This is a genomic window from Pseudoalteromonas rubra, from assembly GCF_005887115.1.
Lineage (GTDB): Bacteria > Pseudomonadota > Gammaproteobacteria > Enterobacterales > Alteromonadaceae > Pseudoalteromonas > Pseudoalteromonas rubra_F.
In genome coordinates this window covers 1-57,671 of sequence record NZ_PNCJ01000034.1, presented here as the reverse complement: position 1 = coordinate 57,671, position 57,671 = coordinate 1, and the positions used below count along the sequence as shown (strand labels likewise).

58 protein-coding genes and 1 rRNA gene (1 of these 59 running past the window's edge) are annotated in these 57,671 nt (G+C 46.5%); 27 read left to right on the top strand and 32 right to left on the bottom strand.

What is annotated here, in order from left to right:
- From fliF to CWB98_RS18795, 4 genes are all read right to left on the bottom strand, one after another.
- A protein-coding gene (gene fliF / locus CWB98_RS18810; protein WP_138546247.1) for a flagellar basal-body MS-ring/collar protein FliF crosses the window boundary here: on the bottom strand, positions 1 to 1,021 show its 5' portion. 701 nt of this gene lie to the left of the window's left edge; the window shows 1,021 of its 1,722 coding nt (coding positions 1–1,021); it begins with the start codon at positions 1,019 to 1,021; its stop codon lies beyond the left edge, outside the window.
- 20 nt (positions 1,022 to 1,041) lie between these two features.
- Positions 1,042 to 1,383 (bottom strand): flagellar hook-basal body complex protein FliE, encoded by a 342-nt coding sequence (fliE, locus tag CWB98_RS18805; RefSeq protein ID WP_138546246.1) that lies wholly within the window; start codon positions 1,381 to 1,383, stop codon positions 1,042 to 1,044.
- Between the two features lie 231 nt (positions 1,384 to 1,614).
- A complete protein-coding gene (locus tag CWB98_RS18800) occupies positions 1,615 to 3,021 on the bottom strand; it encodes a sigma-54-dependent transcriptional regulator (RefSeq protein WP_138546245.1) in 1,407 nt (468 codons plus the stop codon).
- Positions 3,018 to 4,130 (bottom strand): sensor histidine kinase, encoded by a 1,113-nt coding sequence (locus tag CWB98_RS18795; RefSeq protein WP_138546244.1) that lies wholly within the window; start codon positions 4,128 to 4,130, stop codon positions 3,018 to 3,020. The genes CWB98_RS18800 and CWB98_RS18795 overlap by 4 nt, the downstream gene beginning before the upstream one ends.
- Positions 4,131 to 4,313: 183 nt before the next feature.
- Between CWB98_RS18795 and CWB98_RS18790 the strand changes: the two genes are divergently transcribed.
- Positions 4,314 to 4,928: a DNA-3-methyladenine glycosylase I gene (locus tag CWB98_RS18790; RefSeq protein ID WP_138546243.1), complete on the top strand. Its 615-nt coding sequence runs from the start codon at positions 4,314 to 4,316 to the stop codon at positions 4,926 to 4,928.
- 149 nt (positions 4,929 to 5,077) lie between these two features.
- Here the strand turns inward: CWB98_RS18790 and CWB98_RS18785 are convergent, their stop codons facing one another.
- Positions 5,078 to 6,520 (bottom strand): sigma-54 dependent transcriptional regulator, encoded by a 1,443-nt coding sequence (locus CWB98_RS18785; protein WP_138546242.1) that lies wholly within the window; start codon positions 6,518 to 6,520, stop codon positions 5,078 to 5,080.
- A gap of 349 nt (positions 6,521 to 6,869) precedes the next feature.
- Positions 6,870 to 7,655, bottom strand: a complete 786-nt coding sequence (locus CWB98_RS18780) for a flagellin (protein WP_138546241.1) — start codon at positions 7,653 to 7,655, stop codon at positions 6,870 to 6,872.
- Between the two features lie 224 nt (positions 7,656 to 7,879).
- Between CWB98_RS18780 and pseB the strand changes: the two genes are divergently transcribed.
- Genes pseB through CWB98_RS18765 form a run of 3 tightly spaced genes read left to right on the top strand, consistent with a single transcriptional unit; the run spans position 7,880 to position 11,231 of the window.
- The gene (pseB, locus tag CWB98_RS18775; protein ID WP_138546240.1) at positions 7,880 to 8,881 is read left to right on the top strand and encodes a UDP-N-acetylglucosamine 4,6-dehydratase (inverting); all 1,002 of its coding nucleotides are present in this window, start codon (positions 7,880 to 7,882) and stop codon (positions 8,879 to 8,881) included.
- Positions 8,882 to 8,898: 17 nt separating this feature from the next.
- Positions 8,899 to 10,089, top strand: coding sequence for a UDP-4-amino-4,6-dideoxy-N-acetyl-beta-L-altrosamine transaminase (gene pseC / locus CWB98_RS18770; protein ID WP_138546239.1), 1,191 nt, complete (start codon positions 8,899 to 8,901; stop codon positions 10,087 to 10,089).
- A gap of 5 nt (positions 10,090 to 10,094) precedes the next feature.
- Complete coding sequence (locus CWB98_RS18765) at positions 10,095 to 11,231, top strand: Gfo/Idh/MocA family protein (RefSeq protein ID WP_138546238.1); 1,137 nt, start codon at positions 10,095 to 10,097, stop codon at positions 11,229 to 11,231.
- Positions 11,232 to 11,239: 8 nt separating this feature from the next.
- Here CWB98_RS18765 and CWB98_RS18760 read toward each other — a convergent pair whose 3' ends face one another.
- From CWB98_RS18760 to pseI, 4 genes are read right to left on the bottom strand one after another with little or no spacing between them, the layout of a single operon-like run.
- Entirely contained in the window at positions 11,240 to 12,757 is a 1,518-nt protein-coding gene (locus CWB98_RS18760; protein WP_138546237.1) for a class I adenylate-forming enzyme family protein, read from the bottom strand.
- Positions 12,750 to 14,348 (bottom strand): pseudaminic acid biosynthesis protein PseG, encoded by a 1,599-nt coding sequence (locus CWB98_RS18755; RefSeq protein ID WP_138546236.1) that lies wholly within the window; start codon positions 14,346 to 14,348, stop codon positions 12,750 to 12,752. The genes CWB98_RS18760 and CWB98_RS18755 overlap by 8 nt, the downstream gene beginning before the upstream one ends.
- A complete protein-coding gene (locus CWB98_RS18750) occupies positions 14,345 to 14,596 on the bottom strand; it encodes a phosphopantetheine-binding protein (RefSeq protein WP_046003928.1) in 252 nt (83 codons plus the stop codon). The genes CWB98_RS18755 and CWB98_RS18750 overlap by 4 nt, the downstream gene beginning before the upstream one ends.
- Positions 14,593 to 15,633, bottom strand: a complete 1,041-nt coding sequence (pseI, locus tag CWB98_RS18745; protein WP_138546235.1) for a pseudaminic acid synthase — start codon at positions 15,631 to 15,633, stop codon at positions 14,593 to 14,595. The genes CWB98_RS18750 and pseI overlap by 4 nt, the downstream gene beginning before the upstream one ends.
- Before the next feature lie 185 nt (positions 15,634 to 15,818).
- Between pseI and CWB98_RS18740 the strand changes: the two genes are divergently transcribed.
- From CWB98_RS18740 to CWB98_RS18645, 20 genes are read left to right on the top strand one after another with little or no spacing between them, the layout of a single operon-like run.
- On the top strand, positions 15,819 to 16,544 hold the full coding sequence (locus CWB98_RS18740) for a cytidylyltransferase domain-containing protein (protein WP_138546234.1): 726 nt from the start codon (positions 15,819 to 15,821) through the stop codon (positions 16,542 to 16,544).
- Positions 16,545 to 16,552: 8 nt separating this feature from the next.
- Positions 16,553 to 17,632, top strand: a complete 1,080-nt coding sequence (locus tag CWB98_RS18735; RefSeq protein WP_138546233.1) for an FkbM family methyltransferase — start codon at positions 16,553 to 16,555, stop codon at positions 17,630 to 17,632.
- On the top strand, positions 17,629 to 18,591 hold the full coding sequence (locus CWB98_RS18730) for an NAD-dependent epimerase/dehydratase family protein (protein ID WP_138546232.1): 963 nt from the start codon (positions 17,629 to 17,631) through the stop codon (positions 18,589 to 18,591). The genes CWB98_RS18735 and CWB98_RS18730 overlap by 4 nt, the downstream gene beginning before the upstream one ends.
- Positions 18,588 to 19,199 (top strand): SIS domain-containing protein, encoded by a 612-nt coding sequence (locus CWB98_RS18725; protein WP_138546231.1) that lies wholly within the window; start codon positions 18,588 to 18,590, stop codon positions 19,197 to 19,199. The genes CWB98_RS18730 and CWB98_RS18725 overlap by 4 nt, the downstream gene beginning before the upstream one ends.
- The gene (locus tag CWB98_RS18720) at positions 19,192 to 20,181 is read left to right on the top strand and encodes a GDP-mannose 4,6-dehydratase (RefSeq protein ID WP_138546230.1); all 990 of its coding nucleotides are present in this window, start codon (positions 19,192 to 19,194) and stop codon (positions 20,179 to 20,181) included. Before CWB98_RS18725 ends, CWB98_RS18720 begins: the two co-directional genes overlap by 8 nt.
- Positions 20,159 to 20,851 carry a class I SAM-dependent methyltransferase gene (locus tag CWB98_RS18715; protein ID WP_249364722.1) on the top strand — a complete coding sequence of 231 codons (693 nt, stop codon included), beginning with the start codon at positions 20,159 to 20,161 and terminating at the stop codon, positions 20,849 to 20,851. Before CWB98_RS18720 ends, CWB98_RS18715 begins: the two co-directional genes overlap by 23 nt.
- A gap of 7 nt (positions 20,852 to 20,858) precedes the next feature.
- On the top strand, positions 20,859 to 21,662 hold the full coding sequence (locus tag CWB98_RS18710) for a transketolase (RefSeq protein ID WP_138546229.1): 804 nt from the start codon (positions 20,859 to 20,861) through the stop codon (positions 21,660 to 21,662).
- Positions 21,659 to 22,579 carry a transketolase family protein gene (locus tag CWB98_RS18705; RefSeq protein ID WP_138546228.1) on the top strand — a complete coding sequence of 307 codons (921 nt, stop codon included), beginning with the start codon at positions 21,659 to 21,661 and terminating at the stop codon, positions 22,577 to 22,579. The genes CWB98_RS18710 and CWB98_RS18705 overlap by 4 nt, the downstream gene beginning before the upstream one ends.
- Positions 22,576 to 23,184 (top strand): HAD family hydrolase, encoded by a 609-nt coding sequence (locus CWB98_RS18700; protein ID WP_138546227.1) that lies wholly within the window; start codon positions 22,576 to 22,578, stop codon positions 23,182 to 23,184. The genes CWB98_RS18705 and CWB98_RS18700 overlap by 4 nt, the downstream gene beginning before the upstream one ends.
- A complete protein-coding gene (locus CWB98_RS18695) occupies positions 23,166 to 24,170 on the top strand; it encodes a phosphotransferase (RefSeq protein ID WP_249364721.1) in 1,005 nt (334 codons plus the stop codon). The genes CWB98_RS18700 and CWB98_RS18695 overlap by 19 nt, the downstream gene beginning before the upstream one ends.
- A gap of 1 nt (position 24,171) precedes the next feature.
- Positions 24,172 to 25,209 carry a zinc-binding dehydrogenase gene (locus CWB98_RS18690; protein ID WP_138546226.1) on the top strand — a complete coding sequence of 346 codons (1,038 nt, stop codon included), beginning with the start codon at positions 24,172 to 24,174 and terminating at the stop codon, positions 25,207 to 25,209.
- Positions 25,206 to 26,465: a hypothetical protein gene (locus CWB98_RS18685; protein ID WP_138546225.1), complete on the top strand. Its 1,260-nt coding sequence runs from the start codon at positions 25,206 to 25,208 to the stop codon at positions 26,463 to 26,465. Before CWB98_RS18690 ends, CWB98_RS18685 begins: the two co-directional genes overlap by 4 nt.
- A 7-nt stretch (positions 26,466 to 26,472) precedes the next feature.
- Complete coding sequence (locus CWB98_RS18680; protein WP_138546224.1) at positions 26,473 to 27,480, top strand: acyltransferase; 1,008 nt, start codon at positions 26,473 to 26,475, stop codon at positions 27,478 to 27,480.
- A complete protein-coding gene (locus tag CWB98_RS18675) occupies positions 27,470 to 28,570 on the top strand; it encodes a DegT/DnrJ/EryC1/StrS family aminotransferase (RefSeq protein WP_171045700.1) in 1,101 nt (366 codons plus the stop codon). The genes CWB98_RS18680 and CWB98_RS18675 overlap by 11 nt, the downstream gene beginning before the upstream one ends.
- Positions 28,567 to 29,022 (top strand): WbuC family cupin fold metalloprotein, encoded by a 456-nt coding sequence (locus tag CWB98_RS18670; protein ID WP_138546222.1) that lies wholly within the window; start codon positions 28,567 to 28,569, stop codon positions 29,020 to 29,022. Before CWB98_RS18675 ends, CWB98_RS18670 begins: the two co-directional genes overlap by 4 nt.
- A gap of 12 nt (positions 29,023 to 29,034) precedes the next feature.
- On the top strand, positions 29,035 to 29,691 hold the full coding sequence (locus tag CWB98_RS18665; protein ID WP_138546221.1) for a class I SAM-dependent methyltransferase: 657 nt from the start codon (positions 29,035 to 29,037) through the stop codon (positions 29,689 to 29,691).
- Positions 29,692 to 29,701: 10 nt separating this feature from the next.
- Positions 29,702 to 31,144, top strand: coding sequence for a PfkB family carbohydrate kinase (locus CWB98_RS18660; RefSeq protein WP_138546220.1), 1,443 nt, complete (start codon positions 29,702 to 29,704; stop codon positions 31,142 to 31,144).
- A gap of 1 nt (position 31,145) precedes the next feature.
- The gene (locus CWB98_RS18655) at positions 31,146 to 31,868 is read left to right on the top strand and encodes a nucleotidyltransferase family protein (protein WP_138546219.1); all 723 of its coding nucleotides are present in this window, start codon (positions 31,146 to 31,148) and stop codon (positions 31,866 to 31,868) included.
- A gap of 52 nt (positions 31,869 to 31,920) precedes the next feature.
- The gene (locus CWB98_RS18650; RefSeq protein WP_138546218.1) at positions 31,921 to 32,592 is read left to right on the top strand and encodes a class I SAM-dependent methyltransferase; all 672 of its coding nucleotides are present in this window, start codon (positions 31,921 to 31,923) and stop codon (positions 32,590 to 32,592) included.
- Positions 32,589 to 33,578, top strand: a complete 990-nt coding sequence (locus tag CWB98_RS18645; protein ID WP_138546217.1) for a GNAT family N-acetyltransferase — start codon at positions 32,589 to 32,591, stop codon at positions 33,576 to 33,578. Before CWB98_RS18650 ends, CWB98_RS18645 begins: the two co-directional genes overlap by 4 nt.
- Here CWB98_RS18645 and CWB98_RS18640 read toward each other — a convergent pair.
- The 21 genes from CWB98_RS18640 to flgB all read right to left on the bottom strand — a co-directional run bounded on the left by CWB98_RS18640 (position 33,575) and on the right by flgB (position 55,753).
- Positions 33,575 to 34,951 carry an NAD(P)-binding protein gene (locus CWB98_RS18640; RefSeq protein WP_138546216.1) on the bottom strand — a complete coding sequence of 459 codons (1,377 nt, stop codon included), beginning with the start codon at positions 34,949 to 34,951 and terminating at the stop codon, positions 33,575 to 33,577. The two genes, CWB98_RS18645 and CWB98_RS18640, sit on opposite strands and share 4 nt — an antisense overlap.
- Before the next feature lie 2 nt (positions 34,952 to 34,953).
- Complete coding sequence (locus CWB98_RS18635) at positions 34,954 to 36,282, bottom strand: DUF4910 domain-containing protein (RefSeq protein ID WP_138546215.1); 1,329 nt, start codon at positions 36,280 to 36,282, stop codon at positions 34,954 to 34,956.
- Positions 36,283 to 36,287: 5 nt separating this feature from the next.
- Complete coding sequence (locus CWB98_RS18630; RefSeq protein ID WP_138546214.1) at positions 36,288 to 38,369, bottom strand: motility associated factor glycosyltransferase family protein; 2,082 nt, start codon at positions 38,367 to 38,369, stop codon at positions 36,288 to 36,290.
- 18 nt (positions 38,370 to 38,387) lie between these two features.
- The gene (locus CWB98_RS18625) at positions 38,388 to 38,699 is read right to left on the bottom strand and encodes a hypothetical protein (protein ID WP_249364720.1); all 312 of its coding nucleotides are present in this window, start codon (positions 38,697 to 38,699) and stop codon (positions 38,388 to 38,390) included.
- On the bottom strand, positions 38,674 to 39,102 hold the full coding sequence (fliS, locus tag CWB98_RS18620) for a flagellar export chaperone FliS (RefSeq protein ID WP_054015578.1): 429 nt from the start codon (positions 39,100 to 39,102) through the stop codon (positions 38,674 to 38,676). Before fliS ends, CWB98_RS18625 begins: the two co-directional genes overlap by 26 nt.
- A 9-nt stretch (positions 39,103 to 39,111) precedes the next feature.
- Positions 39,112 to 40,518 (bottom strand): flagellar filament capping protein FliD, encoded by a 1,407-nt coding sequence (gene fliD, locus CWB98_RS18615; protein WP_138546213.1) that lies wholly within the window; start codon positions 40,516 to 40,518, stop codon positions 39,112 to 39,114.
- Between the two features lie 24 nt (positions 40,519 to 40,542).
- Positions 40,543 to 40,974, bottom strand: a complete 432-nt coding sequence (locus tag CWB98_RS18610) for a flagellar protein FlaG (protein WP_138546212.1) — start codon at positions 40,972 to 40,974, stop codon at positions 40,543 to 40,545.
- An 82-nt stretch (positions 40,975 to 41,056) separates the two neighbouring features.
- The gene (locus tag CWB98_RS18605; protein WP_138546211.1) at positions 41,057 to 42,019 is read right to left on the bottom strand and encodes a flagellin; all 963 of its coding nucleotides are present in this window, start codon (positions 42,017 to 42,019) and stop codon (positions 41,057 to 41,059) included.
- Positions 42,020 to 42,182: 163 nt separating this feature from the next.
- On the bottom strand, positions 42,183 to 43,148 hold the full coding sequence (locus CWB98_RS18600) for a flagellin (protein WP_138546210.1): 966 nt from the start codon (positions 43,146 to 43,148) through the stop codon (positions 42,183 to 42,185).
- A gap of 527 nt (positions 43,149 to 43,675) precedes the next feature.
- Positions 43,676 to 44,638 carry a flagellin gene (locus CWB98_RS18595; protein WP_138546209.1) on the bottom strand — a complete coding sequence of 321 codons (963 nt, stop codon included), beginning with the start codon at positions 44,636 to 44,638 and terminating at the stop codon, positions 43,676 to 43,678.
- A gap of 378 nt (positions 44,639 to 45,016) precedes the next feature.
- Entirely contained in the window at positions 45,017 to 46,252 is a 1,236-nt protein-coding gene (flgL, locus tag CWB98_RS18590) for a flagellar hook-associated protein FlgL (RefSeq protein ID WP_138546208.1), read from the bottom strand.
- Between the two features lie 2 nt (positions 46,253 to 46,254).
- Entirely contained in the window at positions 46,255 to 48,267 is a 2,013-nt protein-coding gene (gene flgK, locus CWB98_RS18585; RefSeq protein ID WP_138546207.1) for a flagellar hook-associated protein FlgK, read from the bottom strand.
- Position 48,268: 1 nt separating this feature from the next.
- Positions 48,269 to 49,234: a flagellar assembly peptidoglycan hydrolase FlgJ gene (flgJ, locus tag CWB98_RS18580; protein WP_138546206.1), complete on the bottom strand. Its 966-nt coding sequence runs from the start codon at positions 49,232 to 49,234 to the stop codon at positions 48,269 to 48,271.
- Positions 49,235 to 49,337: 103 nt separating this feature from the next.
- Complete coding sequence (locus tag CWB98_RS18575; RefSeq protein WP_138546205.1) at positions 49,338 to 50,432, bottom strand: flagellar basal body P-ring protein FlgI; 1,095 nt, start codon at positions 50,430 to 50,432, stop codon at positions 49,338 to 49,340.
- 11 nt (positions 50,433 to 50,443) lie between these two features.
- Positions 50,444 to 51,133, bottom strand: coding sequence for a flagellar basal body L-ring protein FlgH (gene flgH, locus CWB98_RS18570; protein ID WP_138546204.1), 690 nt, complete (start codon positions 51,131 to 51,133; stop codon positions 50,444 to 50,446).
- A gap of 15 nt (positions 51,134 to 51,148) precedes the next feature.
- Positions 51,149 to 51,937, bottom strand: a complete 789-nt coding sequence (flgG, locus tag CWB98_RS18565; protein WP_138546203.1) for a flagellar basal-body rod protein FlgG — start codon at positions 51,935 to 51,937, stop codon at positions 51,149 to 51,151.
- Positions 51,938 to 51,955: 18 nt separating this feature from the next.
- Positions 51,956 to 52,720 (bottom strand): flagellar basal body rod protein FlgF, encoded by a 765-nt coding sequence (locus CWB98_RS18560; RefSeq protein ID WP_138546202.1) that lies wholly within the window; start codon positions 52,718 to 52,720, stop codon positions 51,956 to 51,958.
- Positions 52,721 to 52,834: 114 nt separating this feature from the next.
- A complete protein-coding gene (gene flgE, locus CWB98_RS18555) occupies positions 52,835 to 54,178 on the bottom strand; it encodes a flagellar hook protein FlgE (RefSeq protein WP_138546201.1) in 1,344 nt (447 codons plus the stop codon).
- Between the two features lie 37 nt (positions 54,179 to 54,215).
- On the bottom strand, positions 54,216 to 54,893 hold the full coding sequence (locus tag CWB98_RS18550) for a flagellar hook assembly protein FlgD (protein ID WP_138546200.1): 678 nt from the start codon (positions 54,891 to 54,893) through the stop codon (positions 54,216 to 54,218).
- Between the two features lie 15 nt (positions 54,894 to 54,908).
- Entirely contained in the window at positions 54,909 to 55,340 is a 432-nt protein-coding gene (gene flgC / locus CWB98_RS18545; protein WP_054015564.1) for a flagellar basal body rod protein FlgC, read from the bottom strand.
- Positions 55,341 to 55,342: 2 nt separating this feature from the next.
- Positions 55,343 to 55,753 carry a flagellar basal body rod protein FlgB gene (gene flgB, locus CWB98_RS18540; RefSeq protein WP_125720705.1) on the bottom strand — a complete coding sequence of 137 codons (411 nt, stop codon included), beginning with the start codon at positions 55,751 to 55,753 and terminating at the stop codon, positions 55,343 to 55,345.
- 182 nt (positions 55,754 to 55,935) lie between these two features.
- Here flgB and CWB98_RS18535 point away from each other — a divergent pair, with 182 nt between their 5' ends.
- From CWB98_RS18535 to CWB98_RS18525, 3 genes are read left to right on the top strand one after another with little or no spacing between them, the layout of a single operon-like run.
- Positions 55,936 to 56,274, top strand: coding sequence for a helix-turn-helix domain-containing protein (locus CWB98_RS18535; RefSeq protein WP_349304489.1), 339 nt, complete (start codon positions 55,936 to 55,938; stop codon positions 56,272 to 56,274).
- Between the two features lie 43 nt (positions 56,275 to 56,317).
- Entirely contained in the window at positions 56,318 to 56,449 is a 132-nt protein-coding gene (locus CWB98_RS24740) for a hypothetical protein (protein ID WP_432765893.1), read from the top strand.
- 10 nt (positions 56,450 to 56,459) lie between these two features.
- Positions 56,460 to 57,119: a transposase gene (locus CWB98_RS18525; RefSeq protein ID WP_171045699.1), complete on the top strand. Its 660-nt coding sequence runs from the start codon at positions 56,460 to 56,462 to the stop codon at positions 57,117 to 57,119.
- 328 nt (positions 57,120 to 57,447) lie between these two features.
- Here CWB98_RS18525 and rrf read toward each other — a convergent pair.
- A 5S ribosomal RNA gene (rrf, locus tag CWB98_RS18520) occupies positions 57,448 to 57,562 on the bottom strand.
- Positions 57,563 to 57,671 lie beyond the last annotated feature (109 nt).

Sequence of the window (57,671 nt, the reverse complement as noted above, 5' to 3'; positions counted from 1 at the left end):
TTGAGTTCACCGGAGGCTGGTTCGTTAGCGCACCAGGAATTCCCACCGCCAGGCCGCCCACATTGTTCTCTTCAAACGTGGTTTCACTGCGTACCGCTGGCAAATCCGGGTTAAAACGTTTCTGAGTTTCTTCTATCGCGCTGAAATCCATGGTCAGGTCAACCTGTGCGGTATACTTACCAAGGCCTACGACAGGGATCATAATACTGTCGATTTTTTCCAGGTATTCCTGTTCACGCTTACGTTCTATCTCATACTCTTTGCGAGAACGTGCTGCCAGAGAATCCTGAGAGCCAGAATTCAGCAAACGACCATTTTGATCTGTCACAGTAACGCGTGCTGGTGTTAGCCCCTGTACCGCAGAAGCAACGATATCAACAATGGAATCTACCTCTTCACTATCCAGTGTCCGGCCACGTTTAAGCGTTACGACAACAGTTGCAGACGGCTGTTTTTCGCGTCGAGCAAATACATTTTCTTTTGGAATAGCCAGCAGAACTTTAGCGCGGTTAATATCCTGCAGCTCTTCAATGGTCCGGGCCAGCTGTTGTTCACGGCTGTGCTTAAGGCGCTCACGTTCCAGACGCTGGCTCACACCAAAGCCCATATCCTGCATCAGAATATCAGTGCCACTGCTGGGTGCCTGGCTAAACCCATCACGGGCCATTCTCAGCTTGATGTCCTGATAATCAGATTCAGCCACCATGATGGTGTTGCCATCCAGGTCATACTCAATTTTCTGTGCATCGAGAAAGTCCAGCGTCTGAACCAGCTCTTCGGTAGGATATTGACCCAACGGACGCATATCCGGCTGACGTGCCCAGATAATGATAAAAATCGCAATTGCCAGACAGATGGCCAGTGCGATCACCAAAGTAATCTGGCGGAGCATATCAACACCGCTCAAAGCACTAAAGTAGCCCGATTTTTGCTCTTGTTGCGTCTCTGCTTCGCCACCTGCGCCGGGAACGGTTTGTCCATCAGCAAGTGCCAGATCGGTTGATTGATTAGTAGCCACGATTACTCTCCGCTAAACTCTGGTTATACTGGCATGCTCATGATGTCTTTATAAGCTTCTATCAACTTATTTCTGACATTCATTGTGGCATCAAAGGCCACCGATGCTTTGTTTCTGGCAATCATTGCTTCAGCCAGTGATACACTGCGATCACCCATTTCAACGGCGGTCACCTTTTCTTTGGCGTCGCGCTGCAATCCAGCTACGGTATTAAGTGCATCGCTGAGTAAGTCACCAAACTGGGCGCTTGACGTAGCAGCCGTTGCCTGAACTGGCAACTTATTCGGATCCTGTGGTCTTACGCGGCCGGCCTCTGAGGCCATTGCCTGCATTTCCTGATAAAGTCCGGTAGATTGAATTTTCATGGTCTGGCTCACTTTGTGAGTTATACATAACCATTAGAAAGCACAAAACGTGCCAAGTTAAATTTACTTAATTTTCAATTGCTTAAGCGACTTCTTGGAAGGTCAGTTTTTTGACAGCGGGGTAATTGTGCGTTCCTATCACTAAAAAGACTCCATTATCCGGACATATTAGATGCCCGGATAATGGGGTTGTATACCAATGTGCTTAATTAGGTGAATTTGGTAATCCACTCAGGCAGGGACAGGTAAACCCAGATCACGCATTCTGGCAAGCTTATATCGAAGCGTCCTGGGGCTGATCCCCAGCAACTCGGCTACATCCTTACGCTTGCCATTACACCGGGTCAGTGTGTCCAGAATGATTTGATGCTCTTTGTCCTGGAGCTCTTCTTTATAATTTAGCCCTTCTGCATCTTCATTGCTCACGTTGATGGCTATCTGATTAACCCTCTCGGCATCACTATGCACCGGAGCCTGATCGACAGGCTGCTGGAATGCAATTTCTGAGCGTGGTGAAAAGTTCTCAATAAAAACGTCGTCAGCAGTGATCTCTGTTCCCTGTTGCAAAATCAAGGCACGTTGTACCACATTGTCCAACTCTCTGACATTACCCGGCCAGCGATGACTGAGCAATTTATCCTGCGCGCACTGTGATAATACAGGTGTCAATTTACCAGATTTGTCGCAGTGGCGCTGTAACAGATGTTCAGCAAGCGGGACAATATCCCCACCGCGCTCAGCAAGAGGAAGCCAGGTCAAAGGAAAGACATTCAAACGATAGTAGAGATCTTCTCTGAATACGCCATCATTGACGGCTTCTTTGAGATCTCGGTTACTGGTCGCCAAAACTCTGACATCCAGTTCAATGGTCTTTCTGCCACCCAGACGTTCGACTTCTCTCTCCTGCAGTACCCGCAACAATTTAGCTTGTAGGCCCAGATCCATTTCGGTGATCTCATCAAGGAGAATAGTGCCCTTTTGTGCTTGCTCAAACTTACCCGGGCAAGCTGCAATGGCGCCAGTAAACGCCCCTTTTTCGTAGCCAAACAATGTTGCTTCCAGCATATTCTCAGGGATAGCGGCACAGTTAATTGCCACAAAAGGCTGCTCTGCACGATCCGAGCGGTCGTGAATATAGCGCGCGAGCACTTCTTTACCTGAACCGCTTGGGCCCAGTACCATCACACTGGCATCTGAGCGCGCGACTTTTTTGGCTAACTCAAGGAGCTCAAGGCTCTTACTGTCAGCAACCACCGGACCTTCAGTTTCTTTCTCTTTCTCCGGCATATAACGGCTGACCATATTCAGTAACACCTCAGGTGCAAATGGCTTGGCCATATAATCAATGGCACCCAAGCGCATGGCTTCTACCGCGTCATCTATCGTGGCATAGGCGGTCATCATCAGCACTGGTAGCTCAGGGTAATTGAGTTTCACCGTTCTGAGCAGATCCAAGCCACTCATAGCCCCCATTTGTACATCGCTGACCAACAAGGAAAATACCTGCTCTTTTAGCAATATGACTGCCTGCTCAGCGCTATCTGCTTCGACGCACTCAAACCCCGACATTTCAAGGGTATCTATTAGTGCTTCACGCAACCCGGCATCGTCTTCTACAACCAGAATTTTGTTGCTCATACGGCCTCCTGTAATGATGAATGTTCGCTGGAAATAGGCAGTAACATGCTAAAGCATGCTCCTCCGCTTGCATTATTGTTGACGTCAACCCGGCCTTTATGAGAATGGGCGACGGAGTTCACAACGGCTAGCCCAAGGCCAGTGCCCTGAGATTTAGTTGTATAAAAGGGTTCAAATAATTTGCTTGCCTGACTTAAGTCAACACCAGGGCCATTATCAGAAACACTGATACGCACAGTGTCCGTGCCAGGCTCACGCTTAGCGCAAATCTCTATTTTGGCACCCGCACCGATATGTTGAACACTGTTGTGGATCAGGTTTTGGATTGCACTAGCCAGCGCAGTTTTATTACCCAGTATTTCAATGTCAGGCTCAGGGAGTTCAACAGCTAACTGTGCTTTGTGTAGCAACACCATAGCATCAGCCCCCGCTTTGACTTCACTCAACAACTGCTGCATTGAAACACGTTCAATCACCTGTTGCTCGCCACTTTTTGCGAACAACAACATATCATTGACCTGATTTTCAAGGTCTTTCAGACGAGACATCAGTTTTGTGTGAAATTTATCTCGAGACTGGGCAGGTAACTTACTACTACCCAAGTTGGCACCATACAGCATGGCCGCAGACAAAGGCGTGCGCACCTGATGAGCCAAAGAGGCCACCATCTTACCCAGTGCACTCAGGCGCTGCATATGTGCAACCCGTGCCTGCAGACGTCTGGTTTCTGTTAAATCAGTCATCAGGATCAACTGACCGGGTTCCGGTGTTAGTGCTGTAATATCCAACTTGATAAGGCGTCCATCTTTAAGGGAAACTTCATGACCATCATCCTGTTGTGGACTAAAAGAGCGCTGGATAATATTGAACCACTTTTCGCCTTCCAGTGGTTCGCCCAGCATATCGATTGCTATCTGGTTAGCTTTGGCTATCATGCCCTGACCATCCAAGACCACCACACCCGCAGGCATGGTATCAACCAGGTGACCCAACCAGCTGGCCTGCTGGCGCAGATCGCTCAGCTCACCCATATACGCTTCTTGCAGCAAACAAGGGTTGTACTGAGTTGTCGGCACAAATTGTGGATTAATCACTTTTGCTAATGCCATGATATTGCTCTCTTAAACCTAGATACTCAATAAAAGCAATTGACATGCCAACTTTATTTTCCTTTTAATTCATTAAATTACATACAACCAAGTCCATTCAAAAGTTTGACACTGGTTATTTGTACAGCTATTCATTATGCGCTACACTGAAACCAACCTAACATCAACATTAAGGACAATATCATGACCACACGCTGTCACTGGGTGGATTTAAGTAAGCCTGATTATGTCGCCTATCACGATGAGGAATGGGGAAAACCCGTACTGGAAGACACTAAGCTGTTTGAGTTTATTACACTGGAATCGGCACAGGCCGGTTTGAGCTGGTACACCATTTTGAAAAAGCGCGACAACTACCGGGCGGCGTTTCATCAATTTGACCCACATAAGGTCGCGGCAATGACTGAAGAGGACGTCATTAAATTGATGGATAACACAGGGATCATTCGTAACAAGCTAAAAATCCAGGCAACAATCAACAACGCCAAGCGGTTTATTGAGATACAACGAGAATTTGGTAGTTTTGCTTACTACCAGTGGCAGTTTGTTGATTTTAAGCCGATCGTAAGCACGATCCATAGTCCTGAAGATTACCAGGCAACCACAGAGATAAGCACACAATTTGCGAAAGATTTAAAAAAGCGTGGCTTCAAGTTTCTTGGACCTACCACAGTTTATGCCCATATGCAGGCCTGCGGCATGGTCAATGATCATCACGAGGAGTGCTTTTGTAAGGCACCTATTATAGAGGCATACCAGCAGTTGGATATTAAAACGAAGCTGAGTACCCAAAAGTAAAGTACATCAATACGCCTTAATTAGAGACGTCATAAGCCAGGTGACTTTTATTTTCCGCCAAAGCCACCATTGCAGAAAGACTGGTTCCCTTTTCTGGACATAAAAAACGGCGCATTTATGCGCCGTTTTTCAGTGTTATACGATTAGAGCTAGTCGCGATTCAGGTTGTATTTTTTCATTTTTTCGACCAGCGTTGTGCGGCGTACGCCCAATATCTCTGCAGCTCTGGCGACCACATAATCATAGCGCTCAAGTGCCTGGGTGATAAGGCTAATTTCCATCTCAGCCAGGTATTCTTTAAGCTCTATCCCTTCATCTGGTAATAATCCCAGGCCTGTTTCTGCACTGCCCTGTTCGAGTGTTTCGTCTTCATCTTCAAAATCGCTGAATCCGTCACTGAACAACTCGTTGAAGACATCTTTTTCGAGTAGTTCTTCAGGATACTCTGGCTCATAGGCTTCGACGTCGATATAGCGGTACTTACCAGGCAGATCTGTCACATCCACTACTTTTTCAGGGAACATAATGGCCATCCGTTCTACCAGATTAGCCAGCTCGCGAATGTTGCCTGGCCAGCCATGTGCCTTGAGACTTTCAATTGCGCGATCGGTAAATTTGACCGAACTACCACCCTGCTCACTTACGCGGCGTAGCAGCTCTTTTAACAATAATGGAATGTCGTCAGCGCGCTCTCGCAGTGACGGGTTCTCGATGGGGAACACATTTAGGCGATAGAACAAATCCTCACGGAATTTGCCCTCTTCTATCATGATTTCCAGGTTGCGGTGTGTCGCTGCGATCACACGGACATCAGCCTGAATTGGCTTGGTCCCACCCACGCGCTCATAGCTACGCTCCTGCAAAACACGCAACAGCTTAACCTGCATTTGCAGGGGCATATCACCAATTTCATCAAGAAAGAGTGTGCCGCCTTGTGCCAGCTCAAAGCGGCCTTTACGCGCAGAAATTGCCCCGGTAAAGGCCCCTTTCTCATGTCCGAAGAGCTCACTCTCAAGCAACTCACCGGGAATAGCACCACAATTGACCGGAACAAACGGACCATTATTTCGGTTAGAGAGCAAGTGTACATTGCGCGCAACGACTTCTTTGCCGGTTCCTGACTCGCCAAGGATCAGAACGTTAGCGTCTGTCTTTGCAACCTGAGAGATCAAAAAGCGCACTTCTTTAACAGCTTTAGTATCCCCGACCAGACCATCAAACGATTTGGCATCGTTTAGCTGAGTCGATTTCCCGGGTAGCATGCGCAGGTATTGCTGGCAGTCGTGTAACAATTGCATTGTCACTTCCTGACCAAAAGGCTCAGTAATGAGGCCTATGACGTTGGCCAGAGCTAGTAGCGGTCTTAACGTTTCCCCAATCAACAGGAATGGGACGGCGGGCAAAGACTTAATAAACGCCTCATGCTCTAATTGCGACAAAGCCCCCAAGATGACCACAGGCTCCTGCAGATTGCTTAACAGCTCTGGAGTAAAATCAGACTCCGCAACTACCTGAGCTGGCTGACCAACAAAGCCCAATGCCGCTGCCAGTCCAGATGCTCTGTTATTATTGTTATCGAGGATCGTAATCATGCCCGCAAGATCCAACTTCTTTGTTTATATCAATAGTATTGATTGTAAGTCAGTGACATGGGGATGCAATACCTAAGTGGCAAGTTTTTGACATCAACGCCAAAAAAACGCCACAGCCTATGCGCTAAATCAATACTTAAGGATTAAAATGTAGAAAAATCAGAAGTGTGTACTTTTTAAGGGGACGTGTGTGCAAACACACTGGATGACTTTTTCACTGTAGATATAAGCCGCTTTGACTAAGGTTGATAGCAGCATACTTGGCCATCACCCTCTAGAGAATCTCTAATTAAGAAAGCCAGCGGTTCAGCGCTGGCTTTCTTCAAATACTCGTAAAAACAAAATGTATTTACAGCAAGCCTAACACGGACGAAGCCGACTGATTAGCCTGGCCACGCAATGCAATCGAGGCCTGAGATAAGATGTCATTGGCCGTTTGTTCAGCTACGGCACTGGCATAGTCGGTATCTTGGATCCTGCTTTGACTTTCCGCGATACGGTCTCGTTGCGTACCCAGACCACGTATGGTGCTGTTTAGAGTATTTTCAAACGCCCCTAGCTGCGTTCTTTGCGTATTCAGCGATTCCGACACCTGATCGGCCGCGTCAATGGCAGTTTGAGCACCCGCCTGCGTTGAAATATCAACACTTAGTATTGGGTTTGCAAAGCTACCGTCCGATGCGGTAAAACCTTGTGTGGTATTCGCGTCGGGCCCAACTTGGAAGCTGGTTTGATTACCATCAAACAGCGCCTGTCCACCAAAGGTCGTATTCTGGAACGTGTCCGTTATCTGTGACTGCAATTGAGTCACCTCTTCTTGCAGAGCCTGCCTGTCACTGTCCGTTAGCGCGCCGCTTCCTGCCTGAAGTGATAATTCGCGGATCCGCGACACAGCATCATTAACTCCAGACAAAGCTGACTCTGTCGTTTGTGAGTATGAAATGCCGTCATACGCATTTCGGATGGATTGGTTATATCCTTCCTGTTGCGATGCAAGACGGTTGATAATCTGCAGTGCAGCCGCGTCATCTGCTGCCGAGTTGACCTTTTTACCGCTGGCAAGTTGTTGATTCAACTTGTTGTTGGTTTGGTCAACCTGATTAAAAAAACTATTACTTTGAGATTTGATCTGCATAACGCCTCCCCATCAGGTGTTATATATAACCAGTCTACTCCTTTGTGTTCAAAAAGTCATCTATTGTGAGAAATTGAATACTACACTAGGTATATTTACTGCAAAAACTCAATAACTGATATAAAGTGTTGAGTAATCACTTTTTTATCTTTAGTTATGCACTTTCTTGCAGTCATACCTTTTTCTATACTGTAAAGAATTCAATGCACCTTTAGGTTGGCTTTATGTTTGATAACAAAACTATTCTCATCACAGGCGGAACTGGCTCTTTCGGAAAAAAGTACGTCAACACTCTATTGACTCGTTATAAGCCAAAGAAAATCATTGTGTTTTCTCGTGATGAGCTTAAACAGTTTGAGATGCAACAGGTATTCAACGCTCCCTGTATGCGTTACTTTATCGGTGACGTTCGGGACAAAAGCCGCCTCTACCGTGCCATGCAAGGCGTCGATTATGTGATTCATGCCGCAGCACTAAAACAAGTACCGGCTGCTGAATATAACCCCATGGAATGCATCAAGACCAATATCAATGGGGCCGAAAACGTGATCGAGGCAGCACTGGACAATAACGTCGAGAAGGTCATTGCATTATCCACAGATAAAGCCGCCAACCCAATAAACCTTTACGGTGCAACCAAGCTGGCTTCCGACAAACTGTTTGTTGCAGCAAATAATATCGCAGGCGGCCATAAAACCTTATTCTCTGTCGTGCGGTATGGTAACGTTGTATGCTCTCGAGGCTCGGTTGTCCCTGTATTTCAACGTTTTATCGATGAAGGCTGCAACCATATCCCTATTACCCATGCCGATATGACCCGTTTCTGGATCAGCCTCCAGCAGGGCGTCGACTTCGTACTCAAAAATTTTGAACGTATGCTAGGCGGGGAAATTTTTGTTCCCAAGATACCATCAATACGCATTACGGATTTAGCAACTGCGATGGCCCCCCAATTGCCACACAAAATCATCGGTATACGCCCGGGCGAAAAGCTACATGAAGTGATGTGCCCGGAAGATTTGTGTTTTGACACTTTTGAATTTGATGACCATTTTGTAATTGCGCCCGGCATAAAATTCAGTAGCCGGAGCAACGACTTTGATGTCAATGCACTTGGAGAAAAAGGTCATCCCGTTGCGCCGGGCTTCGAATATAACTCACTGAGCAATCCCGAGTACCTGTCTGTGGAGCAGATTCGGGCCTTTAATGCTCAGGCATTAGCTTAAGTTGCCCGGAGGATAAGATGATCCCGTATGGCAAGCAGAGTATCGCACAACAAGATATAGATGCTGTTGTAGCGGTATTGCAGTCTGATTTTCTGACTCAGGGTCCGGTCGTACCGCAATTTGAACAGGCCGTCGCACAATACTGTCAGGCAGCACATGCTGTGGCAGTGAATAGCGCAACATCTGCTTTGCACATTGCCTGTATGGCACTGGATGTCACAGCGGATAGTTTGGTCTGGACGGTACCAAATTCTTTCGTGGCTTCATCAAATTGCGCCTTGTATTGTGGCGCTTCAGTAGATTTTATAGACATTGATGCCGCAACAGGTAACGTGTGTATCAGTGCTCTGCAAGACAAACTGAAACGCGCCCAGGCAATCGATAAACTACCCAATGTAATTATCCCCGTCCACTTTGCTGGGCAGTCTTGCGATATGGCAGCTATCGCAAAGCTCGCCAACCAATATGGCTTTAAAATCATCGAAGATGCGTCCCATGCCATTGGCGGGCGCTATCAGGATAAGCCTGTTGGCCACTGTGACTATTCAGATATTTGTGTATTCAGCTTTCACCCGGTTAAAATTATTACCTCGGCCGAAGGCGGGATGGCTGTGACGCAAAATGAGCAACTTGCACAACGCATGCGCTCACTACGCAGCCACGGTATCACGGCGGATCCCTCTTTACTAACTGAGCCAAGCCATGGCCCCTGGTATTATCAGCAACAAGCGCTGGGATTCAACTATCGCATGACGGACCTGCATGCTGCGCTGGGTCTGAGTCAGTTAGCACAACTTGACCAGTTTGTTGCTACTCGCAACAAGCTTGCACAACACTATGATGCCTTGTTTGCAAAAGTTGAAGGGGTCACTCCGTTATGCCAATCCGATAACCAATACAGTGCTTATCATTTGTATGTAGTGAGAGTTGCACATAGCACTGAACAATTGCATGAGTATCTTGTTACTCAGTTACGAGCGCAAGGGGTATTTGCTCATGTGCACTATATTCCTATTTATTTGCAGCCTTATTATCAACAATTAGGATTCGAGCCCGGCTATTGCCCATCTAGCGAAGCCTATTATCACAGTGCGATTACTTTGCCACTGTTTCCGTCTTTAACGACAGCGCAACAGCAACATGTCGTCGATACCCTTTGCCAGCTGCTCAGCGCTTGGCAAAAAACTCACTCTGCACTGAAGGAGTAGCAGCCATGACAACCAAGCCCTTACACCTTGCTTTTATCGGCGGAGGCGTGAATTCGGCCGTCGGCTACGTGCACTTTAGTGCTGCACAACTGGATAATCGTTTCAAAGTGGTGGCTGGTGCCTTCAGTCGTGATCGGGATACCAATACAGCGACCGCACAACAATGGGGTATCGCCTCTGAGCGCACCTACAGTGACTGGCACACGCTTATCGAACAGGAAAAAGACCAGATAGACGCGGTGGTGGTTCTCACCCCTACCCCTCATCACTTAGATGTACTGACAGCACTACTGAATGAAAATATTCCGATCATTTGCGAAAAGTCTTTGGTCTGTGGAACCGCTGAGACACAAGCCTTGGCCAAAGTGTATGACCCGGCGACACACTTCCTGGCGGTGACTTACAACTACAGTGGCTATGCTATGGTCCGTGAACTCAAACACATTATTACTCAGGGTAAGCTAGGCCAGATCCAAAAAATTCATCTGGAAATGCCGCAGGAAGGCTTTAAACGTCCGCCGGATATTGCCGGTAAACCTGCTAAGCCGCAGGCGTGGCGACTGCAGGATTACCAGGTGCCGACTATCTGCCTTGATTTGGGCGTGCATTTACATCACTTGTCGAGTTATTTACTAGAGCGGGAGCCAACAGAGACCTGCGCCCAGTTTGCTAATCACTCTGACTATCCGGGATTGATTGACGATGTGCAAATGCTGCTTAAATACCCTGACGGGATAAACGGCAGCATGTGGATGTCAAAAACCGCCATCGGTCATCGTAATGGCTTGCAAATCAGAGTATATGGTACGGCCGGCAGTGCTACCTGGGTACAGCTCAACCCTGACGAGCTACAACTGCAATTTAGTGACGGCAGAAGGGAGATACTGGACCGCGCAGGTCAGTGCCAGTACGCCCACCAGTTTCGTTACAACCGTATGAAGCCAGGACACCCAACCGGATTTGTCGAAGCGTTTGCGAACTTGTACACAGATATTCATCAGGGTCTGACGGCCTATCAGGCAGGTATCGCGCCCAAAAATGAATATGTATTTGGCTTTGCTCAGGCTCAGGCAGGGCTCGCGTTGTTTGAAGCGGCGGTCACTTCTAGTGAACAACACGGGTGGTGTCAGGTTTCTTCCTGACACTCCTTTCACGCATCTGAGTAACGCATTTTTACGTCGTTTCGCAGCACTTTGCCCATTGGGTTTCTGGGAAGTGCACTGAGGCACTCAAGCACACGTGGTTGCTGGTAGTCCGTCAGCTCTGCCAAACACAGCAACCGCAGCTCGCGGCTAATATCCAAATCTCCCAGCTGCTCATAAACCACTTTGATATATTCGCCCAGCTGCCTGTCTGCGCAACCAAAAGCAACACAATCAATGACTTTGGGGTGCTTCTTAATGACAGCCTCAATATCCTGGGGAAAGATATTGATGCCCCCGCTGGAGATCACCTCTTTTTTACGTCCGACGTAATACAAAAAGCCGTCTTCATCCAGATATCCCAAGTCGCCCGTAAGAAAATACCCTTCAGAGTCATAAGCATCTTGCGTCTGCTGCAGCATTTTCAAATAGCCACTGAACCCGGTTGTCGTCTGACAGGCAATCTCACCCACTTCACCGACATCCAAAGTACGCCTTTCTTTATCCAAGATTTTAACCTGAACAAAAGGCAAAGCCGCGCCGACAGCACCATTTTTATCGCGTCGTTCGCTGACACAAAAATCACTAACTACGCCCACTTCAGAGGCGCCATAACATTCATGCAAGCGACAAGGTAGCTTTTTTAGCAACGCCTGTTTAGATTCTCCGGCGAGCACTGCAGACGACGACACCACACAGCGCAGCGAGCTCAGGTCCATTTCTTCGTCACTGCTGAGCAAGCTTTCTAATTGAGCTGATACGGCAAATAAAAAACTGACTTGATGCGTTTTGATGGCTTCCAGCCATTTGGGCAAAGTAAATTTGGGCAGGATCACACTGGTTGCCCCCAGCATCAGCGGCATCAACACTCCGCGCTGGGCCAGCGAATGATAAAGCGGTGTAGCAACCAGCACGACCTCATCCGAAGTTAATCCGTAATAGCGAATAGTGGCGTCAAACGCACGACTGATTTTACATTGCTGGCTCAGCACGATGGGTTTAGGCTGACCGGTTGAACCGGATGTCATAGTGAGTATAAAAGGCGCGTTAATATCCACCTGTGGCTCAGGGATATTTATCGCCTGTGCGGGCAACTCCTCTGACATAATATCCTGCCAGCACGGCTCATCAGCCACAGGTTGTGAGAGGCTGAGCAGGTTAGCTGGCTCTATGACTGCATCTGCCAACAGCGTTCGCCCGATAGAAGGCCAGGCTATTACCGCTGCAACGGGGGTTTTCTTTAACGCCACCGACAGCGCATCGCCCTTCAGGCTGATGGGTAGCGGCACAATGGCAAGGCCGAGGCGTGCCGCTGCAAGCATCACAATCGGGTATTCCAGGCCGTTCGGCGCAAATAAGGCTACCCGCTGACCAGGCTGTAACCCTAAGCGGTAAAAATGGGTACACAGCTTCAATACTTTGGTATTCAGCGCCTGATAACTCACTGTGTGTTGCTCAAACACCAAAGCGACCTTATCTGGCTGAGACTGCACATGCTGCGCAAAAATTTGATAGATATTACTCACAGTCTGTCCTCATTGGGTATTTGGCGACAAAGTTAAAGTCCTGGTGGCTGGCACCAGGAAAGAGCTGCTGCACAGCTTTATAACCGGGCTCACCTTCTGCCAGGGCCACAAAGCCCGCCCGCTCATTGAGCAGGTTCACAAATCGATTTTGTTTGTTGATCACCGCCACCCAGACGGCATCAGGGAAAGCCTCAGCGGTGAGTGTCAGCTGCCACTGCAAAATGAGCTGAGCATGGACAAAGTTAACCGCGTCACTGGCTGCAAACCAACCACCAAACAGATAGGCCTGTCCATCTATTGTGGTACATTGGTGCCAGACATAGAGTAGCGGTTCATCGTCCTGCAACAGCACAAATGAGTCGCGTGTTTGCCGGAACCACCAGCGATAATGATCTACTTCATTAATTCGCTCGGTAATGGTCATACGCCAGGCGTTATCACTGCGGTTACGGGCACTGAGATAACGGTTGATATGCATATCTGTCACCGGCAGCAATCGCAAGTTACCCGCCAGTGTCCAGCCGATGGGTGGCTGTTCATTGACGTCGCTGAGTGCGCTCAACCCTGCACCGGTTCCATTTAACAATGCAGCGGCAATACGCTGCGCGCCTAGCCCGTCCACCTTAATCGCCGCTTGTGTACAAAGTTGTTGCACACGTTTGCGCTCATTGTACAAAGTTGTAATTAGCTCGGTCACTTTGTGCGTATCTTGCGCCAGCAAGTCGGGAATATGTAGGTAATGCCCCAGCGCTTCCAGATCGGCCAATGCATTATCCTGGTTGGATGCCAGGCTAAAGCTCAGCGCTGGCGTGTGTGTCGCGGCCAGTTCGTACAAAGATGTGCCCAGCGCGCCGACAAAAAAGCCACAGCGCTGATAGAGGCTAACCAAACTGGTTGCCTGTTCAATCAAAACTAAGCGGCTGTGTTGCGCAGCCAGTGTATATAGCAGCTCGGTGTTCGTGGCTTTGGGCCCTATCACCACCTGTATCGGCGTACTTTCCAGTCCGGCGGGCGGCGAATCAAGCAGGCGGGAAACCCATTGCGCAGGCACATGCCAGTCTCCGCCTCCGCCCAGTGAAAATAACAGCCCGCCATCGCGCACGTCAGCTATTGGTTGGCTGTACTCGGGTGCCAGAATACAATAATCGGGGCCCAATAAGGTTTGGCTGTGCTGAGCAAGTTTGCCATCGTAACGTACAGCAGTTTGTGCCCCCTGCCATTTGGCATCTACCACCAGGTCGGCCACATGCGTCCGGGCTAAATCATCCATGGCCAACAAGGGCGCCCCGGTTTGCCGAATTAGTTGTTCCCATGGCACGTCAAAACCATAACCATCGACCACCCAGCGGCTGGCGGTTTCTCCTCGCTGTGCAAGGGCATCCAGGGCAAAGCGGGCATCACTGACGGTATCTGGTTGTTGCGGCACTTCGACTAACTCGATGTCCAGATCGCCATAAAAACGCGCTGGCACGGTATCCGCATCCACCAGCATCATCACCCGTTGTTGCTGCTCGAGCAACGCTTTAGCCAGCCACTTCATACGCATAAAGTGACCCAGGCCACAGCGCGTGTCTACACGAATGGCTATCATGCCAGCGCCACTATGGCATCCGCAAAACGCCCCACTTGTGCATTGCGCGTATCCAGCAGCAGTTCGGGTGGGACTGACAAGCCAAAATGCGCTTCGATGTGCATAATCATCGACAACACCTCAAAGGAGTCCAGCACACCGGCGGCGATAAAATCGAAAGACTCAAAATCAGCCTCGCTGACCACCACTGCACGAGCTTCAAAGAACTCCTTTAGCAGAGCCAGTACCGCGTCGCGTTGTACACTCATAGCAAGTCCCCCCAGCTTAGTTGCATGCCACGCAGTAGCGCCTTGTTGACTGTACGGCCAATAACATCCGGTAAGGATTTGGGCATAATTTCTCCGCCACCAGGGCGCATCTGTGCAACATGCTCTGGCGTGATCTGCTCTCCCGCTTTGATATCTTTGACGATATACACACAGCGGCGGGCTTTCGACGCCTCGCTTGGATAATGAACCCGCCCCATTGCCAGCTCAATTTGCCGAACGCCATGCACTAAAGCAGCCAGGTCATCCGGCGTCATTGAGAAGAAACTGTCTGCGGTGTTATCCTCTTTGCTCATCACAAAATGCTTTTCAATCATACAGGCACCGACCGCCACTGAAGCCAGCGGAACATCATTTCCCAGCGTATGATCAGACAACCCAACAGGACAACCAAATGCCTCTCGCATATGCGGTATGGTGCGCAGGTTAATACTGTCGGCCGGAGCAGGATAGGTGCTGGTACATTTCATCAGGCAAAGCTCTTTAACTCCCGCTTCCTCGGCCACTTTCACCGCCTCGGCAATCTCTACCAGAGTAGCGCCGCCCGTTGACATGATCACCGGCTTGTTGGTGGCTGCCACATCACGGATAAGTTGATGATCAATCAGTTCTGGTGAGGCAATTTTATAGGCCGGCGCATTCAGTTGAGCCAGCAGGTCGACTGCGGTTTTATCAAACGGTGAAGAAAAGCAGGTGATACCAATTTTTTCAGCTAACTCAAACAGCTCAGCATGAAAATCCCAGGGCATATAGGCCCCTTTGTAGAGGTCATACAAATATTGACCCTGCCAGGGGCCAGTTGCCTCAAAATGCGGCAGCTTGCAGTCCATAGTTAAGGTGTCTGCAGTGTAGGTTTGTAGCTTTATGGCATTCGCACCGGCTTCTTTTGCGGCATACACCAGCTCTTTGGCCTTACTTAATGATTGGCCATGATTAGCAGACATCTCTGCGATGATGTAGCAAGGTTGGTCATGGCCGACTTGGTCACCTGCTATGGTAATCTGTTTCTGAAAATTCACTGTGCGCCTTCTTGTTTTACACTGGCATCTCTATCAAATTAAGCAAAAAGTGCGCCCTTTTTGAAAAAATGAGTAAACATTGTCCAAAGTCAATAGGTTCGCGCGCTTCACCGCCACTTTGTCTCTGTCTTTGAGTGTAATCATTTGCTATATTGATCTCAATTACAATGATAACAATGACTTCAATGAATAAAGTTCAGATCATTATTCAGGCAAGAATGACCTCAACCCGTTTGCCCGGCAAAGTAATGCTGCCTTTGTGTGATAGTACTGTTTTACAAGTCGTACTTGATCGCCTTTCCCAGCTACGCCCCTACATCATAGTGGCAACAACAAACGATGGTAGCGAGCAACCAATCATTGAGCTTTGCGATAAGCTCGATGTAAAAACCTATCGAGGTGATACTGATGATGTCTTGTCTAGATACTATGAAGCGGCTAAGTTTCATGGCGCAGACAAAAATACCACTATAGTTCGCATCACAAGCGATTGCCCTTTAATAGATAACGAGCTTTGTCTAAAAGTAATTGAAAAACATCTTGAAAAACAATTTGACATTGTCAATCTGGGACCTCATAGCGGCTACCCCAGAGGGCTGGATTGCTGTGCATTTTCGTTTAAATTATTAGAGCATACTCAAAAACTTGCTACTTCAAAAGAAGACAGAGAGCATGTTACTTTGGGTATGGCGAAGTTTTTATCTGTGTCTACATATTCATTTGCTGAAGGGGAATCACTTAGCCACTGGCGGTTAACGCTCGACGAGCTTGATGACTATAAAGCGATTAAAGCTATCTATTCCGAATTCGCAAACAAGTTAGAGTTCTCATACAGTGAACTAAAAAAAATGCTAAAGGAAAAACCGGAACTGACCGATATTAATAGCCATGTAGACCAAAAAGTCGTTTAGGAGCTGAGGTGGAATATATTATTTATGGGGCTGGAGGAAACGGTAGAGTTATTCATGACGCTATAATTGAAAACGGCGATCAAGTGCTCTTTTTCCTCGACCTTTATACATCTGAAAAGTTTTACCGAGATACACCAATCTACAAGCCCGAAGAAATATCACCAAGCGATGATACTGTGCTAGTTTCAATCTCTTGTTTTAGTCAACAGGTTAAATCTCAGCTGGTAGAAAAAGGCTACAATAAGTGCTTAAATCTCAATGAGGTTATGACAGAGTATAGCTATATATTCGATGCTTTCTTCGATCTATCCACAAAGAAAACCCTCATCAACAGTGAAAAAGAAGATTCAGACAAACTTGACTGGCTGGAATCGAAGTTAACTTCCGAACAAAGTAAGCAATGCCTTAGGAAAATACGACAATTCAGGCGTAATCCCAGTAACGCAACGTATTTAGAAAATGACTTTCGAACACAGTATTTTCCAACAGAGCTGCTCGAAAAAGGCCTAGTAAAGACTCCGCTTAGAATGGTCGATTGTGGGGCATTTAGCGGTGATACTTTGCAACTTGCTACTGAAGTGACAAGAAATCATGATATAGAGTTTGACTCCATTGTCTGTTTCGAACCTGATGTCAATAACTTTGAGAAGCTTCAGGCAAGAATTAAGCAAAGTAACGCTCACTATCCGCGCACCATTACTCTACTGTCAGGGGTATGGTCAGAAAGCACGACTCTTCATTTCAGTTCACAAGGAGATCAGAGCAAAGTATGCGACGCGTCAGCCTCTAACACTAATATGATGACAGTTTCAAAAATCGATGATGTATGCTACGGAATAAAGCCCAATTTTATCAAAATGGATGTTGAAGGTGCCGAAATCGAAGCTTTAAAAGGTTCATCAAAGATCATTGCTGACTTCCAACCCAACTTGGCTATATCGGTGTACCATCATCCAGAGCACCTCTGGCAAATTGCCGAGCTAATTGAGCAGCTCCACCAAGACTACTCATTTCACCTATATGCTCATGGCGATTTCTGCAATGAAATCGTGCTATATGCCATCGCCAAACAAAGTAACCCATTATGAGAAAAAAAACAGTGTCAGAAAAATCAATTCTAGTGACCGGTGCCACCGGGTATAAGGGCACGGTATTAGTACCCAAGCTGCTCGCCAAAGGCTATCAGGTTATCGCGCTGGACACCCAGTGGTTTGGTAATTTCCTGCCTGAACATGAAAACCTGACCGTGATAAAAGGTGATGTGCGCCACACCTCAGACATTGAGCTTGACGGTGTAGATAGCATCATTCATCTGGCCTCGATTGCCAATGATCCCTGCGGTGACCTCGATCCTAAACTGACCTGGGAAGTCAGTGCACTGGCCACAATGCAACTGGCTGACAAAGCCAAACGCGCCGGTATCAAACAATTCATCTATGCTTCCTCGGGCAGTGTTTACGGCGTCAAAGATGAAGCCCAGGTCACTGAAGACTTAACCTTGGAACCCATCTCAGAATATAACAAAACCAAGATGGTCGCCGAGCGTGTATTGCTGAGCTATACCGATGATATGGCCGTACAAATTGTCCGTCCTGCAACAGTTTGTGGCTTATCTCCCCGTCAACGCCTGGATGTATCCGTCAATATGTTGACGATGCAGGCCCTTGAGAATGGCAAGATCACCGTATTTGGTGGTGCCCAGGTACGACCAAACATCCACATCGACGATATCACAGACCTGTACATTTATATGCTGGAACACCCAGAAAAAACCAGCGGTGTTTTCAATGCCGGATTTGAGAATATCTCCATTATGGACATTGCCAACATGGTCAAAGCTCAGATTGACTGTGAGATTGAAGTGACACCATCAAACGACCCGAGATGTTATCGCATCAACTCAGATAAACTGCTGGCGACGGGCTTTAAGCCGACTAAGAATGTCGCAACGGCAATTGAAGAATTGATTGCTGCCTATCGCGCAGGTCAGTTAAAAAATGAAGATCGCTTCTACAACCTTAAATGGATGCAGCGAGAAGTATTATGAGTAAGCAACAAGGCATCGTCGCCCCTATCCCACGTCGGGATCCCATTGTCGCCCTGACCGAAGACTATATCCACACGTTGAGTCGGGTGCTGACGCAACTAGATGGTAATGCTGTCAAGCAGCTAGTCAGCACTTTGCTGGACATGAAAGCCAAAGGCGGTACCTTGTATTTGTGCGGCAACGGAGGGTCAGCCGCTAATGCGATCCACCTTGCAAACGACTTTACATTTGGTGTTCACCCTGAGGGTAATGCGCTGAAAGTGGAAGCACTGGCAGCAAACAGTTCAGTGTTGACCTGTCTTGGCAATGACATCGGCTACGACAACATTTTTGCTCACCAGCTCAAGGTTAAAGCATCAGCACTGGATGTGCTGCTGGTGCTATCTGGCAGTGGCAATTCAGGCAACATCATCCGTGCCATTGAGCAAGCCCAGGCTTTGGGTATGCATACTGTCGGAATTCTTGGATTTGATGGCGGTAAAGCCAAACCATTGCTCGACCAGGCATTTCATTTTGCGATTCAGGACATGCAGATCTCTGAAGATACCCAGGTGGTGATCGGACACATTCTAATGAAAGCCCTTTTTCAGGAGCTCAACCATGGCTAATGCGCCAATCCTTGTACTCGGTAGTAACTCCTTTTCGGGCGCGTCTTTTTGCGCCCATTTACTAAAACAAGAACATTCAGTACTGGCTGTCAGTCGTTCAGCAGAACCACACACCGCTCTGCTGCCCTACAAATGGCAGGCTAACCAGCCTGATTTTCATCAGCTCGATCTGAACCACCAGTTGGACGATATTATGGCGCTGATCAAGCGCCATAAAGTCAGTACTGTCTATAACTTTGCAGCGCAGAGCATGGTGGGACAAAGCTGGCAATATCCGGAACACTGGTTTATGACCAATGCGGTTTCAACCATAAAGCTTCATAATCAGCTAAAAGACTTGGATCATCTGGACAAATACGTACATATCTCCACACCTGAAGTGTACGGGAGCTGCGAAGGTCTGGTGAAAGAGCATCGTAACTACCAGCCCAGCACCCCTTATGCGGTGTCGCGTGCTGCGGCAGACATGAGCTTGCATACCTTTTTTGATGTCTACCAATTCCCAGTATTATTTACCCGCGCAGCAAATGTGTATGGTGAAGGTCAGCAACTGTATCGCATCATCCCCAGAACCATTTTGTTTGCGCTGCTCGGTAAGGTATTACCTCTGCATGGCGGTGGTCATTCAACCCGCTCGTTTATCCACATTGATGACGTATCAGACGCGACGCTGAGGATTGGTACTCAAGGCACATTGGGTGAGACGTATCATATCTCTACCGAACGCATGATCACCATTCGCGCCTTGGTTGAGCTGATCTGCGATATGCTGCAAGTACCTTTTGAACAAGTCTGTGCTGTCACTGAGGATCGCCTCGGCAAAGACGCAGCATACCTGCTTGACAGCAACAAAGTCCGCTCAGAACTCCACTGGCAGGATCAAGTCTCGTTGGAAAACGGCCTGGAGCGCACCATCGCCTGGGTCAAACAGTACCAGAGCGAGCTAAGCACATTACCCCATGACTACATTCATAAAGCGTGAGATCCCCATGTTAGGACAAGAAATCGACCTACTAAAAAATTATCCCAAGTCCAAGCGCGATACTAAGGGCCGTGCCAACGTGATCACCGAAGCAGATCGCGAAATTGCCAGACAATATGGCAAAGACTTTTTTGATGGTGACCGTACCTATGGTTACGGTGGCTTTAGTTACTTCCCGCGTTTTTGGCAGCCTGTTGTACCGGATCTCAAGGCGCATTTCGGCCTCAATGAAAGTTCTAGCCTGCTGGATGTGGGATGTGCAAAAGGCTTTATGCTGTACGACCTGCAGCAGATGATCCCGGGTATGACATTACGTGGACTGGATATTTCTCAATATGCCCTGGAAAATGCCAAAGCAGAAGTCAAAGAACTACTGACTTTAGGCAATGCCAAAACGCTGCCCTATGAAGACAACAGCTTTGATGTGGTGATGTCAATCAACACCATTCACAACCTGGAAGAAAAGGAATGTGCCATGGCACTGCGTGAAATCGAGCGCGTCAGTCGTGGCAAATCTTTTATTACCGTCGATGCCTACCGTAACGATGAAGAAAAGGAACGCATGATGGAGTGGGCACTGACAGCTAAGACCATTATGCATGTGGATGACTGGAAACAGTTTTTCCGAGATAACGGTTACACTGGCGATTTTTATTGGTTTATCCCGTAGGCGTATTATGACTTTGAACTCCATCGCAGCGCAGATCCGTTACACTTTGTGTGACGTCTCCAGCCAGACTAAAACACCACACCTGGGCAGTTGTTTGTCCTGTGTTGATATTCTGACCGTGTTGTATTGGCGCACGATGCATATCACGCCCAACAACCCGGCTAATCCTGAGCGTGATTACTTTTTGTTAGGTAAAGGACATGCCGCCAGCGCGCTGTACACAACGCTTGCCTACCGTGATTACTTTTCTCCAACGGCACTGTACGAGCATGGTCAGACTGGCAGCCAGTTTGAAGAGCACCCGGGAATACACGCCCCGGCAGGCGTAGAGACGGTTTCAGGGTCTCTGGGCCACGCTTTATCGTTAGCAACCGGCATGGCACTGAGCAAACAGTTACAAGGCGCTAAGAACCGCTTTTACGTGCTCATGGGCGATGGAGAGATCAATGAAGGAACAGTCTGGGAAGCGGCGATGTTTGCAGCCGGTAAGCGCTTAAGTAACCTGGTTGCCATTGTCGACTTTAACAAATTACAAGGCACAGGTGAAAGTACCGAGATTATGCATCTGGAGCCGCTTGAAGAGAAATGGCGTGCCTTCGGCTGGCATACAATGCGCGTCGATGGTCATGATCTTGGTGCGCTGGAACAGGCTTTGGAAGCCGCAAAATCCATCCAACAACCTGTGTGTATTGTGGCCGATACGGTTAAAGGCAAAGGCGTGTCATTTATGGAAAACGACAACAACTGGCACTACCGCATTCCGACTGAAGAAGAAGTTGCTCAGGCAAAACAGGAGCTGGGAGTATCATGAGAAACGCATTTGCACGAGTCCTGACTGAGCTTGCTAAAGACGACGAATCACTGTTGCTCTTTTACGCAGATATAGGTAATCGGTTGTTTAACCCCTTAAAGGAGTTTGCCGAAGAACGTGCTATCAACGCGGGAATTGCGGAGGCAAACATGGCCTCTATGGCCGCTGGTAGTGCCATGATGGGCCATAAACCCTTTATTTATACCATCACCCCGTTTACCACGTCACGTAACTTTGAGCAGATCAAAATTGATATCGCGTATCAGAATCAGCCTGTGATCATCGTCGGCACCGGCTCTGGCTTATCTTACGCTAACCTGGGCCCGACTCATCACTCATTCGAAGATATTGCGCTGATGCGCGCACTGCCAAATATGCACGTGATCTGCCCGGCTGACGCATACGAGCTTGAGCAACTGATGCCACAGCTAATTGAGCTTAACGCTCCTTGCTACTTCAGAATTGGTAAGAAAAACGAGCCGGCAGTCCACGAAGGAAACCCTGCCCTTACCTTTGGCAAGGTGCATGTGATGCGACCGGGTGAGCGCATTGCCGTACTGAGCACTGGTACCATTATGCCTCTTGCACAAGCATTAGTAAGCGAACTGACGGAGCGCGGATTATCGCCAGAACTGGTGAGTTTCCACACCGTAAAACCGCTCGACCAAGTGTATTTAAACGATGCGATAACCCGTTTTGACCATGTGATCACACTCGAAGAGCACAATGTCAGCGGAGGCTTTGGTAGCGCCGTGCTGGAGTATGTTAGTGAGCAGGCAAACGGGCCACGGGTGCACCGTTTCGGGATCCCGGATCGCTTTATCGACCAGGTGCATTCCACCGCAGATGCGAGAGCCAAAGCAGGTCTGACTGTGCTTGATATTATGAGTACCTTATCAGAGCGAGGTGTGGTGTGATCATAGGCATAGATTTTGATAACACCATTGCCGACTACACCGGCGTGTTTTATCGCGTCGGTTGTGCACTTGGCTGGCTACCAGAGTCGGTCGGTCAAAGCAAAAATGAAGTTAAACAATATTTTATTGACCAGGACAACGAAGCCAGATGGACCGAGCTACAGGGTATCGTCTACGGGAAAGAAATCACCCAGGCACGCCCCTATCCAGGTGTACTAGCAGCAATGCAACGCCTTTATGCACAAGGACATAGACTGACTATCGTGTCGCATAAAACTAAGTACCCGATTATTGGGGAGCGTGTTGACTTTCATAACGCAGCCACACAGTGGCTCCTCAGCCACGGTTTTATCGGATCAGCCGATGCGCCTGTTGACCCTGATTTGGTCTTTTTTAACGAGACCAAAGTACAGAAGGTTGCGCGTATCTCACAGCTCAAGTGTGACGTGTTTATTGATGATCTGCCAGATATTCTGACGCACAGTGATTTTCCTGCACAGTGTCATGGGGTATTGTTCGCACCCAACGCACTTCAGGGGTTCAGCGGCCCGCAAATCAACCATTGGCAAGCATTGGATGCCTGGCTATGTTCTCTGCTGAACTAACAGACTTTATCTCTTCTACTCTGGGACAAACCCAGTGGCGCAGTTCCAGCTTGCCGCAGGGCGCAAATAATCAGGGGCATAAGCTCTTTTCAGATAATAAAGCCTATTTTCTGAAATGCTTTGCGCCAGGCGCACGGGCATTCGACAAGCTTTACAATGAATTTCAGTTTAGTCAACAGCTACACAAGGCCGGTATCTCAAATATAGCCAGGCCTATTGGTTATTGTTCTAACACCCTGTCTGCCATATACGAGTTTATCGACGGCCATACCTTTGAAACAGTGACAGCACAGGATGTCACTGCAGCATACAATTTCATTGCAGCCATCAACAGTCATCAGGTTGAGCGCACGGCGTTCAATGCGGCTGCGGATAGCCCGGCCAAACTGGAAGACTTTATTCAATTAGTCACACTGCGTCTTTCACGATTCGAATCTCTGCGTGACAACGTTGAACTCAATACTCTGCTGACGGCAATAGAACTGCGCACCAGAGTTATCAGCACAGCACCCGGTATAGACTGGCAACAGCCCTGTCCAAAGGACATGGTCTCTCCCTCTGACTTTGGCTTTCATAACGCACTGAAATATCGCGATGAAGTGTATTTTATTGATTTCGAATATGCTGGAAATGACAGTGCCTGGAAGCTGCTATGCGACTTTTTTGCCCAGCCTGCCCTGCCCGTGCCACTGTCTTACTTACCACAGTTTTTGCGCTCACCACTCTTTGCAGCACAAGCATCCGCAGGAAACACTCTAAAGTGCGTCTATGAGCTCACGCTGCTCAAGTGGTGTTTAATCATGCTCAACGAGTTTTTACCTGATGTTCAGGCCAGAAGACTATTTTCCTGGAACATTTCTTGCTTAAAAGAAAGAGATGCAAAATTACAACACATGCAGGCGCGGCAACTTGACAAGAGCCAACGCTACTTTGCTCAAATTAACGATAAAATGCATGCGTTACAAACCCAATTAAGAGACAACTAGAATGAAAGCAGCAGTACTATTTGAAACAGGTCAGCCTCTTAAGATAGTTGACAACATTCAACTGCCGGCGCTAATCACAGGCCAGGTCCAAGTTAAAGTCCTGTACAGCGGCTTGTGTCACTCTCAGCTGATGGAGGTCAGTGGTGGTCGAGGTGAGGACAAATACCTCCCCCACCTGCTAGGGCATGAAGGCGTTGGTATTGTCGAAGCGATTGGTGAAGGCGTTACTAAAGTAAAGGTAGGCGACAAAGTCGTGATCGGCTGGATTAAAGGTGAAGGCCAGGATGCCCCCGGTGGCAAATACCCCCATGAGGACTATTTGATCAACTCAGGCAGCGCTACTACACTGTGCGAGCAAACCATAGTCGCTGAAAACCGGGTTGTAAAGCTACCTCAGGGTTTTCCGGATAAGCTTGCGGTATTGCTCGGTTGTGCTTTGCCGACTGGGCTGGGTCTGGTATTCAATGAGTTAAAGCCAGAAAAAGAAAAAAACATCGCTATTTTTGGCCTTGGAGGCATCGGTATGAGCGCACTACTGGCTGCCAAGTTAAGTTCACCTGCTAAATTAATCGCCGTAGATGTAAGCGACGAAAAGCTTGCACTTGCTAAGGAGTTAGGTGCCACTCACACCATAAATGCAACCTCAGAAGATCCCGTCAAAGCTATCTATCAAATTACCAACAATATAGGTGTAGATTATAGCCTTGAAGCAGGCGGCACAACCGGCACCATCGAACAAGCATTTGCATCAGTAAAAGATGGTGGTGGTCAATGTGTTTTTGCTTCACATCCAAGAGATGATCTCAAAATATCACTAGAACCTCACGCATTTCATCGAGGTAAATCAATTCGTGGTAGTTGGGGTGGTGGAAGTAAGCCTGATTCAGACATTCCTAAATTTGTTAAGCTTTATCAGGAAGGCAAGTTAAACCTAGAAGCCCTTTTATCTAAAATTTATAAGTTAGATGAAATTAACTCCGCTTTAAAGGATTTGGAGGAGAAAAGAATAGTGCGTGCAATCATAGAGGTTACCGAGTGAAAACTGTTCTATATGGTGTTTGTGCAAATACAGAAGCGTATTTAAACTCTCCTTATCATTCAGGTCAAACAATCCTCGCCTCTACTGGAGGGGGAGAGGTGTTAGATGGAGTAGTTAGCATTGATATTAATCAACTTTCAAAAGTACCAAAACAAGAGATATCTAGTGTCGTTATATGCTCTGAATGCCTTAGCGAGATTATTCCATCCCTGATCCGCATTGGCTTTAAGATCAGTGATTTGTATTTTTATAATCATGCAAAAAACCGCCTTATACGGTGCATCGACATGCAAATACCTGAAACAAAGGTTTCAAATACGCTGTTTGCTTTTTACGACTTATCGCAAAACTTAGCATGCTATGATGTTTTGTATTTTTGTGCACTTGCTAATTTAGAAAGAATAAAGCGAAACCTTCAGCATATTCAGTTCATCATAGTTCCAAATAAATCGTTATCCTGCGAAGACCTTGGATTCAATGTATTTCATGAAGGGGATGACTTAATATGGAGAATTGAGAAAATATTGCAGGGTGTCATGACCTGCGTTATCAATAATATAGGTTGTACAATTCTTCCTTATAAAGAAAGCGCACAGTATTATTCTGATGCACCTAATACGTATCCAGATAATTTTATACCTGGCAACTCTCGTAACAGAGTGAGCTCTAAGGTCCTTAATACTCTTTGTGAATCCCACGACTTAACATACTTAAAAGCACCTAAACCTGCCCATGAAATTGTTTACTCATTTTTAAAGCAGAAAGCAAATAACAAAAAAATTGTTACTCTAACACTTAGAGAGTGCTCTAGTCATTCAAAGAGAAATAGTAATGTCGTTGAATGGATGAAATTTGCAACATACCTTCAGGAAAATGGTTATTTCCCCGTTATCATAAGAGACAGCTACAAAGCTCATCTAGAGTATGGTTGCGATTTTGATCAATTTACATGCATGCCTTTGGCTTCAATGGACTTTAAAATAAGGTTAGCACTTTACGAGCAAGCATTTGTAAATATGTCTATTTCTAATGGCCCCACTGTTGCTTACAACTTTATTACTAACTGCCCTGCAATTACATTTATGAAAGTAGATGATAATATTCCTGCAATCGCAACTTCAACTTTTGAAAAAGCTGAAGTAGAACTGGGTAAAGACTTGAAGTTTAGGGCTAGTAATTTACAAAAGTTGATATGGAAAGAAGATACTTTTGAAAATATAAAAGCTTCATTCTCAGACTTAGTACCACACATTTAGGAGAGCAATGATGAAAAAAAACTCAATCACTTCTTCAAGCATTAGTAAAACGGCGAATCTAAAAGCAGAAATAATCAACATAAGCGATGAAGCGACAATAGGCGAAAACGTTAAAATTTCCGCCAAGGAAATCTACATTTCTAGAGGTTGCAAAGTCGAAGAAGGTACCAATATAAGTGCTACAGGGACCATTTTCCTGGGCGATTTCACTCTTATTGGAGCTAACAGTATAATTCAAGTCAACAACTTAACATTGATGGATTATTCTAAACTGCAACGTAATATGTTTATGAATGGCGGCAATGACTGTTTTATCGGTTACAACTCCTGGATTGGTAGTAACTGCATATTAAATGTTGCCGAATCTCTTTATATTGGCAATGGTGTTGGCATCGGAACATACTCAAGTGTCTGGACACATGGCCACCACGGTGAACTATTAGAGGGTTGTAAAATTCACAAAGTGTCACCTGTCAGAATAGAAAACGATGTTTGGATCCTTGGCTGCTACAATGTCATCTCACCAGGTGTCGTAGTTGGTGAAAAAGCCTTGGTGATGACAGGCTCAATTGTTACCAAAGACGTGCCGCCTATGACTGCTGTTGGAGGAAATCCAGCCAAGTCAATCCCCTCTTTAGCCCCATATGAGGAAGTTACAGTCGAAGACAAGTTAGTCAAAATGACAAGCTTTATTCAGGAATTCTGCGAACTGTTCACTTCATCTAAAAAGCTGAGCGGAGAAAAATCATCATGGTTGATAGAAAGTGAATATGGCTCTCACACGATTGTCATTGTTGACTCTACTGAAGAATTAGAGAGTCTTGAGTATTCAATCGCGATAGTAAAAAAAGGGTTGCGTGAAGAAAAAGAATATAAGGGCTCTGTTTTTGATTTATCATCAAAATACTATTATAAAACTTCTTCCAAAATTGAAATCAAATTCATTCAGTTTTTATTGTATGAAAAAGCGAGATTTATGCCAATAAATGGACATACCCGTAAATATGAAAGATAGAATAAGATTCCTCGACCTGTCTCTTGAAAAAGATGAAATGGTCAGCACACTTCAAGCAATTGAAAAGGCGCTTGCTCATGGACAACTTATTATGGGCCCCGAACATGACAAGTTGGAGGAGTTGATTTCAACATACTGTAAAAGAAAATATTGTGTTGCGGTGGGCTCTGGAACAGATGCTTTATACCTATCCTTTAAAGCCCTAGGCATTAAACATGGTGACGAGGTTATTACAACTCCTCTTTCATGGGTCGCCTCTACACACTCGTTTGTGATGCATGGTGCAACGCCCATTTTCGCAGACATAGATGAAACTCTGAATATAGACCCAGAAAGTGTCGAGCATTTGATTTCTGATAAGACCGTCGCAATTTTAGCAGTCGACTACGCAGGACACCCAGCTGATTACAAAAGACTTAAAGAAATAGCTAACAAATACAATATAGCATTGATTGAAGACGGCTCGCAGGCATTTGGAGCAAGTATAGATAAACAACCCGTTGGGAGCTTTGGTCTAATTAGCTGCATTAGTATGAATCCAATGAAACCACTCGGAGCTATTGGTGAAGCAGGGGTGATTCTTACTGATGACACAAAGCTGTATGAAAAACTAATAGCCGCTAGATATAGTGGAATGGTTGACAAGCAAACATGTTATGAGCCAAGCATAAACTGTCGTATGGATACTATCCACGCAGCCGTATTACTTGAAAGGCTCCCAAAGTACAATCGTGTTATGACAAAACGACAGCAGATTGCTCAAAAATACAAAGAGCATCTTGCTGAGTACGTTGAATTCCCAGTAACTAGTCAAGACGTAAGTCATGCATATTATTTATTTCTATTTTTTACAGATAAAAGAGATGAACTCTTCGAGTTTTTGAACAAGAACAATATCGAAGCTAGAATAAGAGATAATATATTAATTCCATCTCAACCATGCTACAAACCAATGAATAAAAACACATTTGAAAAGGCCACTAAAGCAGCTGACACCTTATTAGCTATCCCAGCCCATGAAAAAATGAACGATAACGAAGTTATGTATGTTATCAAAAAAATAAAAGAGTTTTTTAAGGGTGAAATATGAGCAATGCAATTTACATTGATGGTCCCATAAAGGTAATTAGCAGGAATCATATTAATGATCTGAAAAAAAAAGCTATCGAGTCTAATAACGGGCGATATAGGTACTGCCTTCACAATAGCATTAATGACAATGTTCAAAATATGATTATTGCGATTACCTCAGATACTCAGCTTTTACCGCAACGTAGAATAGGATCAGACAAGTGCTTTTCCATCTTGGAAGGAGAGCTTAGAATTGCTATTTTTAGTGAAGAGGGACAAGTATTAAAGGTTGTTAACCTTACTACAGAGGACAATCAAAGTCTTTGGATTTCAGATAAGTATTATACTCTCACTCTCCCTATTTCAGCAGTGGCAGTCTATCAAGAGGTCATAACTGGCCGCTTTAACAATCACAATGACCACCCTTCATGGGATGTTGATGATCACCTTTTGCAATCCCTCACTTCATAATTAGGAATTAAGATGACTAAAGAAAAAGAGCTCTGGATGAGAACAACTTATATTGACCCAAATGAAGAAGGGTTTGAACTCGGTCCATATTTTACTGATTTTGTTAAGCATGACATGAAGCATTGTGTATTTACACTCTCTCGATATAAATTTGCCATGAAAATGCTCCCCAAAAATGCCTCTGTGCTAGAACTAGGCTGCTCTGATGGTATTGGAACAATGATGTTAAAAGAGTCGGCAAAGGAAGTAGTTGGAGTTGATTTTGATGAGCGAACCATCGAATGGGCAAAAGCACATTTAAGTGATGATAAGCTGACCTTTAAATGTGCCGATATAATGGAAGAGTCTTTTGGGAAATTTGACGCTGTGATTTCGCTTGATGTAATCGAGCACATTTACCCTGAAAATGAAGAAAAGTATATGCGTGCATTACTTAATAACTTAAGTGAGAATGGCATATGTATTATTGGTACTCCTAATATTACCGCAGAAAAATATGCTACGAAAAACGAGCAGCATGTCAACTTATATAGTGGAGAAAGACTTCACGATACTTTCTCAAAGTACTTTCATAACGTATTTTCATTTGGCATGAATGACGAAGTGTTACATACAGGCTATGCCCCAATGTGTCACTACCTATTCGTTGTCGCATGTAACCCTAAATAGAGTTTGGAAAATGCGTAAAGTCTTAGTCCAAGGCAACTTTGACGTCTTGCATGCAGGACACATCAGACTTCTTAAATTCGCCAAAGAATGTGGGGACAAGTTGATTGTCGCTGTCAACGCAGACAAATCTATGGCCGTACGAAGCCGTGTCAGTGAAGAGCTTAGACTGGAAGTGGTGCGGTCCTTAGAGTGTGTTGATGAAGCGCATATAACCACGGCCACACCTGAGCAAGAGGTTGCACGGTTCAAGCCCCAAATAGTGGTTAAAGGAAAAGAGTTTGAGTCACGTTCAAATCCTGAACTCGCAGTCTTAAACAGCTACGGGGGTAAGCTTATTTTTGGCTCAGGTGAGTTTGAAAGTAATTCTGAGCACTTTTTCCGCCGCAGCAAAAAGCCGGCGCCGGGCATGGATTTTGCCGAGGCACGAGGATTTGCCAACCGTCATAACATAGCAGCTGACGACTTATATGAGTTGTTTGATGCAATGAAATCCCTGCGTGTCCTGGTCATTGGCGAAGTCATCGTCGACGAGTATGTACAAGGTACAGCCGTAGGATTATCACAGGAAGATCCGACTATCGTGATCACCCCAAACCGCAAAGACACATTCTTAGGTGGCGCAGCCATCACCGCAGGACACATAAAAGCACTGGGGGCTGAGCATGTGGTGCTGGCTTCAGTGTTGGGCGAAGATCAGACCGCTGATTATACACGTTCGCAAATCACCGACTATCAGGTCGAACCTTTGTTCTTTACCGATCAAAGTCGCCCTACCCCTTTGAAAACCCGCTACCGCGCCAGCAATAAAACCTTGCTGAGGGTTAATCAGGTACGTCAGCACAAGATATCACAGGAGCTGCAGGCGCAAATATATCAGACCATCGAAAGCCAACTTAATCAGATTGATCTGTTGGTCTTTTCTGATTTCAATTACGGCTTGCTGCCGCAACCACTGGTCGAGAAAATTGCTGCGGCCTGCCACCAGCGTGGGATCAGACTGGTTGCAGACTCTCAGACTTCTTCGCAAGTGGGAGATATTGCCCGCTACTGCAATATGGATCTGTTAACCCCAACAGAGCGAGAGGTGCGAGTATCTCTGAATAATCCGGATGACGGCTTGGTTATCCTGGCGCAGAAGCTCACAGAGGTGTCGCAGCCAAAAAACCTGGTGATTACACTCGCCGAAGAAGGGATCCTCATTCACAAGCCCAATCACACATTTGATGACTGGGAGAACGACCGCCTGCCCGCGCTGAACACCAACGCCGTCGACCCTGCTGGCGCAGGTGACTGCTTTTTAGCTGCCAGTTCACTGGCGCTGGTTGCAGGTGCAAACATTTGGCAGGCCTGCTACCTGGGTAGCCTGGCTGCCGCATGTCAGGTTGCGTCACTGGGTAATACCCCTTTGTCTTGTCAGCTCCTTGAACAAGCCGTTAAGGATTCATTTAGTTAATATGAAAGCTATTTTGCTTGCCGCAGGCCTTGGCACCCGCCTGCGACCAATCACAGATACCTTGCCAAAGTGTCTTGTTCCGCTCAACGGTCAACCCTTGCTGGGTTTATGGATAGATAAACTCGTTCAACTTGGGGTTGATGAGATCCTGGTTAATACCCATTACTTTAGTGAGCAGGTTGAAGCTTTTGTGGCAACCAGCCCGCATCGGAGTCGAATTACTCTGAGTTACGAATCTAAGTTACTGGGCACAGCGGGCACTCTGGTTCGCAATCGGACTTTTTGGCAGGGAGAGACCTGCATGGTGATACATGCTGACAACTACTGTCAAAGCTCACTAGAGGGCATGCTTGAGGCACATAATCAACGCCAGACGCACACCGATGCCACTCTACTCTTGTTCAAAACCCCGACACCACGTAGCTGCGGTATCGTAAAGTTAGATGCCAATCAAGTTATTCAGGAGTTTCACGAAAAGGTCGAGAACCCACCGGGCAACCTTGCCAGTGGTGCGCTTTTTATCTTTTCACCTGAGGTCTATGCGCGATACTTCTCACATCTGGAAACTGAGCAACCCTATGAACTCAGCCTGGATGTTGTGCCAGGTATGATTGGCAAATTGCAAGGCTGGCTGGTTGATGATCATTACATCGATATTGGCACACCAGACAGCTATGCACAGGCACAAAACATGGCTAAACGAGCAATACACAGCAACAGCTAAGCTGGCTCAAACCTTGCTTAACAATAGCATAGTTACTTCGAAGGATTTATTTATGTCATTTTGTCAAAACTGGGATCAATTGTACCGCAGCAATCAACACATGTCCGTGTGGCCATGGAGCGAAGTCGTCAGTGGTGCACTACGTAATACTCGTCTGCGCGACGGCGACCCGTCGTTCACCATACTGGAAGTAGGCTGTGGTGCGGGCGCGAATTTCCCCTTTTTCTTGAGTTATTGTCCAAATGTCTATGGCATTGATGGTAGTGACTTCATTATTGGTGAACTAAAAAAACGATTCACTGACATTGCCGATAACTTATATGTGGGCGACTTTACTCAGCCCTGGCCTTTTGAGGCACAATTCGACTTAATCGTCGACCGGGGCGCATCCGTGCACAACCCGGCCAGTAGCATTCAGCGTTATCTGGATCAGGCGTACGACCAGCTTAAGCCGGGCGGTGTAATTCTGATCACAGACTGGTTTAGCACAGAGCACTCTGATTACGCAAAAGCACCGGAATCAGTCGATAAATACACCAAAACAGGCTACACCTGGGGCCCGTTTGCAGACGTCGGTAACGTAAACTTCTTTGATGCTGATCTTATCCACCAACTGGTATCAAAATTTGAGATAGTTTCTTTGAGCCATTCTCAGTCAAATGAGTATGGCAGTGATGGCGTCCATGCGGCGTGGAGTATGGTACTGAAAAAGCCTGCCCCATGAAGAATAAGTTTAGCCTTGAACGCTGTGAGCTGGACCCGAACTGGGACAGCTTCATTGCTACATCCCCTCATGGCAGCCCGTTTGTTCATAGCCAGTTTATTGCCCAACTGGATGTGAAGTATCACGCCTATTACTGTTGTAAAGGCAAAGAAAGAATTGCCGCGGTGCTGCTCATCGTAGATGAAAGCGAAGCACAGGTTATCGGCCATCATGATGTGATCCATGATGGAATAGTGCATCGCAATATCAGTCACCTGAATCGTGCTCAAGGCCATTCCGAGTTATTCGCTGCACAAGAATATATTTCTGAGTATCTCGCTGAGCATTACACTCAAGTGCAACTCAAGTTACACCCCGCCATTAAGGATATTCGTGCTTTTTTGTGGGTCAATTATCATAACGATGGACCCAAGTTTGCCGTAACCCCGCGCTATACCTCCCTACTTGAGTTGGACGAGTTTGCCGCACCACTGGATACACTGGAACGCTCTGACAACTATAACAACAGCTCGGTGTCGAGACGTCAGGAGATCCGCTACGGTATTAAAAAAGAGGTTACCCTAAGTGAGTCGCAAGACTTCGCTTTGTTTGCAAAGTACTACGGAATGACCATGGCACGCCAGGGAATTGAAATTAGTACAGCGCAATTGGATACACTTGCATCAAGAGTCAAAAACCTGGCACAGCAGGGGCTGCTTTGCATGTATCAGGCACAAACTCGCGATCAGGAAATCGGCAGTTTTGCGACCTACCTAATTCATCAGAACACTGCTTATTATTTTTACGGCGCAAACCACCCAGATATGCGTGACAGCCATACTGGTACAGCTGTGCTATGGCAGGCTTTCCCTTTGCTCGCACAAAAAGGCGTATCACGGTTAGATTTAGAGGGGATCAACAGCCCTCAGAGAGGTTGGTTCAAATTGAGTTTTGGCGGCAATATAGAGCCATATTTTCATGTTCAGCTCGCAAAGACCGACGCTTAAATCGCGTCGGTTGCTTGCATAATCGACTCATAGGCCTCGATTAATACCTCAGCCTGACGCCAACACTTTCCACTAAATCTGCCTGATACGATGACGTTGTCCACACAGTTTGTCAATGTCTCATAGTTTTGTTGATTAACAGCTTGGAACTCTGTGGTTGGTACCGGAAACGTGTTGTTAATCACCTGAGTCTGCCCACTGACACACTTTGCCTGTGGGTCAACTACCCCCATAGACACAAGCTGCTCGATGATCTCCGACTGTGTAAAGGAGTTAATTTCATCGGGACTGCACAAGATTTCCGCGGATAAGTGATTATGGTTACTCTGCCCGGTTAGATTTGGATACAAGGTCAGACGAAAAATCGCACTGCTCGGATCCCAGACCCAGAGATAGTGGGACTGCTTATCCAGCAAAGGCCTGTCAAAGTTGAGATGAAAGATAAGCGCTGTGCGCAAGGATACCTGGCCTCTGGCTGGCGTCAGGCCCATCGCGGCTAAGGCAATAAAAGGCGGTGCACTCCAGAAAAGAAAATCGCAGTCAAGCACACGATCGCTGTTGGCCAACACCAGACTGGTCACCTTTTTATCGCGATGCGTAATGTTTGCCACACGTTCCGACGTGATAATTTCAACACCAGCCCGTTCAACACGCTTTTGCAGTTGAGTAACCCAGTAGCCAATCCCCTCTCCCGTCGTTGGGTAGTAGTAAGTCACCTCACTGAGGTTATCCTGTGCTTTACGGCGCTGAAAATCGGCTTCCCGTTGATAGCCGAGCTTGGCATCAAACGCAGGTAGCTGCTTAAGGGTGGCTGTTACATCAGCGGGCAATGCCAGAATTCGGGTAAACCCAAATAACCCCGCAGCCATAGTCAATGACTTCAGCGGCGCATCCTGGCCATATAACTTGCGTAATATAGGCACCACGATACTCTCAGTGAAAACAACTCCCAGAGAATTGGCGCAATATTCATAAATCAAGTTTGATTCAGGTAAGCTGGCGTGGTTGATCAGCTCACCACATCCTTGCTGATAGATATCTTGTGGTAACTTAGACGCGTCTGGAAATGGACTGTTCAAATCCCAGCTGCCACCAAAATAGTTACCTGAGCATAATCTGGTAATTTTATGCCAACTGCCTGTATCCGCATCTGCGAATAATATCTCGTCCAACTCTGCCACACCAGTAGCGTTAGGAATATGTGAGCCCATATCGTAAGCAGCACCTGAACTGTCTTTGACAGAGCAAAACAAGCCACCTACCGTGTCGGCTTGCTCGATCAACACCACGTCTGTAAAGCGTTTCTTTAAGAGCAAAGCCGCAACCATGCCACAAATACCGCCGCCAACAACCACCGCCTGATTATCTGCCATAACTACGCCTCCAACTGTTCCTCTGGTGACCGCATTTTCAACAATCCATGCGCCTCCAGCTTATTGATCGCACCTGCAAATTCCGTGACCGATTGATTGTACTTTTCTGCAATATCGATGGTGTCATGCTGGCCATCGCTGTAACACAACAACATCTTGATATGGTTGAGCTCATCGAGCTGACGGGTCCGCTCTTCACTGAAAAAACTCAGCGTTGGATACAACCCTCGATTACCCAGGTTAGGTTCACCATAAGGATGGGTATTTTCAAACCGCGCGCTTTGCTCAAATGCCAAAAAGATTTTTTCGAGCTTATCAATGCTATCCAGCAGTGGTTTGATGCCCATATAGTCTTTGTTATCGAGTGATGTGTGATATTCCTTGTAGCCAGTATGGAAGCTGCGGCTCACACAGCAAACGGGGAACTGGAAGCCAGGCGCATTGTACTGGCGTTCATCAGAGCCACTGAGCGGACTAAATGGAATATTGCTATGACCATAGCCTTGTCCACTCAGATGATACAACAGTTTGTCTAGCAAGCCGTTGTCATTGCGGCTATGTTTAAATACCAGTTCCTGCGGGTCTCCCCCTAAACAGTTCAATACCAAGCCTGACACCAAATTTTGACGAAAATGGTCCTGCATCAGGTGTAGCACCCCCAGACTCCCTATCGTTTCAGGGTGGAGCATAAAGCGGTAAGTATAGCGGCGGTTCGGCCACTGTTTGATCCTGTGATACAAACCCAGTAACACCAGTGGCCCACTGAGTTCATTGTTGGCCATTGAAGGGTGACACAAATAAGAACTGAGCAGGACCTCCTGCTTTGACTGACCGTCAAGTACCGCTTGCGCAATATCCAGGTGCCCATCGACAAAGCGACTTTTGATCACCGCGCGATACTGGCCTGGTTTAAGCTGTTCACGGCGCAAATGACTGAGGCAAAACCCCCAGCGTTTTTTATAATAACTGGTTACATAAGGCACCGCCTCCGGCAGCTCAGGCAAACTGTACAAGTGTGACTGCAGCTCTTCAAGAGACAGAGTGATGTCCACAGGCTCGGAGTAATTCACAACTTCGAGGTTAAGCCGGCGCATGTCCGCCACAAGCTCGCCATCGGGCCCTAACAAATAGGCTTCATCGCAGTGCCATTCCTGAGGCGTCTTCCAGTCAAACAAAGCCGTGCCCGAAGGAATAGCAAGCCGTTCCAGAGGCATATAGCGTCCAAAAATATCGTAGCTTTTTCTCAGCCCAGGCCCGGTAATCGATCTCAGGATTGGAAATAGCTCATCATAAAGGTCGCTATAGAAGGATTCTGACTCTTGATATGGCACTATCACTACTCCCGTCCCAGGTCACACTTATCGGTGTAATGCTCACAAAAATGTGCATATATTTCTTTGATATAGCTCATCCACAGCTGATTTAGGCGCTGGTATTGCTCAAGGCAAAATGCCTCATCCTCATAGGTATACAAAAGTGTAATCAAGGGACAGTGATAATACAGCAGTGAGCCTTTCAGGACATGGAACAGATGTCCCCATTTGGAGTCTCGGTATGCAAACACATATCGTGCCTGACGTCTCAGCTGATCCGCAGCTTCCTTACGGGTGCGTACTGGCTCGGACGCGATGGAACAAATGTGTTCCACCATGTCTTTCAAGCCATCGAGTGCTACCACTTCATCGCTGACGTCATCCATAGGGAACACGTTGAAACACTCAGATTTGATCGCCTCAACCGTAGCGTGGATATCAAATTCTTCTTCAATATCGAGCAAATCCTCTGCTTTTACAGGGAGCGCCTTTGCTATTTTTGCACCACTGCCTACATTCAGGCATGTATCTACATCATAATACCTGAGCAATTTTTCAAGCTGGGCGTGCGCTATCATTAATAAGTCATTGGATACCACAACCCCACCGAAATTAGCAGGTAATGTATGCCCCGATATTTCCAAATGACCATACCCCTGGGACTCGTCGTCTTCATTACTTGGCCGATAAATACTGTCTTTACTGTGGTGTGCACCTTTAGGGTCTTTACCATTATCAATGCCGAACAAATACACATTGCGAAAACCCATATAGAGCACAAACGATAGCGCTGTGTTTGCTACAACCGGGTTACTATAAGGGATCTTAGGTAAAGTTTGTGACATATGACAAAGTGCCAGAAGGTCCATCATTGAAGTGCCAGCTTCTGCCCCTTTAGCGGCAATACCTGCCCATTTATATCTTTGATTGGTATCAGGATAAAGGGTACTCAGGCCAATCAAATTTATATCTTGGTATACCTCAGGTGGCACAATATCGCCAAATATCTTGTAATTTGAATAGGGCCTTTCCACCAGTGCATGAAAGTCGACGGGTATTCCCTTGTTATATAAGGTCGCAATGGAGGTACCCGCAGCAATCACAATGGCTTTTTCATAGTTGCGCTTTATAAACGCTTCAGCCTCATCTAAAGAGGGACCGTTGCCAATGATAAATACGGGGGTGTCTTTGTTTATATTTGACGTACTTCTTGTCAACCAGGCCGCCTTGTTTCTGACATGGTGAATACTGTGCGCTAACCCTGTAACAGCATCATTATAAAAACCGTGCCCGAATTGGAATCTGAAATAGTCTTTTGCCCATTGCCGGATCAGGGTATTGAGCTGAGCGCCTGGTGTGTGCTGATAACAAAAGCTGCGTACTAGCGCAAATGCGCCCACATCTTCAGCTACCTTTTCGATATCCTGAATGAATAAGCTATGGTCTACACCTAAGTGAAAGAACAGACAGCCACCTTGCTCGTCTATATCAGCAATTACTTTAAACCAATCGGTACAAAACAGACTGGCAAAAAACTGCTCAAAGTCAGGTTCAATCAAGAAAATGTAATCGAACTGAGTGCGCTCAAGTAATAACGGAATGTGGTAACCCAGGCCAATACCAAAAATAACAGCGCTTGGAAAATGTTCGGGTATTTTGCTGAGTGGTGCTTGTCCCTGATCGCGGATGTCGATCATCAGGTTGGTTAGTTCTGTCATATAGCGCACATGCAAACGTTCATCTTCCTGGTTTTGACCATATCCGGTATAATCAGTCAGGCTCAGCACTGGTTTACTGAGTTGCCGTTCAACCTGCTCTGTGGTTTGCTCAATTGGCGATTGAGAATAAATAGGTGCACTGCTGCCCTGAGGGACAAAATTACCGTGGCCTGATGTCGTCACGTGAAGGCAGAAGTCCTCACGTACGCTATGGTTAGTAATTGCCTTAGCAATGTCTGGGTAATATTTTTCGAAACTCTGTAGGTTTTTGCTGAAACGCTCGTTAGCCTCTTTTGCGAATTCCGCTTCCCGAGCCTGGTGTGCTGTTGTTTCGGTGAGTTTTTCTGAGAGAGACTCTAATTGTTGTGATATGGGATCTTTGTTCATACTTCAGCCAATGTCGTATTAAGTATTTTTATACGCTTTGATCTTTTTTTGATTACCGACAAACTGCGACAGTTCTTTCGCAACTGACGTTCTGTTTAGCTGCAATTGGGTGGTTAACTCTTGGATATGATGGTAAATATTAGCAGCAGAGCGTCGACACTGTTCCGATTCTGCCAGTACCTCTCGGGTCAATGTTGCTCGGATCTGCGTATCTGCTTGCCTGAAGAGACGTTGCGCCTCTTCAAGTTCACCAGCCTGGCAAGCAACATCTAACTCAGTCAAGGTTGCTTCTATTTGCGCAAAATCAACCGACATTTGCGTCAGCGCCATTTGCAGTCAATGTCTGCTGACGCACATCAACAGGGATTGCGTCCCAGGCTGATTTAATTTCCTTTAACAGGTTTGATACTTCGTCAACGATCGCCGGATCGTTCTGAATACTGGCATCCAGCAATCGATCTATCATGTAAGAATATAATGCATACAGATTCTCGGTTACTTCGCCACCAACTTCAAAGTCCAGGCAGCCGCGCAACGCTTCTAAAATCGCAGAAGCTTTTGAAATATGCTCTGCCTTTGCCTCGAGGTGACGTTTTTCAATAGATACCTTGGCAAGTACCATCTTCTCGACTGCGCCAGCCATTAGCATCTGAATAATTTCGTAACGATCCGCACCTGCCACTCGGGTTTTCAGTGCTTCTTTTTGGTAATTTTTAACTCTTGCGTTATACATAATGGCTCCTTACTTAGACTTGGTGAACCCTGGCAAATTCGCGAGCTGAGCGCCCAGATAGGACTGGGTCTGTTGCATCTGGGCAATCAAGACATCAAGCCCTGCATACTGTTTTCTCAGCCGTTCTTCCAAAGACGCCATTCGAAATTCATGGTTTTCAACATCGTCTTCTAAATCACTTATCTGGCCATTAAGGCCATCTTCACGATCTTTAATCAAACCACTCGAACTTGCATAGTTATCAAGCAAGGTCTCAAGTTGTTTCGCGACACCATTCTCTCCTGCAAACGCTGTGCCAATGTCATCGTAGTTACTGTCCATGGCATCATTCAGACTGCGAACCAAGGATGACTTTTCGAGATAGCCGTCATTATCCACGCCCAAACCAATATCAAAAATGGTTTCAAATGGTCCGGCATCGGTCAGCTTGGTTGACAAAGTAGTGATCAGCTGGTCGCTCAGGGTACGCATGGACGAGTCACCATTTAAGGGTTTGCCTATCCGCGTCTGAAAACCAATGTTACCAATCAGGTTGTTATAGTTCGAAATAAACTCATCGATGAGTGTATTAACTGACTCTCTGTCATAATCCACATTCAAACTTGCAGTATCATAGCCGTCGGTGTCATTCCCGTCGCTTTTCGCCAGTGCCTTGATGGTCATGTCCTGTACTGCATCTTTAAAAGTGTTGGTATCGCTTTGTATTTCCAAGCCATCTACAGTGATGATCGAGTTACGCGCAGCATCATCCGCGGCAATGGTCATGCCACCCGTTGTACCTATAGAGACTTTATCAAGCTCTGCATTGTCATTAGTTACGGTCAGGTCGTTGCCTGTACCGCTCACGTTAGACGTCAATATCAACTTTGAGCCTGCAGCTGTACCAGTATTTACTATGTTCGCCGTCACGCCAAAGTTTGTATCAGACGCATTAATTGCATCTCGCAGCTCACCTAGCGTCATACCCGCGGTGACATCCAGAGTAAAATTTTTATCTGCGCCTGCGCCGAAGGTCAATGTCCCTCCAGTGGCACTTACTACATCATCAATTGACGTATAGGCGCCATCTGCCGAAACAGCCCGACTGCCCTGTGCCAATTGTTTGACGGCAATATCAAAATTACCGACTGATATGTCTGACGTGGGCGTCACACTGATAATGTCGCCAGATGTAGGTTGTGTAATGTTGGCAACCCTTTTACCGAAGTTATCAGGGTCGGCCAATTTTTTAACTGTATCGTTGAGTTTGGAGATAGCAGACTTAACCTCGCCCAAGGCAGAGAGTTCTACTTTCAAAGACTCTTCTTTCTTGACGAAGGCCTGCATTTTGGGAATATTTTCAGCATCAACCGATGCTTTGATAATACTCTCCAAATCCAGGCCTGAGCCGACGCCTGCAGACGTTATAAGTGGCATTTGCTACCTCCAATTCACTTTCATTTATGCTGTCCTGTCAAACAGCAAACCTTTTCCTGATACTTTATCGGCAAATTCTTCCAAAGCCTTAGCGACTTCACGAAATTCCTCTGAGGGGATCTCTCGGATCACTTCATCACTGCCTTTGTCGATGACTCTGATGAATGGCGGATTGCCTTTATCATCAAACTCAAACGACAAATTGGTTGCGGTGACCGGTATAAAGTCATTCAGCTTCGCAAGATCAGATTTCACCTGGGCGAACAATTTGTCCTGCGTATCAGGGTCAGCTTCTTCCTTTTGCTTGTCCTGAGCACGAACTGCAGGGTTATCAACCAGCTTGGTTAACTTCTCTACAGCCCGAAGCGTTTCTGCGTTTTCCTCAGGCTTGATTTGACCAGGAGTGAGCACCGCATTATTTGAGCCAAGCCCTAATGTTGCCTGAATCTCTTTCACAATACACCTCCAATCACTAGTCTAACTATAAGTATACGCCAAGTTTCGCGATTTCTCATACAAACTTGACGCTACACTATTATTAGCCTAAGAGCGACAGGGCGACCTGAGGACGCTGATTCGCCTGACTCAGGATTGAACTACTTGCCTGTTGCAGGATCTGCATCTTAGTCAAACTGGCTGTTTCAGCCGCAAAGTCAGTGTCCTGGATACGAGAACGTGCAGCTGTCAGGTTTTCCGCAACATTTGACTGGTTACGAATGGTTGACTGGAACCGGTTTTGTACCGCACCCAGCTCTGCACGTTTTTTATCCACTACAGCAATGAGCTGATCCATTCCAGCAAGTACCGCCTGCGCATTGGCCTGCGAAGATACTGAAATACCCGTTTCAGTAAATACGTCGGAGAACACTTTTGCGTCAGCTTCAGTGCCAATCGTTGTACTGATTGTTCCTGTAGTGGTACTTAGCGCAACCCCGGTTACCCCACTGGCGATACCAGCAATACCAGACAGCGTGAAGCCACCGTTCGCTTGCAGGTCGTTGGTTGTAGAGGCAACGTTTTGCATACTGAAGCCAATGGTTTGCACTGCATCCGCACCCACCTGGAAATTCGCATCGTATGAACCATCAAGCAGGTTCTGACCACCGAAGGTGGTGTCAGCTGCAACTCGGTTCACTTCCTGAGAAAGTGAGCGAATTTCTTCTTGCAGTGCCAGTCTGTCTTCGTCGGTGTTTGAACCGTTAGATGCCTGTTGAGCCAGTGTTCTGATCCGTTGAAACATTTGAGTGGTTTCGTCCAGCGCACCTTCAGCAGTTTGCGCCAGTGAGATACCGTCGTTCGCGTTTCGGATACCTTGGTTCAGACCGTTGATCTGACCGTTCAGACGGTTGGTGATTTGCATACCTGCAGCATCGTCTTTTGCACTGTTAATGCGCAAACCCGACGACAAGCGTTGGAAAGACGTATCTAACGCACCTGAGGATTTGTTTAATTGCCGCTGTGCGTTCAATGAACTCACATTGGTGTTTACATATAAAGCCATAATAGCCTCCGCTTTATCAATATAACTCGCTGAGACGGGATACCCCTACCCTGCCAGCAGCGATGATTTAGAGTCCTAGATTTATAGTTCTCTAAATCCGCTATCGACTGATAAAGCGAAAGCTTTAGCCTTATTTGCAAATTATTTTAATTTTTTTGTGTTATTAACCCTGTAGCAGACTCAGTGCGGCCTGTGGACGCTGGTTTGCCTGACCAAGAATGGTCTGGCTGGCCTGTTGTAGGATCTGGTTTTTAGTTAGTTTAGCGGTTTCCATCGCAAAGTCCGCATCTTTAATCCGAGATTTCGCAGCTGACAGGTTCTCTGAAATATTCGCCTGGTTTCGAATTGTCGACTGGAAACGGTTTTGTACCGCACCCAGTTCAGCACGTTTTTTATCAACCACCGCAATTAACGCATCCATCCCCGCCATAACGGCCTGAGCATTGGCCTGCGATGATACAGATATACCTGCTGCCGTATAAACATTGGAGAACACTTTCGCATCAGCTTCGGTACCAATGTTTGTACTGATGGTCGCTGTCGTTGCACTCAGGGCTGCGCCCGACACACCGCTGGCAATACCCGCAACACCAGACAGAGTAAAGCCACCATTGGCAGCCATAGAGTTAGTTGTCGCGCCCACATACTGCATACTAAAGCCGATCGTCTGAACGGCATCAGCACCCACCTGGAAGTTTGCTGCATAAGAGCCATCCAATAAGTTTTGACCACCAAACGTGGTATCGCTGGCAACCCGGTTTACTTCTGCAGCCAGCTGGCGTATTTCTTCCTGAATTGCCAGTCGGTCTTCATCAGTGTTTGAACCGTTGGCAGCTTGCTGTGACAAGGTCCGGATACGCTGGAACATAGAGGTAATTTCGTCCATCGCACCTTCCGCAGTCTGAGCGAGAGAAATACCGTCGTTGGCATTTCGGTTACCCTGGTTAAGGCCTAAGATCTGCGACTGAAGTCGGTCGGAGATTTGCAGACCCGCAGCATCATCTGCCGCACTGTTGATCCGTAAACCTGAAGACAAGCGTTTGAAGGACGTGTCCAGCTCAACACCGGACTGTTGTAGTTGTCGTTGCGCATTAATGGAACTGACATTGGTATTTACAAATAAAGCCATGATTCACTCTCTCTATACAAATGCTCAGCATTGAGCTGTTCATTGGTGTACAAGGAGGCAATTGTTATCACTGGCCGGGGCTCAGTGAAGGGGCAATCCAATGCCGCTTGTACAAACTTAATTTCTTCTGGAGTGAATAAAGCAAAGGACGTGCCAAGAAATTTTGACAATGCATAAATAGCACCTTGGACTCGTTACATTGCGCTCTGAGCTATACTGTTTATAAAGCTGACATCGACGCGATACCTGTAAGGAAGGGCCTTCAGGTGTTTTAGAAGTGTAATATTGCCAAACCAAACCGCATATCTAAATAAAAAGTATAAAGAAAAAGAGGCCTAGCAGCCTCTTTTTTGAAGTTTGAGAGTGGGTGTCAATATTTTTTCATAATATTGGCACGGAAAGTGCTAATATTAACGTGTTCATTGTTTTGATGAACTGAATTGGATTTAAGCTCCTCCGCTTTATCATCCAATTAGGTGCCCTGGCTAATACCCCATCAAGTCCGGGCACCTGTTTTCCTACCTATCTTATCCCAGTAGACTTAGTGCAGCCTGTGGACGCTGGTTAGCCTGACTCAGGATTGTCTGGCTCGCCTGTTGTAGGATCTGCATTTTAGTTAAGCTTGCAGTTTCCTGTGCGAAGTCAGTATCTTTGATACGTGATTTCGCAGCTGACAGGTTCTCAGAGATGTTCGATTGGTTACGAATCGTAGACTGGAACCGGTTTTGAACCGCACCTAGCTCTGCACGCTTCTTATCAACTACTGCAATCAGGTTGTCCATACCAGCCAATACTGCCTGTGCGTTTGCCTGAGATGATACCGAGATACCTGTTTCAGTGAACACGTCAGAGAACACCTTCGCATCTGCTTCAGTACCGATGTTTGTACTGATAGTTCCTGTTGTGGTACTCAGAGCAACCCCCGTTACACCACTGGCGATGCCTGCGATACCTGACAGGGTGAAACCGCCGTTTGCCTGCATGTCATTGGTAGTACCGGCAACATTTTGCATACTGAAACCGATGGTTTGTACTGCGTCAGCACCAACCTGGAAGTTTGCAGAATAAGTACCATCAAGCAGGTTTTGACCACCGAAGGTTGTATCTGCAGCTACCCGGTTCACCTCTGAAGACAGTGAGCGGATCTCTTCCTGAATTGCCAAACGGTCTTCATCTGTGTTTGAGCCGTTTGCTGCTTGCTGTGCCAGAGTACGAATACGCTGGAACATTGAGGTAACTTCGTCCATCGCGCCTTCAGCTGTCTGAGCTAGCGAGATACCGTCGTTGGCGTTACGGTTACCTTGGTTTAAACCGTTGATTTGCGAAGTCAAACGGTCTGAAATTTGTAGACCTGCTGCATCGTCAGCAGCGCTGTTGATACGGAAGCCCGATGATAAACGCTTGAAGGAAACATCAAGCGAGTTGCCTGAATTGTTTAATTGTCTTTGAGCATTCAATGAACTTACGTTAGTATTTACATAAAGTGCCATGGTGATTCTCCCACTGTAATCTGAGTGCTTACTCTTTGAGTGCTTACTCTGTAAGTGCCCACTCTCAAACTTCTAAAACTTACTCTCTTAGCCTTCAAGGTTTGTTTTCACTCTCCGGCTTGGTTACTTAAGTTATCGGACGGCAGGAAAAATACTTTAGAGAAATTTATAAAAAATTATTAAGCCACTGATTTAAAATGAAATTAACTTATTAAAGCCGTTTAAAGCGGGAAATAAATTGCCGCCTGAGGTTCTAAGAATAAATCTCAAACCTAGAAGTAAAAGGCATATAAGTTATAGGGTTAGAATGTAAACTGATAAAAAAGGAAAGAAGAGTTGGCTTTCGAGGTTTATCTCGAAAGCCACTAAAATGTAGGACTACCTGATATAGTCAAGTAAAGAAAGGTTGGAAAGTCGGCCAAAGGTAGCCTGAGATGCCTGCAAAGCGGTTTCATGCTTGGTCAAATCGGTGATGGCTTCTGCCATATCCAGTTCAACCAGCTCAGCTTTGGCAATCTTGTTATTAATGTCCAGGTCTGCGTTGGCATCGGTAATACGTGTTGCCGTATTGAGCCTGCCACCTAAACCCGACTGTGTCTGCGATACCCTATTTTTTGCGTTATCAATTCCAATCATGGAATCAGCCAGTACCTGACGGTAGTCTTTTTCGCTTAGGGTCGGGTCATTCAATGCAGCAACCAGATCATCCAGCATATTTAGCACGTTATCTTTTTCTGGCGCTTCAAGGTCAAAGTCGATTTGTGCAGGCGCACTTCCCGTGAAGCTAAACTCCATTCCCGCCACTTCAATATGGTTTTCTTCATAACTTCCGGTTGCCAATACTGTTGCACCTTGCTGCAAAGTATAGGTATTAGGCGTACCTGCAGTCAGTACCAGACTAAAGGTATTCGAGCCGGCAGGTGCTGTCGGATCCGGATTGTAATTCGCTTTGTGAAACTCATCAAAAGGACCTTGTTTGGTCACATATACATCGGAACTCACCACACTGCCCGAGACTGTCGCTGTATTGGATACAACATTTAATCTGGTTGGCACACTTTCAAATACATCAAAGCCATTATCACTGGACTTAATTTCAACCCCTTCAGCGACCTTAATTTTATGCTGCCCCTGGTCACCATTATACTGATAGCGCTGCTGCGTACTGTTATACGAATAGGCTTCAGTATTATCCTGATAGCCGGAAAATATGTACCGACCATCTTCGGTTTTGGCATTCATCAGGTCGTGAACCGCCGTTTTTATCGCGCTGAGCTCTTCTGAAAGTGACGCTCGGTCTACATCGACCAAGGAGCCATTACCTGCCTGAACAGTCAGGGTCAAAGCCCGTGTTAAGGAGTCTTTGATATTATCAAGTACACCTTCTTGAGTATCCAACCGACCTTTAAGCATGGTCAGGTTTTTTGTGTACTGCTCGTTAGTCTGGATCCTGTCAGTATATAATAATGCCCGTGCCATCGCAGATGGATCATCGGATGCAGTCAACACGCGCTTTTGGGTATTGACCTGTTGCATGGCTTTATTCACGTCTTGCTGACTATCGAGTATGGAGTTCAGGTTGTTCTGATACATCATATTTTGAGATAAACGCATAATTACCTCGCCGCACTTAATAAGGTGTCAAATACAGTTCTTGCCGCGCTCAGTACTTGCGCTGCTGCTGAGTAAGATTGCTGGAAACGTAACAAATTGGCTGCCTCTTCATCCAGGTTTACGCCAGCCATCGATTCGTACCAGGCTTCTGATTGTGCTGCCAACGCTTCATAAGCGGCACCATTGGTCTTGGCCTGATTCGCCACAACCCCAATTTCTGTAACCAGGCCTGCATAGGCTTCATTGAACGTTTTTAAATTGTCTGCTGTTGCAGTTGTTACTACATTTTGTCGAACCAGCTCTGAGCTTTGCAATTTACTCAGCTCCAGACCATTTCGGTTATCATCGAAACCGCCCGTGTTAAATTCAATAGTGTAAGTATCGCCCGTTGAGGGTGTCCCTTCTATATTGAAGTCAAAACCATAGCTGGCATACGCTCCTCCCGCCTGTGCAAGGATATTTTCTGCAGGGGGCGTGATGGTAAAGGTATTAGTTCCGTTGCCATCCACAATCTGATATTCGTTGGCATTTGCCGTTTTAGTTAATGTAATGGTGCCATTGGTAAGACTTGGTGGTGCCGCCGTAAAGTTACTGGTAGCGGGGTCAGTGTTAGTGACAGAACCCACTGAGATAATGGCATTACTAACATTATTTGCCGCGGTCTCTGTACGAATGGGAGAGGCCAGTGCAAGGCTTTCAGGACGGTCTGTTGCCAGCTGCAGATTACCAGCAGTACCGGAGTTGAGTTTAACTAAAAAACTATCCCCAACATTGGCGGTCCCTGTCAGGTTCATTTGCAAACCAAACATGTCTACACCTGCCGCAACTGAGTTTGAATCTATTACTCCTCCAATCACGTTTGCGGTTACGGGAGTTCCCTGAACATTGCCCTTACTGTCTACCGCTGCAATTTCGACAGTGTTTGCTGCGGTATAGGTGACTCTGAAATCCGTCGCTGGAACTTCTTTACCTTTACCTGGCTCAACCGTAGCCGTTAACTGTGCCGTACTGGTGTTGCTGGCATAGGGATACCCACCAACAGTCGGCAGCTCGAATATATTGCCACCCAGATTACCGTCTAAGTCCATCCCCAATTGGTTTTGCTGATTAAAAGCATCGGCCAGTGACAAACCAATCTGGCCCAGTTGAGTCTGAGCGGGTACCAGAATGTCATCACGAAAAGCCATCAGCCCGCCGATTTTGCCCCTCAGCGTCGTGTGATCTACTTCAAGTGCGACGGCAGAGCCGTCTTTGACGTCAAGAGTCAGTGTTTTGTGGTTAGGATCGGGATCGCCATCCATCGAAAAAAGACTAAAACTGCCATTCTCCATCACCAGAGACTGACCAGACCCCAGAAAAACCAATTTCTCACCGTTGGCTCCGTCTAAAGTCTCTATATCCACCAACTCGGCTAAATCTCTGATGGCCTGATCGCGTTGATTTAGCAAGGAGCTGCCACTGCCATCGCTGTTATTACCATTGAGCGCAGCGACCTGACCATTCATATCGCTGATCTTCTGAATGAGATTATTGGCTTCATCAGAATAGATAGACAATTGCTCGTTCACGATATTGCTTTGATCAAACACAATACCAGACAATCGGTCCATCTGATCGATCAAGTTCTGAGCATCTGTCAAAAACAAAGAGCGCGCAACCGTTGAAGAGGGTAAATTCATCGCCTCCTGCATATTGTTGAACAGGGAGTTAATGCTCTGATTCAGATTGTTTGATTCTTCACCAAATAAGGTATCAACCCGGGTAGCTTCCGTCACAAACTGATCGTAATAGGCCTGACTCGATAAATCTCGATTGAGCTGTTTCTGGGCAAACTCATTGAGCAAACGCACTGTTTCACCACGGCCTACCTGATTGTTAATCATAGTAGTGTGCTCAGTCCGCTCGCGAACGTAGCCTTTGGTATTCAGGTTTGCGATATTTTTACTGGTGGTCTGGAGTAACTCAGAGCTGGCCCTGACTCCCGACGTACCAATATTCATAAGATTAAAGGACATCTTAATTTACTCCCTGATGCACTGACGCTGACAACATGGACTGAAACTCTCCTCTGCCCAACACACGTTTAATTTTCTCTGCATAATTTGGATCTGTTGCGTATCCGGCCTGTTGCAGTGCATCCAGATATTGCTCCGGATTGTCTGTCTTATTCAAGGCGTCCTGATACCTGGGATTTGACTGCAGGAAATCGACATAATCATTGATGCTATCTTTGAGCGAATCATAGGCTCTAAAGTTAGCTTGTTTTTTCACTGGCAAACCTTGTTCAAACTCCAGTGTCATTTTACTGGCACTGTCACCCTGCCACCGCTTATCCGCTTTGATGTTAAAAAGGTTGAAGCTGCTTTCTCCATCCTGGCGCGCGATAATGTGCTTACCCCACCCCGTCTCCAGTGCCGCTTGCGCAACCATAACCGCTGGATTAAGCCCAATCTTCTCTGCCGCAGATTTAGCATAGTCCCACAGCTGGCTAACAAAGGACTCAGGATCATCAAAGCGCACTTCACCGCCCGCCTTTTCCTGGACCTCAGCTGGCTTATCCTGAGTTGGTTTATTAGTCTCACCATTAGCTATCCGGTCACTCTGTAACTCAGCGCCGGTACGCAGCACCGAACCAGGCATGTACCCCTCGCGATTCGGTGACAATTGCTGCACAATGAGATCAGCAAGACCCAGACTGCCCTCGCTCGAAAGCTGCATAGACATCTGTTGATCATGCATATCACGATAGAATTTGACGCTGCTGGAGTTGAATGGGCTATCTTTGTCTTCCAGCACTTCATTCGCCTTACGCATGCTGGACAACATCATTTGCGTGAAAATAGATTCGAATTGCTGAGCCGCTTTACGCAACGCTTCCTCAGAGGCATCGGCATCACCGGTACTTTTCAGCGCGTCCTGTCTTAACGAGTTCAAATCAGTTAAGTCATAGAAACTTTGGTTGCGAGTCGGATCAGTATTCATTGCTCAAAATCACATCAATATACATAGTCAATTACAATGCAATTATTGAGCCAATAAAAAAGCCCCGTAAAACGGGGCTAACTATTTGATTATAAAAGAAGCATTAAATGACGACTAATTGACCATGTATTGCACCAGCTTCTTTTAGCGCTTCCAGTATCGCCATCAAATCGCCGGGCGCAGCGCCTACTGCATTGATAGCTCGCACCAAATCATCCAGGCTTGAACCGGGGTCAAACACGAAGGCACGAGAATCATCTTGGTCAACATCGACAATGCTTTGACGCGTAACAACCGTTTCTCCCTCAGACAAAGGCTGTGGCTGAGATACGTTCACCTGCTCTGCAATGGTCACGGTCAAGCCGCCATGAGTGATTGCCGCTGGCTGTAGTTTCACTTCTTTACCGATGACGATAGTACCAGTACGCGAGTTAACGATAATCTTGGCAGAGGTATCTGCCGGGGTGAACTCTAAATTCTCCAGGGTCGATAAATAAGCAACACGCTGTGATGGATCACGCGGTGCTATAACCCGTACAGATGCCGCATCCATAGCCTGCGCACTTTGCGGGCCAACCAGATCATTAATGGTATCCGCCAGACGTTTCGCTGTCGTGAAATCTGGGCGGTTTAGGTTAAAAGTGATGTGGTCGCCCTGCGTAAACGGACTTCTGACTGCACGCTCAACGGTGCCACCATTTGGAATTCGTCCTACTGTCGGCGTATTAATAACCACGCGGCTCCCGTCTAACCCTTCTGCACCCAAGCCACCTACAATCATACTACCCTGAGCAATGGCATAGACATTACCATCAACCCCTTTAAGAAAAGTCTGTAACAGTGTTCCGCCACGCAAACTCCCTGCACTACCTATGGAAGACACAGTCACGTCAATTGTTTGACCAGGCTTTACAAACGCGGGCAACTCAGCATGGACAGCGACTGCCGCGACATTTTTAATTTTAGGCTTGAGGTTGGCAGGCATAGTAATGCCAAAGCTGTTCAGCATGCCTTTAAAGCTTTGTTCGGTAAAGCGCGTTTGTTCGCCTGTACCCGGCAGACCCACGACCAGACCATAGCCAACTAACTGGTTTGAACGTACGCCCTCAACCATAGTCACATCTTTGATCCGCTCTGCATGGACAAACTGACTTGTAACTAGTGATACGGCCAGCACAAGCATGTTGAATAATCTCATCGTCTTTTACCTCAAAATGGCATGATGGCACTCATGAAGAATTTAGTCAGCCAGCCAGCACTTTGTACTTCCTGGGTATCGCCTTTTCCGGAATACTGAATGCGCGCATTCGCTATACGGTTTGATTCCACCGTATTATCAGCATTCACATCTTGCGGCCTGACCAGGCCTTCAAGGCGGATAAATTCCTCACCTGTATTTAGAGTCAGCCACTTTTCGCCTCGGATCACTAAGTTACCATTGGGCAGAACCCGCATCACATTGACAGAAATATTACCAATCAGACTATTTGACTGGTTAGCCTGCGCGTCGCCCTGAAAAGATGAGTTTGAGCCAGCATCTAACTGGATACTTTTGCTTCCCCAATTGACTGCTGCGCCTCCTAACCCCAGTATAGGATCGATATCGACTTCGCTGTCTTTATCCAATTTAGAGTTCGCCGCTTTCGAAGCCTGGGTTGACTCTCGCAATACCACCGTGATGATGTCTCCGGTACGAAGCGCCTTTTTATCAGAGTACAGATCGTTGGCATAAGCATTGAACAGTGAACCTGTTGGTACGACTGGCGCCGCTTCAGCTTCTGGGTACATGGGCGCGTAGTAAGGATCGTCCCGCTTAACATCTTTATTTTGCGTTGTTGTACAACCACTCAGTGCTATACAGCCTGCCGCTATCAGGCCAAGTGTACGTAACTTGTCCATACTACCCCCAATCAATTAAAGCTGTTGATTAATGTAACTAAGCATCTCGTCGACTGACTTGATCACTTTAGAGTTCATTTCATAAACTCGTTGTGTTTCTATCAGATTGACCAGCTCTTCAGTTACGTTAACGTTAGATGTTTCCAGTGCCCCCTGCACAATAGAGCCAAGCCCTTCAACGCCAGGGTTGCCTTGTACCGGCGCGCCACTAACCGCCGTTTCGGTGTAAAGGTTTTGGCCAATCGGCTCAAGGCCAGACGGGTTAATAAAGTCGCTGATAACCAGCTGACCTATGACCGTATTGGCGGCTTCACCTTGAATACTGACGGACACTTCACCATCTTGAGAGATGGTGATGGAATTGGCATTATCAGGCACATTCATTTCCGGCTGTAACGGGAAACCTGCACCAGAAGTCACAATACGGCCTTCTTCATCTGTGGTGAACTGACCATTACGCGTGTATGCGATGGTGCCGTCAGGCATCTGAATTTCAAAGAATCCCGGTCCCTGAACCATCCAGTCCAGTGAGTTCTCTGTGCTCAGCATATTACCTTGCGAAAAGTTTTTTTGGTTTGCCACCACTTTGGCACCGGCACCTAGCATCAAACCTGATGGCAGTTCGGTATCCTGAGAGGAGCGTCCACCTGGTTGGTTAATATTCTGATAGAGTAAGTCTTCAAATATCGCACGGCTCTTTTTATAGCCAACCGTACTGGCATTCGCCAGGTTATTTGAAATAACTGATATATCAGTCTGCTGGGCATCTAAGCCGGTTTTGCTGATCCATAATGCTGGGTTCATAATTTTTACCTCACTCTCTTAAACGATACGCAGGAGCGAAGTGTGTCGCTCATCAATTTCTTCAGCTGTTTTCATCAGTTTCATCTGCATTTCAAACTGACGCTGAAGGTTCACCATGTCTACCATCTCATGAACTGGGTTTACATTAGACATTTCCAGATAGCCACTCATAACCTTGGCGGTAGGGGAAATTTCACAAAATCCACACACCCCATCTTCTAGTAGCTCTTCTTTTGGTCTGAACAAACCGTCATTCCCTTTTTCAAGTTTGCTGTTGTCTGCGCTAATAATCTTCAATCGGTCGACGACTTCCAAAAAGTTGGCTGGTGCCCCCTGGGGTCGAACCTGAATGGAGCCATCGTCACTGAACACCACCTTTTCTACCGGCAAAGGTAAAATAATCGGTCCGCCTTCGCCAATAATTTGACGACCGTGACTGGTGACCAATGCACCATCAGCGGTGATGTTCAACGTGCCAACTTTGGTATAAGCTTCTTCACCCGCGGCATCCACTACACTAATCCAGGACTTTTCATCAACCGCAATATCAAGATCACGTCCCGTTTCAGTGATAGCCCCGCCCGTCATCATGGTCCCCGGACGCTCCTGCATAGCAAATACGCGGGTAGGCAGCCCTTCACCAAAAGCCTGCATAGAGCGGGCCTGTGCAAAGTCAGCCTTAAATCCGGTGGTATTGGCGTTGGCCAGGTTGTTCGCTTTAAGCCCGACACCAACAAGATTTTGTTTGGCACCCGACATAGCGACATACAGCATTTTATCCATGGGAACGACCTAAAATTGTTCAATCTATACTGAATAAAGCAATATAGATGCCAAGATGATCGTCAAGAAAATGAAAAGGCCGCATTGAGCGGCCTTGAGAGGTGATGAAAGTGATTATCGGATCTGCAGAATGTTCTGCTGAAGTGTTGAGTTCACTTCCAGAGCCCGAGAGTTTGCCTGGAAGTTTCGCTGTGCACTGATAAGGTCAACCAACTCGTTCGTCAGGTTTACATTAGACTGCTCTAGCGCTGACGAGTTGATGGTCCCCAACGTACCTGAACCAGGTTCACCCGCGATAGGTTCACCTGATGTTAAACTCTTTTTCCATCCAGTGTTACCTACCTGCTGCAAGCCTTGCGAGTTTGAGAAGCGAACCATTGCAACCTGGCCCAGATAAGTAGAGTCACCATTACTGTAAGATGCCACTATTTTACCATCGGAACCAATATCAATACCTGCAAGTCGACCTGTTGTAGCGCCATCTTGCTCAAGTGCTTTTACTTCAAAGCGGCTTGCGAACTGTGTCGGTGGCTTAGTATTTGCCTCATCACGCCAGTTCATCTGGATATTGCTCGGAAAAGTTGCACCATTGGTCAATAATGTTGACAAACCAGCGCCTGCACCCGCAGGAATGTTAAACGGGTCAAAAGTTGGGCCAGAGACAGGCACTCCAGGATCACCTGTTGAAGCTGGGTTACCATTAGAATCAAATTCAAACTCGGTAATTGGTCCAGCTACACTGCCGTCACCCGCAGGGCCGACTAACTGCCCACCCAGCGTTGCGTAAACCTGCCACTGATTTGGGTTTGTCGCAGGGTCTTCTTTAACAAAGTACATCTGGAGAGTATGCGGCTCACCTAAACTGTCATAAATCGTTGTAGACGTTGAACTGTTATAAGAAGCACTTACCGTTGGATCAAATGCCAATGTCGGCGCTGTCACTCTTGAATCCAGGTTAAATGAGGTGTAAACGTTTGTTGTTGCACGAGGAGAACCTGATGCATCTGGGATCTGTAATGCAGCAGATGTACTCAAACTGACCGATGTCGTATCACCTGTACTTGGGTCAACAGGGAAACCTTGCAGGAAGTTGCCCTGGGCATCAACAATAAAGTTGTCTTTATTGAGTTTAAATGCACCCGCACGGCTGTAAGTAAAGTCTTGAGAACCCAACTCTTCACTCATTGCGAAGTAGCCCTCGCCCGTAATCGCCAGATCCAGCGAGTTCTGAGTAAAGTTCAGAGATCCCTGGTGGAACTGCTGTGCAACCATAGTGGTTTGAACACCATCACCATTTTTTGTCTTACCTGCACTGAATACCGAAGATGCATAGACGGATGCGAACTCAGCACGTGATTCCTTAAAGCCTGTCGTATTCACGTTGGCAATGTTGTTAGCTGTCGTGTCCAGGTCTTTCTGAGCCGCAGCTAAACCTGTTAATGCAATATTGAAACTCATACTCTCACCTCTTGCGATTAAGGTTAAATCTTGTTAATTAGGCCAATTCTGCGACGTCAGTTAGTCGCACGGCACCTGCTTTAGTATTGATAACGATGCCGCTAGCACCATTGACGTTGACGCTCTCTATGTTTCTGAAGGTCGCCGTAGGCAAGGCTGTAAACTTGCCATTTACTGAACCTTCAGCTTTTATTGTGTAATCACCAGGCGGAAGCATCTCGCCCTCTTTGTTTTTACCATCCCATTCAAACCGCACCGCACCGGGTTGCTGGTCTTTCATATCAATGGTTCTGACCAGCTCGTTTTTATCATTGAGAACACTTACCGTCAGTTTTTCCACCGGCTCTGACACAATGATTGATCCTCGAGCTTGCATGTCTGGACCATGCTCAATCGTGTCTGACTCCAGCAGCGCCTTCTTGCCAATTAAGGTAGACGCCTGCAACGCCGAATTAGAAGTCATAGAATCAGCCAATGATTCGAACTTTGAGTTCAGGTCCGAAATGCCCTCGGCCATCGTGAAGTTCGTCATCTGCGCAATCATCTGATCATTGTCCGCAGGTTTACTCGGATCCTGATAGGACAACTGCTGAGTCAATAACGCAAAGAAATCCTCTTGCTTCAACTCATCATTCTTTTCTGTTGGCACTTGTCTATCTGGCCAACGCAATGAATCGACATAGGTCGAGGTTGCTGAATTGACGTCGTTACTCATTGGCTATACTCCCACTTAGCGCTGACCAAGTTGCAAAGTTTTACTAAGCATCTGCTTAGCAGCATCCGCTACCTGAACATTCGTTTGGTACGAACGCGATGCAGAGATCATATTTGTCATCTCTTCAACCACATTCACATTCGGTTTATAGATGTACCCGTCTTTGTCAGCACTCGGATGGTTAGGGTTGTATTCAACCTGTAGTGGTTTGTCACTTTCAACAATCCCCAGTACTTTCACACCAACCGAAGACCCCATCGTATTAGGATGAGCGGCCGCTGCTTTATTCAACTCAGCAGCAAACACCGGGTGCCTGGCTCTGTAAACCTTATCCTGACTTGAGCTAATGCTGTTTGCATTGGAAATATTACTGGCAGTCGTATTCAAACGGACATTCTGAGCGCTCATACCTGAGCCCGCTATATCAAAAACATTATATAAACTCATGATTACCCACCTTGACCACTAAGGGCTTTCTTTAGCCCTTTAAATTTACCAGATAAAAAACTCAAACTAGCTTGGTACTCTAATGCATTTTGTACATACAAGTTTCGTTCCACTTGTATGTCCACAGAGTTTCCATCGCCAGTATCTGCTTGATTTGGCGTACGATATTGTTCAATACCATTATTTAACTGAGTCCCACCACTCAGGTGTTTCTCATTGGTTCTCACCATCTTATTGCCGCTTAGCTGTGCCGATTTTGCCGCTTTAAAAGCCTGACCGAAGTCGATATCCTTAGCTTTGTATCCAGGAGTATCTGCATTGGCTATATTACTTGCCAAAATTTCAGCACGCTGAGACCGGATCAGCATAGTGTGGGGATGAACCCCCAATGCTTTATCAAAACTAATTGCCATAACCCGACTCCAAAAATTTGACTTAGTGGAATAAAAGCAAGAATAAGGCCAATATTTTGATGGCGGAAAATTGCCGCATTGCCGACAAAGGCAAAGACAGCTGGTGGAGGATTCAGCGTCTCAAAGCTAATACCAAATTGATTAATTTTATGACCTAATGTCAAAATCCAATTTCCATCGATGTGATAGTGATTTTGCAGCCCTCTGAATTTATTAAGCTCTCCAAACAAACTAAAGATCCAAGAAAGAAAGTGCGCATGCTCGCACTGGATCATTTCTTTGAAGGTAAATCTCGCTATCAGATTGCTGAATACTTAAAGGTCAGTCGTACTAGCGTGAACAAATGGGTGAAAGACCATCTCGACTATGGGTTAAAAGGCTTGAAAGAGCTACCTCGCTCGGGCCGCCCTTGCAAACTGGATGATTCACAGCTGAAGCAGCTTAAAGCATATGTACTCGACTCTATAAACCGCACGGAAGGTGGTCGACTAACATTAGAAGATATTCAGCAGTATATCTGAGTCTTTTCACATTGAGTACGAGTTATCAGCTGTTCACAGACTGTTGAAAAGGCGAAACTTCTCATGGATTAGCAGCCGCTCAATCCACCCTAAAGGAAACCAGGCTCACCAAGCAGCTTTCAAAAAACTTCGAGCTGGAAACGATCCTTCACACCCCGGGACATCTTCTTCCTAAACGCATTGATGTGTGGTTTCAGGATGAAGCACGATTTGGTCAGCAAACTTCGACCACAAAGGTTTGGGCTGAAAAAGGCTCACGCCCAAAAGCTGTAATACCAATTTGCTTAGTTAAGTGTTCTATTTTGAGGCGAGTAAGGCGAGTAAGGCGAGTAAGGCGAGAAAATATAGTCGATAACCAGGCAAAAATTTGCGAACTCACCCCTCAGGTAAAGGTTCTAAATGAGAAACTTTTAACGCCGTTAGCGTCATATTTGCTCCGTCAAATTGAACAGGTATTAAGTGAAATTAGTATAAAGCAGCAACAATTCGAATATGCCTATCTATTTGGTGCTGTGTGTCCAACGACTGGCGAAACAGAAGCCCTCATCTCACCTGTAGAGAATAAAGAAGTCATGTATTCTCTCCTGGGGCAAATATCACACAGGGCTCAATCAGCAAGAATGGCTGTGGTCGTTATGGACCGTGCAGCCTGGCACTTCAAAGATGGTTTGGTAAAAGGCTTGGAGAATGTAGTGATCATTAGGCTGTCACCTTATTCCCCAGAGTTAAACCCCATAGAACAAGTGTGGAGTTGGCTCAGACAGCATAAGTTATCAAACAGACCCTTTGCAAACTACGATGACATTCTGGATCAGGTCAGCGAAGCATGGAATGCGTTTATCTAATGTGCACACAGGGTGAAATCATTGTGCTTTAGGGACTGGATAAATCTGACCAGTTAATTATTCAAAACGGTATTACTTTACGCAAGGGTGAATTGTGACCGAAGCAACGCTTCGCAGCGCAATGAACGCGAGGGTGAAGAGAAACCGAAGCAACGCTTCGCAGTTCGAGGAAGTGAGCGCAAGGACGCGCGAAGGGGAGATACTACATGGAAGTATTTTACTCCAAATAAAAAAAGCCCGACTCTTTAGAATCGGGCTTTGATGTACAGGAAGTACAAATGTCGATGAGATTCATGGATGAATGTCCTTCATCGACCTACTTATAAGGTCCTGGCGATGTCCTACTTTCACATGGGAAACCCCACACTATCATCGGCGCTATTTCGTTTCACTACTGAGTTCGGCATGGGATCAGGTGGTTCCAAAATGCTATTTTCACCAGGAAAATCTTTTCTATTTTGTTTTTATTTTTTATTAAATAAATTAGGAGCTTGGCAATGTCCTACTTTCACATGGGAAACCCCACACTATCATCGGCGCTATTTCGTTTCC

Excerpts from the sequence above, each read along its gene's own strand:
- fliE (WP_138546246.1), bottom strand. The coding sequence starts at position 1,383 with ATGAAAATTCAATCTACCGGACTTTATCAGGAAATGCAGGCAATGGCC.
- CWB98_RS18800 (WP_138546245.1), bottom strand. The coding sequence starts at position 3,021 with ATGAGCAACAAAATTCTGGTTGTAGAAGACGATGCCGGGTTGCGTGAA.
- CWB98_RS18795 (WP_138546244.1), bottom strand. The coding sequence starts at position 4,130 with ATGGCATTAGCAAAAGTGATTAATCCACAATTTGTGCCGACAACTCAG.
- CWB98_RS18790 (WP_138546243.1), top strand. The coding sequence starts at position 4,314 with ATGACCACACGCTGTCACTGGGTGGATTTAAGTAAGCCTGATTATGTC.
- CWB98_RS18785 (WP_138546242.1), bottom strand. The coding sequence starts at position 6,520 with ATGATTACGATCCTCGATAACAATAATAACAGAGCATCTGGACTGGCA.
- CWB98_RS18780 (WP_138546241.1), bottom strand. The coding sequence starts at position 7,655 with ATGCAGATCAAATCTCAAAGTAATAGTTTTTTTAATCAGGTTGACCAA.
- pseB (WP_138546240.1), top strand. The coding sequence starts at position 7,880 with ATGTTTGATAACAAAACTATTCTCATCACAGGCGGAACTGGCTCTTTC.
- pseC (WP_138546239.1), top strand. The coding sequence starts at position 8,899 with ATGATCCCGTATGGCAAGCAGAGTATCGCACAACAAGATATAGATGCT.
- CWB98_RS18765 (WP_138546238.1), top strand. The coding sequence starts at position 10,095 with ATGACAACCAAGCCCTTACACCTTGCTTTTATCGGCGGAGGCGTGAAT.
- CWB98_RS18755 (WP_138546236.1), bottom strand. The coding sequence starts at position 14,348 with ATGATAGCCATTCGTGTAGACACGCGCTGTGGCCTGGGTCACTTTATG.
- CWB98_RS18750 (WP_046003928.1), bottom strand. The coding sequence starts at position 14,596 with ATGAGTGTACAACGCGACGCGGTACTGGCTCTGCTAAAGGAGTTCTTT.
- CWB98_RS18740 (WP_138546234.1), top strand. The coding sequence starts at position 15,819 with ATGAATAAAGTTCAGATCATTATTCAGGCAAGAATGACCTCAACCCGT.
- CWB98_RS18730 (WP_138546232.1), top strand. The coding sequence starts at position 17,629 with ATGAGAAAAAAAACAGTGTCAGAAAAATCAATTCTAGTGACCGGTGCC.
- CWB98_RS18725 (WP_138546231.1), top strand. The coding sequence starts at position 18,588 with ATGAGTAAGCAACAAGGCATCGTCGCCCCTATCCCACGTCGGGATCCC.
- CWB98_RS18720 (WP_138546230.1), top strand. The coding sequence starts at position 19,192 with ATGGCTAATGCGCCAATCCTTGTACTCGGTAGTAACTCCTTTTCGGGC.
- CWB98_RS18715 (WP_249364722.1), top strand. The coding sequence starts at position 20,159 with ATGACTACATTCATAAAGCGTGAGATCCCCATGTTAGGACAAGAAATC.
- CWB98_RS18710 (WP_138546229.1), top strand. The coding sequence starts at position 20,859 with ATGACTTTGAACTCCATCGCAGCGCAGATCCGTTACACTTTGTGTGAC.
- CWB98_RS18705 (WP_138546228.1), top strand. The coding sequence starts at position 21,659 with ATGAGAAACGCATTTGCACGAGTCCTGACTGAGCTTGCTAAAGACGAC.
- CWB98_RS18695 (WP_249364721.1), top strand. The coding sequence starts at position 23,166 with ATGTTCTCTGCTGAACTAACAGACTTTATCTCTTCTACTCTGGGACAA.
- CWB98_RS18690 (WP_138546226.1), top strand. The coding sequence starts at position 24,172 with ATGAAAGCAGCAGTACTATTTGAAACAGGTCAGCCTCTTAAGATAGTT.
- CWB98_RS18680 (WP_138546224.1), top strand. The coding sequence starts at position 26,473 with ATGATGAAAAAAAACTCAATCACTTCTTCAAGCATTAGTAAAACGGCG.
- CWB98_RS18675 (WP_171045700.1), top strand. The coding sequence starts at position 27,470 with ATGAAAGATAGAATAAGATTCCTCGACCTGTCTCTTGAAAAAGATGAA.
- CWB98_RS18670 (WP_138546222.1), top strand. The coding sequence starts at position 28,567 with ATGAGCAATGCAATTTACATTGATGGTCCCATAAAGGTAATTAGCAGG.
- CWB98_RS18665 (WP_138546221.1), top strand. The coding sequence starts at position 29,035 with ATGACTAAAGAAAAAGAGCTCTGGATGAGAACAACTTATATTGACCCA.
- CWB98_RS18660 (WP_138546220.1), top strand. The coding sequence starts at position 29,702 with ATGCGTAAAGTCTTAGTCCAAGGCAACTTTGACGTCTTGCATGCAGGA.
- CWB98_RS18655 (WP_138546219.1), top strand. The coding sequence starts at position 31,146 with ATGAAAGCTATTTTGCTTGCCGCAGGCCTTGGCACCCGCCTGCGACCA.
- CWB98_RS18650 (WP_138546218.1), top strand. The coding sequence starts at position 31,921 with ATGTCATTTTGTCAAAACTGGGATCAATTGTACCGCAGCAATCAACAC.
- CWB98_RS18645 (WP_138546217.1), top strand. The coding sequence starts at position 32,589 with ATGAAGAATAAGTTTAGCCTTGAACGCTGTGAGCTGGACCCGAACTGG.
- CWB98_RS18640 (WP_138546216.1), bottom strand. The coding sequence starts at position 34,951 with ATGGCAGATAATCAGGCGGTGGTTGTTGGCGGCGGTATTTGTGGCATG.
- CWB98_RS18630 (WP_138546214.1), bottom strand. The coding sequence starts at position 38,369 with ATGAACAAAGATCCCATATCACAACAATTAGAGTCTCTCTCAGAAAAA.
- CWB98_RS18625 (WP_249364720.1), bottom strand. The coding sequence starts at position 38,699 with ATGGCGCTGACGCAAATGTCGGTTGATTTTGCGCAAATAGAAGCAACC.
- fliS (WP_054015578.1), bottom strand. The coding sequence starts at position 39,102 with ATGTATAACGCAAGAGTTAAAAATTACCAAAAAGAAGCACTGAAAACC.
- fliD (WP_138546213.1), bottom strand. The coding sequence starts at position 40,518 with ATGCCACTTATAACGTCTGCAGGCGTCGGCTCAGGCCTGGATTTGGAG.
- CWB98_RS18605 (WP_138546211.1), bottom strand. The coding sequence starts at position 42,019 with ATGGCTTTATATGTAAACACCAATGTGAGTTCATTGAACGCACAGCGG.
- CWB98_RS18600 (WP_138546210.1), bottom strand. The coding sequence starts at position 43,148 with ATGGCTTTATTTGTAAATACCAATGTCAGTTCCATTAATGCGCAACGA.
- CWB98_RS18595 (WP_138546209.1), bottom strand. The coding sequence starts at position 44,638 with ATGGCACTTTATGTAAATACTAACGTAAGTTCATTGAATGCTCAAAGA.
- flgL (WP_138546208.1), bottom strand. The coding sequence starts at position 46,252 with ATGCGTTTATCTCAAAATATGATGTATCAGAACAACCTGAACTCCATA.
- flgK (WP_138546207.1), bottom strand. The coding sequence starts at position 48,267 with ATGTCCTTTAATCTTATGAATATTGGTACGTCGGGAGTCAGGGCCAGC.
- flgJ (WP_138546206.1), bottom strand. The coding sequence starts at position 49,234 with ATGAATACTGATCCGACTCGCAACCAAAGTTTCTATGACTTAACTGAT.
- CWB98_RS18575 (WP_138546205.1), bottom strand. The coding sequence starts at position 50,432 with ATGAGATTATTCAACATGCTTGTGCTGGCCGTATCACTAGTTACAAGT.
- flgH (WP_138546204.1), bottom strand. The coding sequence starts at position 51,133 with ATGGACAAGTTACGTACACTTGGCCTGATAGCGGCAGGCTGTATAGCA.
- flgG (WP_138546203.1), bottom strand. The coding sequence starts at position 51,937 with ATGAACCCAGCATTATGGATCAGCAAAACCGGCTTAGATGCCCAGCAG.
- CWB98_RS18560 (WP_138546202.1), bottom strand. The coding sequence starts at position 52,720 with ATGGATAAAATGCTGTATGTCGCTATGTCGGGTGCCAAACAAAATCTT.
- flgE (WP_138546201.1), bottom strand. The coding sequence starts at position 54,178 with ATGAGTTTCAATATTGCATTAACAGGTTTAGCTGCGGCTCAGAAAGAC.
- CWB98_RS18550 (WP_138546200.1), bottom strand. The coding sequence starts at position 54,893 with ATGAGTAACGACGTCAATTCAGCAACCTCGACCTATGTCGATTCATTG.
- flgC (WP_054015564.1), bottom strand. The coding sequence starts at position 55,340 with ATGAGTTTATATAATGTTTTTGATATAGCGGGCTCAGGTATGAGCGCT.
- flgB (WP_125720705.1), bottom strand. The coding sequence starts at position 55,753 with ATGGCAATTAGTTTTGATAAAGCATTGGGGGTTCATCCCCACACTATG.